Annotated in this window: 51 protein-coding genes and 1 pseudogene (1 of these 52 cut by a window edge); 31 read left to right on the top strand and 21 right to left on the bottom strand. The window is 70.6% G+C overall.

Going from position 1 to position 44,330, the window contains the following annotated elements; all coding sequences use genetic code 11:
• Nucleotides 1-193: 193 nt before the first annotated feature.
• Nucleotides 194-799, top strand: coding sequence for an alpha-ketoglutarate-dependent dioxygenase AlkB (locus K344_RS0116825; protein WP_043114871.1), 606 nt, complete (start codon nt 194-196; stop codon nt 797-799).
• Here the strand turns inward: K344_RS0116825 and K344_RS0116820 are convergent.
• Together K344_RS0116820 and K344_RS0116815 are read right to left on the bottom strand one after the other, a co-directional pair.
• Nucleotides 791-1,477 carry an acetoacetate decarboxylase family protein gene (locus tag K344_RS0116820; RefSeq protein WP_084197558.1) on the bottom strand — a complete coding sequence of 229 codons (687 nt, stop codon included), beginning with the start codon at nt 1,475-1,477 and terminating at the stop codon, nt 791-793. The two genes, K344_RS0116825 and K344_RS0116820, sit on opposite strands and share 9 nt — an antisense overlap.
• Nucleotides 1,478-1,479: 2 nt before the next feature.
• Nucleotides 1,480-3,159 (bottom strand): Na+/H+ antiporter, encoded by a 1,680-nt coding sequence (locus tag K344_RS0116815; protein WP_028081649.1) that lies wholly within the window; start codon nt 3,157-3,159, stop codon nt 1,480-1,482.
• Between the two features lie 352 nt (nt 3,160-3,511).
• Here K344_RS0116815 and K344_RS22215 point away from each other — a divergent pair, with 352 nt between their 5' ends.
• The 3 genes from K344_RS22215 to K344_RS0116800 are packed head-to-tail and all read left to right on the top strand — an operon-like array spanning nt 3,512 to nt 6,077.
• Nucleotides 3,512-4,168: a cation efflux transmembrane domain-containing protein gene (locus tag K344_RS22215; protein WP_051362336.1), complete on the top strand. Its 657-nt coding sequence runs from the start codon at nt 3,512-3,514 to the stop codon at nt 4,166-4,168.
• A complete protein-coding gene (locus tag K344_RS0116805) occupies nt 4,165-4,620 on the top strand; it encodes a metallophosphoesterase family protein (RefSeq protein ID WP_028081648.1) in 456 nt (151 codons plus the stop codon). The genes K344_RS22215 and K344_RS0116805 overlap by 4 nt, the downstream gene beginning before the upstream one ends.
• 26 nt (nt 4,621-4,646) lie before the next feature.
• The gene (locus K344_RS0116800) at nt 4,647-6,077 is read left to right on the top strand and encodes a M20 family metallopeptidase (RefSeq protein WP_028081647.1); all 1,431 of its coding nucleotides are present in this window, start codon (nt 4,647-4,649) and stop codon (nt 6,075-6,077) included.
• Between the two features lie 28 nt (nt 6,078-6,105).
• Here K344_RS0116800 and K344_RS0116795 read toward each other — a convergent pair whose 3' ends face one another.
• Complete coding sequence (locus K344_RS0116795) at nt 6,106-6,474, bottom strand: hypothetical protein (RefSeq protein ID WP_028081646.1); 369 nt, start codon at nt 6,472-6,474, stop codon at nt 6,106-6,108.
• A 191-nt stretch (nt 6,475-6,665) separates the two neighbouring features.
• Between K344_RS0116795 and K344_RS0116790 the strand changes: the two genes are divergently transcribed.
• Entirely contained in the window at nt 6,666-6,896 is a 231-nt protein-coding gene (locus tag K344_RS0116790) for a helix-turn-helix domain-containing protein (protein WP_028081645.1), read from the top strand.
• A gap of 111 nt (nt 6,897-7,007) precedes the next feature.
• Nucleotides 7,008-7,631 (top strand): hypothetical protein, encoded by a 624-nt coding sequence (locus tag K344_RS0116785; RefSeq protein WP_028081644.1) that lies wholly within the window; start codon nt 7,008-7,010, stop codon nt 7,629-7,631.
• On the opposite strand, the gene K344_RS0116780 is transcribed toward K344_RS0116785, so the two are convergent.
• Nucleotides 7,632-8,333, bottom strand: a complete 702-nt coding sequence (locus K344_RS0116780) for a glutathione S-transferase N-terminal domain-containing protein (protein WP_028081643.1) — start codon at nt 8,331-8,333, stop codon at nt 7,632-7,634.
• Between the two features lie 131 nt (nt 8,334-8,464).
• On the opposite strand from K344_RS0116780, the gene K344_RS0116775 reads away from it, so the two are divergent.
• Nucleotides 8,465-8,785 carry a hypothetical protein gene (locus K344_RS0116775; RefSeq protein WP_157623058.1) on the top strand — a complete coding sequence of 107 codons (321 nt, stop codon included), beginning with the start codon at nt 8,465-8,467 and terminating at the stop codon, nt 8,783-8,785.
• On the opposite strand, the gene K344_RS0116770 is transcribed toward K344_RS0116775, so the two are convergent.
• Nucleotides 8,786-9,067, bottom strand: a complete 282-nt coding sequence (locus K344_RS0116770) for a hypothetical protein (protein ID WP_028081641.1) — start codon at nt 9,065-9,067, stop codon at nt 8,786-8,788. It abuts the gene before it with no gap.
• 297 nt (nt 9,068-9,364) lie between these two features.
• Here K344_RS0116770 and K344_RS22210 point away from each other — a divergent pair, with 297 nt between their 5' ends.
• Together K344_RS22210 and K344_RS25045 are read left to right on the top strand one after the other, a co-directional pair.
• Nucleotides 9,365-9,847: an Hsp20 family protein gene (locus K344_RS22210; RefSeq protein ID WP_051362335.1), complete on the top strand. Its 483-nt coding sequence runs from the start codon at nt 9,365-9,367 to the stop codon at nt 9,845-9,847.
• A 206-nt stretch (nt 9,848-10,053) separates the two neighbouring features.
• A pseudogene (locus tag K344_RS25045) lies at nt 10,054-10,513 on the top strand ((2Fe-2S)-binding protein).
• 124 nt (nt 10,514-10,637) lie between these two features.
• On the opposite strand, the gene K344_RS24210 reads toward K344_RS25045, so the two are convergent.
• Nucleotides 10,638-10,781 carry a hypothetical protein gene (locus tag K344_RS24210; protein WP_157623056.1) on the bottom strand — a complete coding sequence of 48 codons (144 nt, stop codon included), beginning with the start codon at nt 10,779-10,781 and terminating at the stop codon, nt 10,638-10,640.
• A 116-nt stretch (nt 10,782-10,897) separates the two neighbouring features.
• On the opposite strand from K344_RS24210, the gene K344_RS22200 reads away from it, so the two are divergent.
• From K344_RS22200 to K344_RS0116730, 4 genes are all read left to right on the top strand, one after another.
• Nucleotides 10,898-11,263: an NTP transferase domain-containing protein gene (locus K344_RS22200; RefSeq protein ID WP_051362334.1), complete on the top strand. Its 366-nt coding sequence runs from the start codon at nt 10,898-10,900 to the stop codon at nt 11,261-11,263.
• A 41-nt stretch (nt 11,264-11,304) separates the two neighbouring features.
• Nucleotides 11,305-12,072, top strand: a complete 768-nt coding sequence (locus K344_RS0116740) for an SDR family NAD(P)-dependent oxidoreductase (RefSeq protein ID WP_028081639.1) — start codon at nt 11,305-11,307, stop codon at nt 12,070-12,072.
• Nucleotides 12,069-13,673, top strand: a complete 1,605-nt coding sequence (gene treF, locus K344_RS0116735) for an alpha,alpha-trehalase TreF (protein WP_028081638.1) — start codon at nt 12,069-12,071, stop codon at nt 13,671-13,673. Before K344_RS0116740 ends, treF begins: the two co-directional genes overlap by 4 nt.
• 212 nt (nt 13,674-13,885) lie before the next feature.
• A complete protein-coding gene (locus K344_RS0116730) occupies nt 13,886-15,490 on the top strand; it encodes a hypothetical protein (protein WP_157623054.1) in 1,605 nt (534 codons plus the stop codon).
• Nucleotides 15,491-15,496: 6 nt separating this feature from the next.
• Here K344_RS0116730 and K344_RS0116725 read toward each other — a convergent pair whose 3' ends face one another.
• Complete coding sequence (locus K344_RS0116725; protein WP_245586255.1) at nt 15,497-16,096, bottom strand: DUF2946 family protein; 600 nt, start codon at nt 16,094-16,096, stop codon at nt 15,497-15,499.
• Between the two features lie 92 nt (nt 16,097-16,188).
• Between K344_RS0116725 and K344_RS0116720 the strand changes: the two genes are divergently transcribed.
• A complete protein-coding gene (locus K344_RS0116720) occupies nt 16,189-16,872 on the top strand; it encodes a uracil-DNA glycosylase family protein (RefSeq protein ID WP_028081635.1) in 684 nt (227 codons plus the stop codon).
• A 108-nt stretch (nt 16,873-16,980) separates the two neighbouring features.
• Nucleotides 16,981-17,577, top strand: coding sequence for a YceI family protein (locus K344_RS0116715; protein WP_043114819.1), 597 nt, complete (start codon nt 16,981-16,983; stop codon nt 17,575-17,577).
• Nucleotides 17,578-17,625: 48 nt separating this feature from the next.
• Here K344_RS0116715 and K344_RS0116710 read toward each other — a convergent pair whose 3' ends face one another.
• Nucleotides 17,626-18,090, bottom strand: a complete 465-nt coding sequence (locus tag K344_RS0116710) for a YaiI/YqxD family protein (protein ID WP_028081633.1) — start codon at nt 18,088-18,090, stop codon at nt 17,626-17,628.
• Between the two features lie 3 nt (nt 18,091-18,093).
• On the bottom strand, nt 18,094-18,594 hold the full coding sequence (locus tag K344_RS0116705; protein WP_028081632.1) for a hypothetical protein: 501 nt from the start codon (nt 18,592-18,594) through the stop codon (nt 18,094-18,096).
• A gap of 140 nt (nt 18,595-18,734) precedes the next feature.
• Here K344_RS0116705 and K344_RS0116700 point away from each other — a divergent pair, with 140 nt between their 5' ends.
• A complete protein-coding gene (locus K344_RS0116700) occupies nt 18,735-20,021 on the top strand; it encodes an acetyl-CoA C-acyltransferase (RefSeq protein ID WP_028081631.1) in 1,287 nt (428 codons plus the stop codon).
• Nucleotides 19,970-20,461, top strand: coding sequence for an NAD(+)--rifampin ADP-ribosyltransferase (locus K344_RS24860; protein WP_157623083.1), 492 nt, complete (start codon nt 19,970-19,972; stop codon nt 20,459-20,461). Before K344_RS0116700 ends, K344_RS24860 begins: the two co-directional genes overlap by 52 nt.
• Here K344_RS24860 and K344_RS22195 read toward each other — a convergent pair.
• The 3 genes from K344_RS22195 to K344_RS0116685 form a co-directional block, all read right to left on the bottom strand.
• On the bottom strand, nt 20,406-21,305 hold the full coding sequence (locus K344_RS22195) for a transglutaminase family protein (RefSeq protein WP_051362333.1): 900 nt from the start codon (nt 21,303-21,305) through the stop codon (nt 20,406-20,408). The two genes, K344_RS24860 and K344_RS22195, sit on opposite strands and share 56 nt — an antisense overlap.
• A 78-nt stretch (nt 21,306-21,383) precedes the next feature.
• Nucleotides 21,384-21,773 carry a hypothetical protein gene (locus K344_RS0116690; protein ID WP_028081630.1) on the bottom strand — a complete coding sequence of 130 codons (390 nt, stop codon included), beginning with the start codon at nt 21,771-21,773 and terminating at the stop codon, nt 21,384-21,386.
• Nucleotides 21,770-22,162 carry a hypothetical protein gene (locus tag K344_RS0116685; protein WP_157623052.1) on the bottom strand — a complete coding sequence of 131 codons (393 nt, stop codon included), beginning with the start codon at nt 22,160-22,162 and terminating at the stop codon, nt 21,770-21,772. The genes K344_RS0116690 and K344_RS0116685 overlap by 4 nt, the downstream gene beginning before the upstream one ends.
• Before the next feature lie 216 nt (nt 22,163-22,378).
• On the opposite strand from K344_RS0116685, the gene K344_RS0116680 reads away from it, so the two are divergent.
• Together K344_RS0116680 and yjgA are read left to right on the top strand one after the other, a co-directional pair.
• The gene (locus K344_RS0116680; protein ID WP_043114817.1) at nt 22,379-22,930 is read left to right on the top strand and encodes a DUF1415 domain-containing protein; all 552 of its coding nucleotides are present in this window, start codon (nt 22,379-22,381) and stop codon (nt 22,928-22,930) included.
• Entirely contained in the window at nt 22,930-23,511 is a 582-nt protein-coding gene (yjgA, locus tag K344_RS22190; protein WP_051362332.1) for a ribosome biogenesis factor YjgA, read from the top strand. Before K344_RS0116680 ends, yjgA begins: the two co-directional genes overlap by 1 nt.
• A gap of 46 nt (nt 23,512-23,557) precedes the next feature.
• On the opposite strand, the gene K344_RS0116670 is transcribed toward yjgA, so the two are convergent.
• Nucleotides 23,558-24,799: a patatin-like phospholipase family protein gene (locus K344_RS0116670; protein ID WP_245586254.1), complete on the bottom strand. Its 1,242-nt coding sequence runs from the start codon at nt 24,797-24,799 to the stop codon at nt 23,558-23,560.
• 120 nt (nt 24,800-24,919) lie between these two features.
• Between K344_RS0116670 and arfB the strand changes: the two genes are divergently transcribed.
• Nucleotides 24,920-25,333, top strand: a complete 414-nt coding sequence (arfB, locus tag K344_RS0116665) for an alternative ribosome rescue aminoacyl-tRNA hydrolase ArfB (protein WP_028081626.1) — start codon at nt 24,920-24,922, stop codon at nt 25,331-25,333.
• Between the two features lie 13 nt (nt 25,334-25,346).
• Here the strand turns inward: arfB and K344_RS0116660 are convergent, their stop codons facing one another.
• Nucleotides 25,347-26,363, bottom strand: coding sequence for a right-handed parallel beta-helix repeat-containing protein (locus tag K344_RS0116660; RefSeq protein WP_051362330.1), 1,017 nt, complete (start codon nt 26,361-26,363; stop codon nt 25,347-25,349).
• 124 nt (nt 26,364-26,487) lie between these two features.
• On the opposite strand from K344_RS0116660, the gene K344_RS0116655 reads away from it, so the two are divergent.
• The 4 genes from K344_RS0116655 (at nt 26,488) to K344_RS0116640 (ending at nt 32,070) form a co-directional block, all read left to right on the top strand.
• Nucleotides 26,488-26,757 carry a hypothetical protein gene (locus tag K344_RS0116655; protein WP_028081624.1) on the top strand — a complete coding sequence of 90 codons (270 nt, stop codon included), beginning with the start codon at nt 26,488-26,490 and terminating at the stop codon, nt 26,755-26,757.
• 78 nt (nt 26,758-26,835) lie between these two features.
• The gene (locus tag K344_RS0116650; RefSeq protein WP_028081623.1) at nt 26,836-28,536 is read left to right on the top strand and encodes a neutral/alkaline non-lysosomal ceramidase N-terminal domain-containing protein; all 1,701 of its coding nucleotides are present in this window, start codon (nt 26,836-26,838) and stop codon (nt 28,534-28,536) included.
• A gap of 256 nt (nt 28,537-28,792) precedes the next feature.
• Nucleotides 28,793-31,243: a TonB-dependent receptor gene (locus K344_RS0116645; protein WP_245586253.1), complete on the top strand. Its 2,451-nt coding sequence runs from the start codon at nt 28,793-28,795 to the stop codon at nt 31,241-31,243.
• Between the two features lie 14 nt (nt 31,244-31,257).
• A complete protein-coding gene (locus tag K344_RS0116640; protein ID WP_028081621.1) occupies nt 31,258-32,070 on the top strand; it encodes a phytanoyl-CoA dioxygenase family protein in 813 nt (270 codons plus the stop codon).
• An 82-nt stretch (nt 32,071-32,152) separates the two neighbouring features.
• On the opposite strand, the gene K344_RS0116635 is transcribed toward K344_RS0116640, so the two are convergent.
• Nucleotides 32,153-32,944: an SDR family NAD(P)-dependent oxidoreductase gene (locus tag K344_RS0116635; protein ID WP_028081620.1), complete on the bottom strand. Its 792-nt coding sequence runs from the start codon at nt 32,942-32,944 to the stop codon at nt 32,153-32,155.
• 107 nt (nt 32,945-33,051) lie between these two features.
• Here K344_RS0116635 and K344_RS0116630 point away from each other — a divergent pair, with 107 nt between their 5' ends.
• Nucleotides 33,052-33,963, top strand: coding sequence for a bile acid:sodium symporter family protein (locus tag K344_RS0116630; RefSeq protein WP_043114816.1), 912 nt, complete (start codon nt 33,052-33,054; stop codon nt 33,961-33,963).
• A 12-nt stretch (nt 33,964-33,975) separates the two neighbouring features.
• Here K344_RS0116630 and K344_RS0116625 read toward each other — a convergent pair whose 3' ends face one another.
• Nucleotides 33,976-34,740, bottom strand: a complete 765-nt coding sequence (locus K344_RS0116625) for a hypothetical protein (RefSeq protein WP_028081618.1) — start codon at nt 34,738-34,740, stop codon at nt 33,976-33,978.
• 184 nt (nt 34,741-34,924) lie between these two features.
• Between K344_RS0116625 and K344_RS22185 the strand changes: the two genes are divergently transcribed.
• From K344_RS22185 to K344_RS0116610, 3 genes are read left to right on the top strand one after another with little or no spacing between them, the layout of a single operon-like run.
• The gene (locus tag K344_RS22185; RefSeq protein ID WP_084197586.1) at nt 34,925-36,397 is read left to right on the top strand and encodes a WS/DGAT/MGAT family O-acyltransferase; all 1,473 of its coding nucleotides are present in this window, start codon (nt 34,925-34,927) and stop codon (nt 36,395-36,397) included.
• 34 nt (nt 36,398-36,431) lie between these two features.
• The gene (locus tag K344_RS0116615) at nt 36,432-36,773 is read left to right on the top strand and encodes a carboxymuconolactone decarboxylase family protein (RefSeq protein WP_028081617.1); all 342 of its coding nucleotides are present in this window, start codon (nt 36,432-36,434) and stop codon (nt 36,771-36,773) included.
• Between the two features lies 1 nt (nt 36,774).
• A complete protein-coding gene (locus K344_RS0116610) occupies nt 36,775-37,323 on the top strand; it encodes an acyl-CoA thioesterase (RefSeq protein WP_028081616.1) in 549 nt (182 codons plus the stop codon).
• A gap of 9 nt (nt 37,324-37,332) precedes the next feature.
• Here K344_RS0116610 and maiA read toward each other — a convergent pair whose 3' ends face one another.
• The 5 genes from maiA to phhA are packed head-to-tail and all read right to left on the bottom strand — an operon-like array spanning nt 37,333 to nt 42,122.
• Nucleotides 37,333-37,980, bottom strand: a complete 648-nt coding sequence (maiA, locus tag K344_RS0116605) for a maleylacetoacetate isomerase (RefSeq protein WP_028081615.1) — start codon at nt 37,978-37,980, stop codon at nt 37,333-37,335.
• Nucleotides 37,981-38,009: 29 nt separating this feature from the next.
• Nucleotides 38,010-39,029 (bottom strand): fumarylacetoacetate hydrolase family protein, encoded by a 1,020-nt coding sequence (locus K344_RS0116600; RefSeq protein WP_028081614.1) that lies wholly within the window; start codon nt 39,027-39,029, stop codon nt 38,010-38,012.
• A complete protein-coding gene (locus K344_RS0116595) occupies nt 39,026-40,156 on the bottom strand; it encodes a homogentisate 1,2-dioxygenase (RefSeq protein ID WP_028081613.1) in 1,131 nt (376 codons plus the stop codon). The genes K344_RS0116600 and K344_RS0116595 overlap by 4 nt, the downstream gene beginning before the upstream one ends.
• A gap of 11 nt (nt 40,157-40,167) precedes the next feature.
• Nucleotides 40,168-41,235: a 4-hydroxyphenylpyruvate dioxygenase gene (gene hppD / locus K344_RS0116590; protein WP_028081612.1), complete on the bottom strand. Its 1,068-nt coding sequence runs from the start codon at nt 41,233-41,235 to the stop codon at nt 40,168-40,170.
• A gap of 29 nt (nt 41,236-41,264) precedes the next feature.
• Entirely contained in the window at nt 41,265-42,122 is an 858-nt protein-coding gene (phhA, locus tag K344_RS22180) for a phenylalanine 4-monooxygenase (protein ID WP_043114814.1), read from the bottom strand.
• Between the two features lie 142 nt (nt 42,123-42,264).
• Here phhA and K344_RS0116580 point away from each other — a divergent pair, with 142 nt between their 5' ends.
• From K344_RS0116580 to K344_RS22175, 3 genes are all read left to right on the top strand, one after another.
• The gene (locus tag K344_RS0116580) at nt 42,265-42,732 is read left to right on the top strand and encodes an Lrp/AsnC family transcriptional regulator (RefSeq protein ID WP_028081611.1); all 468 of its coding nucleotides are present in this window, start codon (nt 42,265-42,267) and stop codon (nt 42,730-42,732) included.
• A gap of 66 nt (nt 42,733-42,798) precedes the next feature.
• A complete protein-coding gene (locus K344_RS0116575) occupies nt 42,799-43,254 on the top strand; it encodes a MarR family winged helix-turn-helix transcriptional regulator (protein WP_051362329.1) in 456 nt (151 codons plus the stop codon).
• A 6-nt stretch (nt 43,255-43,260) separates the two neighbouring features.
• Nucleotides 43,261-44,330, top strand: partial view of an HlyD family secretion protein gene (locus K344_RS22175; protein WP_051362328.1) — the 5' portion only. Its footprint extends 34 nt past the window's final position; the window shows 1,070 of its 1,104 coding nt (coding positions 1-1,070); its start codon is at nt 43,261-43,263; its stop codon lies beyond the right edge, outside the window.

Raw genomic sequence — 44,330 nt, 5'->3', positions numbered from 1 at the left:
CGACTCCCCTCCGCCCGCTTGCGGGGGGAGGGGCCGGGGGAGGTGGGCGGTCGCGACGCGCGCTGCGCGACCAAGCGCCCCACCTCACCCAACCCTCTCCGCCCCAGGGCGGAGAGGGCTCAAGCCGGAAGGCTCGCGTGGCGCGGGCGGCTCGGAATTCGAGCCTGTGGCGGTGGTCCAATGCGGTATGTCCATGTCACCGTCACAGGCCGGGCTGTTCGAACCGGCCGAACTGCTGATCCGCGACGATGCCGAAGGCGGCATCCGCTACTTTCCCGGCTTCGTGCCGCCGGCGCTCGCGGAGCGCTGGTTCGTGTCGCTGCGCGAGGGCGTCGACTGGCGCCGCGAGCGGCGCCAGATGTACGAGCGCGAGGTCGACGTGCCGCGTCTCGTCGCCCGTTACGCGCTCGCCGATGCGCAGCTGCCGGATGCGCTGCGCGAACTCGCCGCATGCGTCGCGGCGCGCGTGGCGGCGCCGTTCAACAGCATCGGCCTCAATCATTACCGCGACGGCGCCGACAGCGTCGCCCTGCACCACGACAAGCTGCACGAGCTGGTGCCGGGCCAGCCGATCGCGCTGGTCTCGCTCGGCGCTGCGCGACGCATGGAGATCCGCACGGCCGGCCGCGCGGTCGCGACACCGCGCCGGCGCTGGCCGCTCGTGCTCGAAGCCGGCAGCCTGCTGCTCATGAGCCATCGTTCGCAGCTCGAAACCGAGCACGGCATTCCGAAGACGCGCGAGCCGGTCGGCGCGCGCATCAGCGTCGCGCTGCGCGTGCGGCCACGCGGCTCAGCGTAGCGGCGTGATCCGCGCCACCGGGAATTGCATGCGGAACCGCGGCAGCTGGACGGCGAACAGCGGCTCGCCGCGTGCGAGATCGGGAAAGTGCCGCGCGTCGAACCACCAGTCGCGCACCCGCGCGAAGCGCAGGCGGCCGCTGGCGCTCGGCGCGTAGCGATAGATCCGGCCGTCGTGCAGCTGCGCGAGCGTGCGCAGGCGCCGCGGCACCCAGTGCGCCGGCGCCGGCAGCGTCGGGCCGCGCGCCGACAGCGTCAGGCGGGCGAAGGGCTCGCCGTCGCGCGTGCTGACCGCGATGCGGTCGACGCCGTCCTCGCCGTAGCGCACGTCGAAGCGCGCGCAATCCTTGGGGATGCCCCAGTTGCGCTCGCCGTTGATCACCGATGCCCAGCTGGAAACGAAGATGCGCGTGATCGAGCGCAGGCGGTACGGGCCGATGCGCAGCTTGCCCGGGATGTACAGCAGCTCGTGATAGGGGCCGACGTCGCTCTTCGCGTAGTCGACGAACATCAGCGTGGCGACGCGGCCGCGACCGGCGCGGACCAGGCCCGGCGCGATGAAGCTGCCGTGCGCGAGCACGTCTTCGGGCAGACGGACCTGCACGATGTAGCCGCTGCCCTCGAGCCACCACGGCGGCGGCGCGAGCGGCACGTGCGCGGGTCGCTGCGTCGCCGTCATCGTCATGCCTCCGCGCGCCGGCCGCGCAGGCGCAGCGCCGACTCGCGCACGTCGAGCTCGTAGAGCAGATCGTTGTACACGGTGTCGTTGATGGCTTCGACGCGATGCAGGCGCGTCAGTTCGCGGCGCTCGGCGTCGATGCCGACGAGGCGCAGTTCGAGCTCGGCACGGCCGCGCGCGGCGACGCTCTGCGGTGTGTCCTGGTCCTCGCGCAGGCCGTGGATGCGCAGCTCGTAGTTGGCGATCAGGCGCGCTGCGGCATCGCTGGCCGGCGCGGCGCCGTCGGCATCGCCGCGCTGCGCGTCGAGCCGGCGCGCCGCCTCGCCGACCGCGGCGATCGCCGCCTCGCAGGCGTGCAGGCGTGCGTTGCGTTCTTCCTCGGCTTCGGGATCGTCCTCCACGGTGATGCCGCGCAGCAGCAGCGGCAGGCCGATGGCGGCGACCAGCAGCGAGATGAGGATCACCGTGGTCGCCAGGAAGATCATCAGATTGCGGCCGGTGAACGGCGTGCCGTCGTCGAGCACGAACGGCACCGACAGCACGCCGGCCAGGGTGATGGCGCCGCGCACGCCGGCCAGGCCGGTCGCCAAGAACAGCCGCCGCCGGCGCGGCAGCGGGCGCAGGTGCGGCGCGTCGTCGCCGCGCCAGATCGCGTAGAGCCGCGTCACGTGCAGCAGCAGCCAGACCCAGACCAGGCGCGCGAGGACCAGCGCCGCGGCGATCGCCAGCGCGTAGGCGATCAGCCGCATCGGCCCGGCCAGGCCGTGGTCCTGGTACGAGTATTCGAGCCCCTTGCCGACGATGTCCGGCAGCTGCAGGCCGAGCAGCACGAAGATCACGCCGTTGAGCACGTACTCGATCATCGACCAAATGTGCGTCGAGGCGATGCGCGTCTGCGCGCCGGGGTCGCGCTGCGCGCTCTTCAGGTTCAGCGCCATGCCGGCGGCGACCGCGGCGAGGATGCCGGACACGCCGAGCTCCTCGGCCATCAGGTACGCCGCGAACGGCAGCAGCAGCACCATGGCGATCGAGCCCTGCGCCTCGACGCGGTTCCAGCCCGCCAGCCATTGCTGAAAGGCGCCGAGCGCCCAGCCGAGCAGCGCGCCGATGCCGAGCCCGCCGGCGGCGACCACGGCGAACGACACCGAGGCCTGCGTCAGCGAGAACGCGCCGGTGACGGCGGCGGCGATCGCGAAGTTGAAGGCGGTGAGGCCGGAGGCGTCGTTCATCAGCGCCTCGCCTTCCAGCGTGTACATCAGCTGCTTGGGAATGCCGGCGCGGCCGGCGAGCGCCGAGACGGCGACCGCGTCGGTCGGCGACAGCACCGCGGCGAGCGCGAAGCAGGCGGCCAGCGGCAGCGCCGGGATCATCCAGTGCACGAGATAGCCGACCGCGACGACGGTGAACAGCACCAGGCCGAAGGCGAGCGCCAGGATGCGCTCGCGCAGGCGGAAGAATTCGCGCTTGGGCATGCGCCAGCCGTCGGCGAACAGGAGCGGCGGCACGAACAGCAGCATGAACAGGTGCGGCTCGAGATCGACGTGCAGACCGAAGTCCGGCACGCTGATCGCCGCGCCGAGGGCGATCTGCGTGAGCGGCAGCGGCAGGCGCGTGACGCGCACGAGGATCGCCGACACGGCGACGCAGAGCAGCAGGGCGAGGACGAGGATGGCGGCGTTCATCGGCGAACGTGAGAGCGAAAGCGCGGACGATGCGGGCCGCATGATGGCCCAGTCCTGAACGCGGAGCCATGCGCGGCGCGGCACGCATGAGGAATCCCACCGTACTGGCGCGCGCGCGGACCCACTACGATGGCGGCCTGCCAGCGCCGGGAGCCGTGATGATCGCCGCGCAGGTCCGTACCGCCGCCGCCCTCGCCTTCGCCGGTTTCGCCGCGACGGCTGCCGCGCAGAGCGCGCCGTCGCTGCAGACCACGGCTGAACCCGTAGCCGGTGCTGCGCGTCGACGGCTGACGCGACTTGACCTTCATGCCGATCCGCGGTGTCCAATAGGGCGAGACCGGAGAGTTTTTTCATGTCGACCTGCTGTTCCGATTCGGCCTGCGGCGCCCCGGCGTCGGGCATCTCGCCGCGCCTGCGGCGCACGCTGTGGATCGCGCTGGCGGCGAACCTCGCGATGTTCGGCGTCGAGCTGGGCGCCGGCTGGGGCGCTCACTCCGTGTCGCTGCTCGCCGACGCCGTCGATTTCTTCGGCGACGCCGCCACCTACGGCCTGTCGCTCGCCGTGCTGTCGATGGCCGCCGTCTGGCGCTCGCGCGCGGCGCTGCTCAAGGGCGCGTCGATGGGCGTTTACGGCGTCTACGTGCTGGCGCAGGCCGCCTGGAATGCCTGGACCGGCAGCGCGCCGCAGGCGATGACCATGGGCGCGGTCGCGGCGCTGGCGCTCGCGGTCAACGTGGCGGTGGCGCTCATGCTCTACGCCTTCCGCGACGGCGACGCCAACCTGCGCTCGGTGTGGCTGTGCTCGCGCAACGACGCCATCGGCAACCTCGCCGTGATGCTCGCCGCGCTCGGCGTGTTCGGCACGCACAGCGCCTGGCCGGATCTCGCCGTCGCCGCGATCATGGCGGCGCTCGGCCTGACGGCGGCGCGCAGCGTGCTGCGTCATGCCGCGCGGGAACTGCGCGCGGCCGCCGGCGCGGGGCTGCACGCCGCGGGTAGCCGCCGATGAACATCGGCCTGATCTCCGACACGCACGGCCTGCTGCGCCCCGAGGCGGTCGAGGCGCTGCGCGGCTGCGAGCTGATCGTGCACGCCGGCGACATCGGCGCGCCGGAGGTGCTCGACGGCCTGCGCGCGCTGGCGCCCGTGGTCGCCGTGCGCGGCAACAACGACGGCGACGCCTGGGCGCAGGCCGTGCCGGAAACGCGGACCTTCGCCGCCGGCCCGCTGCGCCTGCATCTGCTGCACGATCTCAAGCTGCTCGATCTCGATCCGCGCGCCGCGCAGATCGCCGCCGTGGTCAGCGGTCACTCGCATCGTCCGCGCATCTACGTGCGCGACGGCGTCAGCTACATCAACCCCGGCAGCGCCGGCCCGCGCCGCTTCAGCCTGCCGGTGTCGCTGGCGCTCGCCGAGATCGACGGCGGCGCGATCCGCGCGCGCATCGTCGAACTGCTCTGAAGCGGCCCCACTCGAACACCACACTCATGAACACACAGAAACTCGCCCGCTTCGTCGACGCTCTCTGGGAAGACGAGATCGTCGCCCGGCTCACCGACTACATCCGCATCCCGAACAAGAGCCCCATGTTCGATCCGCAGTGGGTCGAGCACGGTTACATGGACGATGCTGTCAAGCTGATGGAGACCTGGGCGCGCGGCAAGCTGCCGGCGCTCGGCGGCGCCACGCTCGAAGTCGTGCGCCTGCCGGGCCGCACGCCGCTGATCTACATCGACGTGCCGGCGGCGAACGGCGGCTCGAACGACGACTGCGTGCTGCTCTACGGCCACCTCGACAAGCAGCCGGAAATGACCGGCTGGGCCGAAGGCTACGGGCCGTGGACGCCGCGCCGCGAGGGCGACAAGCTCTACGGCCGCGGCGGCGCCGACGACGGCTATGCGATCTTCGGTTCGCTGGCCGCGCTGCTCGCGCTGCGCGAGCAGGGCCTGCCGCAGGCGCGCTGCGTGGTGATGATCGAAGCCTGCGAGGAATCGGGCAGTTACGATCTGCCGTTCTACGTCGACCATCTGGCGCCGCGCATCGGCAGCCCGACGCTGGTCATCTGTCTCGACTCCGGCTGCGGCAATTACGAGCAGCTGTGGCTGACCACCAGCCTGCGCGGTCTCACCGGCGGCAATCTGCGCGTGCAGGTGTTGACCGAGGGCGTGCACTCCGGCGACGCATCCGGCGTCGTCGCCTCGAGCTTCCGCATCCTGCGCCAGCTGCTGTCGCGGCTCGAGGACGAGAGCAGCGGCCAGATCAAGCCGAGCGATTTCCACGTCGACATTCCCGCGCAGCGCATCGAACAGGCCAGGGCCGTATCGAAGACGCTCGGCAACGATGTGTTCGACAAGTTCCCGTTCGTCGACGGCATGCGGCCGGTGAGCGACGATCTCACCGAGCTGGTGCTGAACCGCACCTGGCGCCCGCAGCTCGCGGTGACTGGCGTCGACGGTCTGCCGCCGCTGGCCAGCGCCGGCAACGTGCTGCGCCCGTTCACCGCCGTGAAGCTGTCGCTGCGCATTCCGCCGACGCTCGACGGCAACAAGGCCGGCGCCGCGCTGAAGAAGCTGCTCGAAGAGAATCCGCCCTACGGCGCCAGGGTCACGCTCGACCTGGAGAAGGCCGGCAGCGGCTGGAACGCGCCGCAGCTGTCGAAGTGGCTCGAAGACGCCGTCGCCGCGGCTTCGCAGGCCTATTTCGGCCGGCCGCCGGCGTACATGGGCGAAGGCGGCTCGATCCCCTTCATGGGCATGCTCGGCGAGAAATTTCCGAAGGCGCAGTTCCTCATCACCGGCGTGCTCGGCCCGCATTCCAACGCGCACGGCCCGAACGAGTTCCTGCACATTCCGATGGGCAAGCGCGTGACGATGGTGGTCGCCGACGTCGTCGCGCGGCACGCGCAGCCGCGCGGCTGAGTCCGCCGGTTGCGGACGATCGGCGCTGTCAGCCGGTCTGCGGCCATTCCGCGAAGTGTTGCGCCCACTTCGACCAGTGCCGCGCGACTTCCGCTGCCACCGCGCGCTGCGTTCGATAAAGCGATGCGTGTTCGGCGAGCAGATTCCAGCGCTCGCCGTCGTGCATCAAGCGTCCGATATGCCGCGCGGCGGCCGCGAGATCGGCTGCCCGCAACGGACGTTCTTCATCGATCAAGGCCTGCGCCAGCAGTCGTGAGAGGCACTGTCCGTCGTGCAGGCAGTCCTCGGCGCGGCGGCGCGCGCCCCGCTCGATCACACGCAGCCTCGATTCCGAAAGCCGGGCAAGCCCCGCATCACCGAGAACCTTCGGGCCGTTGCCCTGCATGGCGCTGAACATAACATCGAGCGAAGTCTCGTCGACATCGGCTATCCCCGGTTCCGGGACACTGAACCCATCGCGCTCTCCGTGCCTCTCTTGTCCACCGGGTGTCATGGGGCATCCTCGCCGACGTACACACAAATGATACTTTTAAGTAGTCTACCTATAAATATGTAGAGCGAGAAGTGTCATCGACCTACCTTGCGTCGATGAAACCGACGTTCGAACAGGCTCTCGGAAATGCGCTACGGCGTCGGCGTGTCGCGCTCGGCTACAGCCAGGAGACGTTCGCGGACGAGATTTCGATGCATCGCACGTACTACAGCGCGATCGAGCGCGGCGAGAAGAACCTGCAGATCGACACCCTGCGGCGCGTCTGCACGGGCTTGCAGGTGCCGGCCTGGCAAGTCCTGCGCGAGGCCGACGCGGAAAGCGCCTGAGGCGCGGCCGGCGAGCGGGCGCTACGGCGTCGGCCCGGCGCCGGCGCGATCGCGGCGATGCTCATGGAGCGTTCCTGGCGCCATGCCGGCGTAACATCAGGCGACAATGCCATGAAGCCTCCGACCCTGTTCCACGCGGTTCCCGGCCTGCTCGCCGGACTGCTATTACTGCTCGCCGGCACCGCGCTCGCCGCGTCGGCCGCCACGGACGCGCAGCGCGTGCCGGTGCCGCTGACGGCATCGGCGCGCGACGCCGTCGGCCGGCTCGCCTGCGACCGCTACCGGCAGCCGGCCGAAGACGTCGGACCCGCCTTCCGCCGGGCCGACGAGGCGCAGACCGCGCGCGTCGTCCACGTGAGCGTGCTGTGCGCGCCGCATGCCAGCGTCGCCGGCCTGCCGAGCCGCTATCGGGTGAACTGTCAGCGCCGCGACGCGCAGTGGCAATGCCAGGAAGGACGCGAAGTGCTGACCGTGCGCACGGCCTTCGGCGAGGTCGCCGTCGAACCGGGCTCCTATTCGCGCGAACAGGCGATCCAGGCGGTGCGCGCGGCGGCGGCCTCGAACCGTTACCAGGCGCAGGTCCGCGAAGCGCTGGCGAGCGGCTGCGGCCTGTATGTCGATGTCACGGCGCGCATGGACGAGGTCGTCGACCTGTCCTGCAACAGCGGCCACAGCTTCCTGATCTCGTTCTGGTGCCCGCGCGGCGACTGCCCGCGCCTGCTTACAATGCGCTAGCTAGGCGGGAATCTTCAGCCCGCGCTGCACCGCCGGCCGCGCCACGAAGGCGTCGAGCACACGCCGCACGTTGCCGAACTGCGCGAAGCCGACCAGCTCGCCGGCGCCGTAGAAGCCGATGAGATTGCGCACCCAGGGAAAGGTGGCGATGTCGGCGATCGTGTAGTCCTCGCCCATGATCCAGGCGCGGCCTTCGAGCTGCTGGTCGAGAACGCGCAGCAGGCGCTGGCTCTCGGCGACGTAGCGGTCGCGCGGACGCTTGTCCTCGTAGTCCCTGCCGGCGAACTTGTGGAAGAAGCCCAGCTGCCCGAACATCGGGCCGATGCCGGACATCTGGAACATCAGCCACTGCAGCGTCTCGTAGCGCGCGGCGCCGTCGCGCGCCATGAAGCGGCCGGTCTTGTCGGCGAGGTAGACCAGGATGGCGCCGGACTCGAACAGCCGCAGCGGCGCGCCGCCCGGCCCGTCGGGATCGATGATCGCCGGAATCTTGTTGTTCGGGTTCAGCGCCAGGAAGGCCGGCGAGAGCTGGTCATTGCTGCCGAAGTCGACCTTGTGCGCCTCGTAAGGCAGGCCGCATTCCTCGAGCATGATGGAGACCTTGACGCCGTTCGGCGTCGCCAGGGAATAGAGCTGCAGGCGCTCGGGGTGTTGCGCCGGCCACTTGGCGGCGATCGGATGCGTGAGGCGGGCGGTGGGCATCGGCGGGCGTCTTGGCGCGGCGTCGGCGCGGGGCGCGCGTAGGCCGTATGGGAAGTCGCGCTAAAGTAGCCGCGGGGAGAAGCGCCGACAAGCCGCACGTGGCGCACGGCAAAAGACCAGGGAGAGGCGCCATGAGAGTCACGACGGCCTTGCTCATCGCATCGGCGGGAACCGTGCTGGCCCTGCATGCCGGCGATGCGCGCGCCGCGCACCTGCGCCGCGCCCTGCAGTCCGACAAGGCGCTGTCGATGGTCGGCGTCAGGCCGAACGCGACCCCCGTGGTCAGCGATGCCGGCGATGTGCTCGACGGCGAGTTCAAGAACGCCGCGACCATGGGTGCGCAGACCGCCGGCCGTCCGGCCCCGGCGATCTTCGGCGGCACCTTCGCCACCAGCCGCCTCGCCGGCCCAGCCCTGCCAGCTCACGGCGGCCGGCATCACGCCGATGGCTGATCAGCGCCCCGCGCCGCTCGGGCGGCGACCAAGCTCCCGGCGCAGCGCGTGTCGGCCGGCGACGCCGGCGTGAAAACGCGCATCGAGACCCCGAAGCGGCCCGTCCTTGGCGATCTCGACGGCCGGCGGCCGCGCGCCGGGGCCTGGCGGGCCGCCGAAGCGCTCAGTAATTCGGCTTGCGGACATCGAAACGACGGCGTCGCCGATGTCGGCGAACCGGGCGGCCGCGGTGCTCGGGACGGAATAGAGGACGTCCTGGCGAAGCTCCTTCGGCAGGATCATGGCATGCGCAGCGTCAACGCCGGCGCGGCGCCGACGCCGACGCCGACGGCCGAGCATCGCGCGTCGAGCACGTGCTGCTGGCGCTCGGGCTCAAGGCCGGGGAAGCCGAGGCGGTCGCGCGCGACGCGCGGCCGGCCGGGCGGCGGCGGCCCGCGCCACGGCCGGCCGCAAGACCCGGGGCGGCGCGGCGCAACCGCCCTCTTGAAAGCCCGCGGCGCGCTCCCAGATTCGGGAGCACCGGGGTGCCGATGTCCGGGCCCCGGAATCCGTAACTACGCTCTCAGGAGGTTGTTCACCATGAGTACTCTGACTTTCGCTCCGCTGTTCCGCTCCTCGATCGGCTTCGACCGCTTCAGCGATCTGTTCGAGACCGCCCTGCGCAACGACGTGGGCAGCTCGTATCCGCCGTACAACGTCGAGAAGCATGGCGCCGATGACTACCGCATCGTCGTCGCCGCCGCCGGCCTCGCCGAAGGCGACATCGACATCCAGGTCGAAAAGGATGTGCTGACCATCAGCAGCGGCCGCCGCGAAGGCGCCGGCGAAAACGTGCAGTACCTGCACCAGGGCATCGCGCAGCGCGCGTTCAAGCTGTCCTTCCGTCTGGCCGACAACATCGAGGTGCGTGGCGCCTCGCTGAAGAACGGCCTGCTCAGCGTCGACCTCGTGCGGCGTGTGCCGGAGGCCGACAAGCCGCGTCGCATCACGATCGGCGGCGCCGAGCCGCTGACGCGGCCGGCGGCCAACGCCGCGGTGACCGCGACGCAGAGCGCCGCGTAAGCAGCGCCGAGGCCGGCAGCAAAAAAAGAGGGCGCCCGCGGGCGCCCTCTTTCTTTGCGCGCGCCGTTCAGCGCAGGCCGGCCTGGTCGAGACCGCAGGCCTGTCGAGCGGACCCGGCACGCCGCGCAACTGCAATGGTTATGCCTGACGCCTGCCCGACGGCCCGGGCGCCACCAGCCAACCTGCAAGGACGACGGGAGAGCCGCATGATCACCTTCAAGGTCAACGGGGAGACCCGTCAGGTCGACGCCGATCCGCAGACGCCGCTGCTCTGGGTGCTGCGCGACGATCTCGGCCTCACCGGCACCAAGTACGGCTGCGGCATCGCGCAGTGCGGCGCCCTGCACGGTGCACTTCGAGGGCGCGCCGATGCGCTCCTGCTCGCTGCCGGTCGCCGCCGCGGCGGGCAAGAACATCACCACGATCGAAGGCCTGAAGTCGAAGGCCGCGCAGGCGGTGCAGAAAGCCTGGGTCGAACTCGACGTCGTGCAGTGCGGCTACTGCCAGTCCGGACAGATCATGTCGGCGGTCGCGCTGCTCGAGCACAACAGCAAGCCGAGCGATGCCGACATCGACGGCGCCATGGCCGGCAACATCTGCCGCTGCGCCACCTACCAGCGCATCCGTGCGGCGATCCACGCCGCCTCGGCCGACCTCGGCGCCTAAGGAGAACGACCATGATGCGCATGCTCGATGCCGACGCGGTCGCCGAATTCCTCGCCGCCGAAGACGCCGCGCCGCCGGCCGCCGACAGCCCGCAGGGCTGCAGCCGCCGCGGCTTCCTCAAATCCTAGCTCGCCGCCGGCTTCGTGCTCGCGGTGCAGCTGCCGCCGGCAAGGAAAGCCTTCGCCGCCGACGGCACGCTGACGCCGAACGTGTTCGTGCCGAATGCCTTCATCCGCATCGCGCCCGACAACACGGTGACGTTCGTCATCATGCATTTCGAGATGGGCCAAGGCGCGACCACCGGCCTGACGACGATCCTCGCAACCGGCCGATCGCCTGGCAGCACGCCATCGTCGGCCAATCGATCATCGCGCCGACGCCGACATGCCGGCGCTGCGCGCGCCGCTGCTGCGTCGCCTCTGCGCCGCCTACCGCCGCGGCGACGAGGCCGTGCTGCCGGTCGTCAACGGACAGCGCGGCAATCCGGCCCTGCTCGGCCGGCCGCTGTTCACGCGCGTGCTCGCCGAGCTGCGCGGCGACCAGGGCGCGCGCCGGCTGATCGCACAGGCGTCGCGCGTGCGCGAGGTGCGCGGCGACGCCGGCTGCCGGCGCGACATCGACACGCGCCGGCAGTGGGCGCTGAAGCCGGCCGCGCAAACCCGCCAGGGCCTGTCGCCGCGTCGCGCCGGCCGGCCACGTTCAGCGCCGCGTCCGGAACCATCTGCGAGCGTGCGCATTCGAAGCGGATGACTCACCCGCGAACGCAGGCCGGCGACGGCGAAGGAGCGCGCATGAGACTGCAGGGCAAGGTGGCGCTGGTCACCGGCGCAGGGCAAGGCATCGGCCGCGCCATCGCGATCCGTCTCGCCGCGGAGGGCGCCGAGGTCGTGGTCGAGGACCGGCTCGACTCGGCGGGCGCGCAGGCGACGCTCGCCGCGGTGCAGGCCGCCGGCCGGCGCGGCTGCGTGATCGCCGGCGACGTCGGCCGCGTCACCGACGACCAGCGCGTCGTCGACGAAGCGGCGCGCACGTTCGGCACACCGGACATTCTCGTCAACAACGCCGGCATCGAACGCCGCGCCGCGTTCTGGGACGTCAGCGAAGCCGACTACGACCTGGTGATGAACGTCAATCTCAAGGGCGCGTTCTTCATCACGCAGGCCGTCGTCCGCCAGCTGCGCGAGGCGAAACGGCCGGGCCGCGTCATCAACATCAGCTCGGTGCACGAAGAGCTGCCGTTCCCGCACTTCAGCAGCTACTGCGCCAGCAAGGGCGGCCTGAAGATGCTGATGCGCGACCTGGCGATCGAGCTGGCGCCGCTCGGCATCACCGTCAACAACGTCGCGCCGGGCGCCGTCGAGACGCCGATCAACCGCCGCCTGCTGCAGGCGCCGGCGCTGCTGCACCGGCTGCTCGGCAACATCCCGCTGCAGCGCCTCGGCCAGCCGGACGACGTCGCCGGCGCCGTCGCCTTTCTCGCCTCCGACGACGCCGCCTACGTCACCGGCACGACGCTGGTCGTCGACGGCGGCCTGCTGTGGAACTACAGCGAGCAATGAGCGCCGACGATCGCGTCGCCTCGCGCGAAGACACGGTCGCCCACGTCGCGCCCGCCGACACGCTGACGCCGGCTGACCGCTACCAGGAGCTGTTCGTCGACGTGCAGATGAGCCGCGTGTTCGACGACAGCAAGACCTTCGTCGACTGCGCGCCGCGCCAGACGCCGGAGCGCATCCTCGCCGCGTATCGCGCCGAGCGCGCGCAGCCCGGCTTCGAGCTGCGGACTTTCGTGCACGCCCATTTCCGCGAGGAGGCGGTCACCGCCAGCCACTACGTCTCGGACCCGCAGCAGACGCTGCGCGAACACATCGACGGCCTGTGGGACGTGCTGACGCGCGAGCCGGCCGGGCATCCGCCGCGCTCCTCGCTGCTGCCGCTGCCGAAGCGCTACGTGGTGCCGGGCGGCCGCTTCCGCGAGCTGTACTACTGGGACTCGTACTTCACGATGCTCGGCCTCGCCGAGAGCGGCCGGCCGCAGCTGCTGCGCCAGATGGCCGACAACTTCGCCTACCTGATCGACACTTACGGGCATGTGCCGAACGGCAACCGCAGCTATTACCTGAGCCGTTCGCAGCCGCCGGTGTTCGCGCTCATGGTCGAGCTGTTCGAGCGCAAGGGCGTGCGCCGCGCGCTCGACTACCTGCCGCAGCTGCGCCGCGAACACGCCTACTGGATGGACGGCGCCGACGGCCTGCGCCGCGGCGAGGCGCGCCGCCACTGCGTGCGGCTCGACGACGGCAGCGTGCTCAACCGCTACTGGGACGAGCGCGACACGCCGCGCGAGGAATCGCACCTCGAAGACGTGATGACGGCGCGCCGCGCCAAGCGGCCGGCGCACGAGGTCTATCGCGATCTGCGCGCCGGCGCGGCCAGCGGCTGGGACTTCAGCTCGCGCTGGCTCGGCGATGCGCGCGAGCTTGCCAGCATCCGCACGACGGCGCTGCTGCCGGTCGACCTCAACAGCTTCCTGCATGGCCTCGAGACGCGGATCGCCACGCTGAGCGAGCGCTGCGGCGACACGGCGACCGCCACCGACTTCCGGCGCCGCGCCGATGCGAGACGCGACGCGCTCACGCGCTGGCTCTGGGACGAGGCGGCCGGCGCGTTCGTCGACTACGACTGGCAGCTCGACCGGCGCCGCGAAAACCTCAGCGCCGCCTGCGCCGCACCGCTGTTCGCCGGCTTCGCCGGCGCCGCGCAGGCCGCGCGCAGCGCGCAGGCGATACGCGCGCGGCTGCTGCAGGAAGGCGGCCTCGCCACGAGCGAGCGCGACAGCGGCGAACAATGGGACCAGCCGAACGGCTGGGCGCCGCTGCAGTGGCTGGCGATCGACGGCCTGCGCCGCTACGGCGAGACATCGCTCGCCGATGACATCGCCGCGCGCTGGCTGAAGACCGTGTCGAGCCTCTACGAGCGCGAGAGCAAGCTGGTCGAGAAGTACACCCTGCGGCACGCGCCCGACGGCGCGCGCGGCGGCGGCGGCGGCGGCGGCGAATACCCGCTGCAGGACGGCTTCGGTTGGACCAACGGCGTCACGCGCAAGCTGCTGCACGAAGATCCGGCGCACGCCGCCAACCGCAGCCGCGCGGGCACGCGCTGAAGCAGCGACGCCCGGTTTCGTCCGTGCGTCGCGCACGGGCAGCCATCCGCCAGCGCCGTCAATCGCGTCATCGCCAGGCTCATCCTGCACCCGCCGCCGCGCAGGCGCCGCGATGGCATCGTCTCGTGATACTTCGTTCACGGTCGCAGCCTCGGCATGAGCTTACGATCGAAACCACGGAACGGGGGTGTTCCGCCGATCGGGGGATTGCGATGCAAAGAAGAATGCGGGCGCTGCGCTGGCTGCTGCTGGTCGGCGCGCTGCCATTGTCGGCCTGTGTCACCACCGAATACGCACGCGATCCGGTGAAGGACCAGCCCTCGCCGGAGAGCGGCAGCGTCGTGCTGTCGCTGACGCTGAACACCGGCGAAGTCGGGCAGTTCGACCAGATGCAGCTGACGCGCCTGCAGGACGACGGCGCGCGCCAGTCCGGCTTCGATCAGCGTTTCGTGCTGAGCAACGTCGCGCCCAACCTGTCCCGCGACACCTCGCTGTTCGTCGGCGCCCTCAAGCCCGGCACCTATCGCATCAAGCAGCTCGTCGACTTCGGCACAAACAGGTACATCGAGTTCAAGGACAGCAACGTCGCGCTCGTCGGCTCGTTCACGGTCGAGACCGGCAAGGTCACCGATCTCGGCCGCGTGGTGCTGACCGCCGCCAACTTCAACGTGCTGCTCGGCCGCAGCGCAAGGATCACCAGCAACGAGGCACTGATTCGCCAGTACGCATCCGACTACGCGGCGCTGTATGAGCGCGGTCCGGCGCGGACATGGGACGTTGCCAAGAACGAGAAGGACATTGCCGAGTTGTTCGCGCTGGTGCATCCGATCGGCGCCACCGGCTTTTCGCGCATGAGTGACGGGCAGATCGTGGGCGGCACGCGCATGGGCACGCTGATCCGTCGCGATTCCACCGGCCGCTGGCACGTCGCGGGACGCACGGGCGACCTCGAGGCGATTACGGCGACGACCGTCGCCGGCGGCGGCGCGTACCGTATCGTCGCCGGCGGCGACATGGGCACGCTGTTCGCCGCCGACGGCGAGAAGACGATCGCGGCACTGAACCGCGGAAACTTGCCCGGCGGCAGCATCTTCTTCATCAACGCCTCGCCGGATGCGAAAACGTGGGTCGTCGGCGTGCAGCAGGCCAAGGCCGCCGGACTGTACTGGTCCAGCACGCTGGACAACGGCAACTGGCAGGCCTTGGTGCGCGACAGCATCGAGACCAGTGTCTGGAGCGGCGCGCGCGGCGTTTGGGCCTGGGCCTATCCGGGCGGGGTCGGCTATGCGTCGACCGCCAGCAAGACCGTCTCCTGCTACGACTACGCGAGCGCGCAATGGCGCAAGGGTGGAGTCCCGGATCAGCGTCGGCTGATCGCCCTGTCCGCCTCGCCGGAAGGAATCCTGGGCGTGTTGACCGGCACCAACGCCGGCTTCGCGGGCATCTTCGCCAGCACGCACGTTTCCCGAGACTGTGGCCAGACGTGGAGCGAGACGCACTCGCCGTACAAGGTGAAAGCGGCACCGCCGATCGTGTTGCCGTCGGGCACCATTCTCGAAGCCGGCGGCGTGTTCGGCGATCCCGGCATTTACGCCAGCAAGGACGGCCAGGCCTGGACGAAAACCTCTGACCAGGGCCGTCTTTCCGATCGTCTGTGGCTCTTCCCCGAGCTGCTGCTGGCCGTCAACGGCGGTGCGCTCGGTGTCGAAACCATCGAATCCTCGACGGACGAAGGCGCCACCTGGAAACGCGAGCTGAGCAGCATCGACTACGCCGTGCTGCGCAAGCAACTCGGCAGCAAGGCCAGCCCGCAGTAGACGCGCTCAGAGCGCGTCGTCGCCGCCCACCACCGCGTGCTCGCCTTCGCGCGGTTGCGGGTCGAGCGTGTAGCCGAGGGTGCCGGGAATGCGTTCGCGATCGAGGCGGCGCACGTCGAGCGTGTGCGCGCCGAGCTGCAGGCGAAGGCCGCAATGCGTGTCCGACGGCCGCGCCAGCGCGTCGGCGAGGCTGGCGTCGTCGAGCGCCGCCTCGCCGGCGCGCAGGCGTGCCAGCGCCCAGTCGAGCTCGTGGTCGGCGAGCTGGCCGGGCCCGTGCTCGCTGACGACCAGCAGCGAGCCTTCCTCGTCGAGCAGCGCCTGCGTCGGACGCTCGATGCGCAGGCCGGTGTGCGTTTCGAGCGACTGCCCGTCGGCGCCGACGCGCAGGATGTAGGGCGCCACTTCCAGGCGCAGGTAGCCGCGCTGCGGCCCGTTCTGGAAATACCAGCGGCCGTGCTCGTCGCCGGCATAATTGCGGTTGATGGTGTCGATGATCTGCGGTCGCGTGATGACTTCGCCGCGGATCAGCCAGCGGCCGCGCCGGTCGAGCGCGAGCCAGCCGTACAGGGCCGGCACGTTCGGCCAGCGTTCGAGGGCGCGGTTCACCCAGTCTTCCACATCGTCCTCCGCCATCCGGCTGCGACTGCAGGCATCATGCCCGGCTATTGTAAAAGCGCCTTCCCGATCCTCCGAGTTCCATGACCGACACCGTCCTCAGCACCGTGCAGCGCCAGGCCTTTCGCGCGATCGCCGCCGACATCGCCGGCATCGACAAGGAGGTCTACGCGCAATACGGGCGTGATCCGCTCGAGCCGATCGTCGCGCACGGCGATCGGCGGGCGCGGCTCGGCTTTTTCGGCCGCGACCCCGGCCGCGACGAGGTGCAGCACCTCGAACCCTTCATCGGCGCGGGCGGCCAGCTCGTGCGGCGCGCACTCTACCTGCACCGCCACGGCCAGGCCCTGCCGGACTTCGCCGCCTCGAAGGAAATCGGCCGCCATTACTTCTGGGCCAACACCGTGCCGTACAAGCCGGTCGGCAACAAGGCGTGGTCGACGTCCGTGAAGAAGCGCTTCCAGCCGCTGATGGCGCAGGTGCTGGTCGACGACTGGCGGGGCACGGACCTGATCGTGCTCGGCCGCGAGGCCTTCTTCTGGTTCGGCCTCAACCAGGAACGCGGCGTGACGCAGGCGCTCGAAGCGTTCTGGGCGCGCGAGGACCGCTACGAGCGATCGCTGCCGGTCAGCGTGCGCAGCCGCGCCGGCCACGCGCGCGACATCACCCTGCATCCGCTGCCGCATCCCTCGCCGCTCAACGCGACCTGGTACGGACGTTTTCCGGCGCTGCTCGCCGCGCGCCTGCAGGCACTCGACCGTGACTGAGCCAGGCGGCGGGGCATCGCGCAGGCGCAGGCGCCGTGTCGATTTTCCGCGGACTCGTTCGACGTCCATATGCCGCCAGCCCGGCGGCACCACTTGAGGGGAGAGCCGATGTTCAAGCATCACCAGCGAATCGCACGCCTCGCGGCCATGATCTGCAGCGCGGCCGCGGGCGCCGCGCAGGCGGCGCCGGTGCGCTACGAGATCGATCCGGCGCACACCTATCCGAGCTTCGAGGCCGACCACATGGGCGGCGTGTCGATCTGGCGCGGCAAGTTCAACAAGACCAGCGGCACGATGACGCTCGACAAGGCGGCGAAGGCCGGGCAGGTCGACGTGAGCGTGGACATCGACAGCGTCGACTTCGGCCTCGACGCGATGCACGAGAAAGCCGTCGCGCCGGAATTCTTCGACGCCGCGAAGTACCCGCAGGCGACGTACAAGGGCAAGCTCGCCGATTTCGTCGACGGCCGGCCGACGCGCGTCGTCGGCACGCTGACCCTGCACGGCGTCAGCAAGCCGCTGACGCTCACCGTCAATTCGTTCAAGTGCATCGCGCATCCGCTGCTCAAGACGCGCGAGATCTGCGGCGCCGACGCGCTCGCGAGCTTCCAGCGCGACGAGTTCGGCCTCGATGCCGGCAAGGACTACGGCTTCAACATGACGGTGACGCTGCGCATCCAGATGGAAGCGCTGTCGGCGCCCTGAGGCCGCGCCGGCGCGGCGGCGCGGCGCGACAGCGTCGCCGCCCGTCGTTCAACGCGCCGCGCCGCGCTTCGGCACGCGCAGCAGCTGCTGTTCCAGCTGGTTGGCGAAAGCCTGCTGGTCGCGTGCGTGGAAGGCCGGCGGGCCGCCGGTCTCGACGCCGGCGCCGCGCAGGTCGGCCATGAAATTGCGCAGGCCCAGCTGCTGGCGCACGTTGTCACGGTCGTAGCGCTGGCCGCGCGGGTTGATGGCGACGATGCCCTTGGCGACGACCGCCGCCGCCAGCGGAATGTCGGCGGTGACGACCAGATCGCCGGGCTGCGCCCATTCGGTGATGTGCTGGTCGGCGACATCGAGGCCCCGCGCGACGACCACGCTTCGGATGTACGGCAGGCGCGGCACCGCGAGCGGCGCGTTGGCGACGAGCAGCAGTTCCAGCTGCTTGCGCTGTGCCGCGCGGAACAGGATCTCCTTGATGACTTTCGGACAGGCGTCGGCGTCGACCCAGATGCGCACCGCTCAGCGCACCGGCGCCGGTTCGACGTAGGGCACGACGATATCGTCGAGGCCGGCGCGCATCGCCGCCTGCGCGTCGGGCGACAGCGCGGCGAAATCGCTGCGCCGATAGCTGCGCTCGGCGCATTGCCGCGCGTAATCCGCCTTGACGCGGTTGAGCTCGTCGATCGCGCGGCGCTGCGCGAGCATCTGCGCGTTGAAGGCCGCAGCCTCGTCGTTGTGCCGCCGGCGGCGCTGCTGCAGATCGAGCTGCGCCTGCAGGTGCTCGCGATCGAGCTGCGCGGCCTCCTGCCGCAGCGCCGCGCCCTGCGCGTCGATGCGCTCGCGCCGCGCGTCGGCCTCGGCGACCTGCCGGTTCAGCTGCGCCGCGCCGCTGCGCAGCTGCTGCACCTGCGTCGCACAGGCGCGCAGCGCGGCCGCCGTCAGCGGCGGCGCCTGCGCCTGCGCCACGCCGCCGGCCAGCAGCGCGGCGAACAGCATCGATGACTTCGCGACCTTCGCCACCCGTCTCTCTCCTTCCCTGGACCGCGGCGGCGATCGTAGCGCATGCACCGCCGCCGCACGCGCCGGCCCTCGCCCGCATCGCGAGCCGTCGAAAACCGCCTGCGCTAGACTCGATTGCCCCGCACGCGAAGGACACGCACATGGCTCCCGCACCGACGACCCGCCACGACGTCTTCATCGCCGCCGGCGTGCGCACGCCGTTCGCCAAGGTCGAGGGCGCGCTGGCGAAATACGACGCCATCGCCCTGTCGGTGCCGGTCGTGCAGGCCATGCTCGCCAAGGGTGCGACGCCCGACTTCGCGGTCTGGGGCAGCGTGGTGCCGAACCTCACCTGGAGCAACCTCGCGCGCGAGGTGCTGATGGAAGCCGGCGCGCCGCCGACCATCACCGCGTTCTCGACCATCATGGCCTGCTCGACGAGCATGATCGGCGCCTTCGAGGCGGCCGGCATGCTGAACGACTCCAGCCGCCAGCTGGCGCTGGTCGGCGGCGTCGAGAGCATGAGCCGCGTGCAGGTCGGCCTGACGCAGACGCTCAGCGACTGGCTGCGCAAGTTCCAGAAGGCGAAATCGGTCGGCGACAAGTTCGCGGCGATCCGCGACCTCCGGCTCGGCGACGTCAAGCTCTACATCCCGGCCGTCACCAACCGCACGACCGGCCTGTCGATGGGCGAGCACACCGAGATCACCGCCAGGGAATGGCAGATCCCGCGCCGCGAGCAGGACGCCTCGGCGCTCGCCAGCCACAAGAACGCGGTGGCGGCCTGGGAGCGCGGTTTCTTCGACGATCTGGTCGTCGCCGTCGGCGACGTCGCCCGCGACGGCATTCCGCGCAAGGACACCTCGCTCGACAAGCTCGCCAAACTGCCGCCGGCCTTCGACCGCACGAGCGGCCAGGGCACGCTCAGCGCCGGCAATTCCTCGCCGCTGACCGACGGCGCGGCCGCCATCTGGGTCGGCACGCAGGCCGGCATCGCCAGGCTGCCGTCGGACACGCCGCGCGTGAAACTGCTCGACTGGGAAATCGCCGCGATCGACTTCCGCCACGAGGGCCTGTTGATGGCGCCGGCCTTCGCGATCCCGCGTCTGCTCGCGCGGCACGGCCTGAAGTACGAGGACATCGCCCTCTGGGAAATCCACGAAGCGTTCTCGGCCCAGGTGCTGTTCCACATCAAGGCGCTCGAAGACAAGAGCTTCCTGCGCGACAAGGCCGGCGTCGACGCCGACTTCGGCGTCTTCCCGCGCGACCGCGTCAACCCGAACGGCGGCAGCGTCGCCATCGGCCATCCCTTCGGCGCCACCGGCGCGCGCATCCTCAGCCAGTCGGTCAAGGAACTCGCCGCGATGCCGGCGGGCACGCGCGCGATCGTCAGCATCTGCGCGGACGGCGGCCAGGGCAGCGTGGCCTTGATCGAGAGCCTGGGCTGAGAAGCGCGCGCGCTTCGTCGACGCGCCGCCGCGGAGCGCCGGCGACAGCACCGGAGCGATGGCTCTCCTACTGTGATGGCGCCGCCACGGCCAAGCCATACTGCCGTGCAAGCGCTTCGATTTCGGGATCGAGCGCCCGCGGATGCCGCGATTCCGCGACGCGGCTCGACAGCTCCTCGGGCACAGCGGACGACCCGAACGTCACCCACCAGCGCTTCGCCGGCGATCCCACCAAGTCCTACCGCAGCATCCATCCGCTGCGCATCGTTGCCGAGCTCGGCGACCGGGAGCGCAGCGATCCCGCGCTTGTCATGGGCATGCTGGAGAATCTGCAGCGGCTCCGCGGGCAGGGCCTGCGGAATCTCATCGACGACCGAGGTCTGTTCACGCGCATTGCGTCGCGGTGCTGTCGTCCGCCGCGCCGCCGGGCCAGGCGGTGATCCAGATGCCGACGTCGAGCCGCGAGCCCGCGGCACCGGCGTAGGCGCCCGAGACGGGCGGCACCGACGCCGGCTCCCGTGCCGCCGCCACCGCGAAATGATCGCGCGCGCAAAGCTGCGCCTGCATCGGATCGAAACCTTTCCAGCCCGCGCCGGGCAGATAGATTTCCGTCCAGGCATGTGTGGCGCCCGGATCCGCACCCGACGCTTCGGTGCGCAGATAGCCGCTGACGAAGCGCGCCGCGAATCCGAGCTGGCGCGCGGCTTCGGCCAGCAGCGCCGCGAAGTCGCGGCAGGCGCCGCTGCCCAGCGCCAGGGTCGTGTCCGCGCTCTGCACGCCGGCTTCGTGGCGCACGCGGTAGCGCAGGCTGTCGCACACGTATTGATTCAGCTGTTGCAGCACGGCGAACGTCTCGCGCCGGCCGCCGTGCTCGAACGCGCCTCGCCACAGCCAGGCGCCGAAGCGCTCCGTGCAGGGCGGAGCGTCGAAGGCGCGCATGTACGGCCGCAGGACCGCGGCTTCTTCCTCGGTATACCGGAACGGGAACTGCAGCGCGTGCTCGGCGACCAGGAAGTCGAAGGGATTGACATTGTGCTGCTGCACGACGACTTCGCTCGATATGGCCAGCTGCTGCGCGGTGTCCGCGAAGCTGGCGACGGCGACCACGTTGTCTTCCGCATCGCGATGCCAGCGCAGGCTGGCGCGCGGCTGGATGTCGAGCCGGAAGGACTCGATGTGCAGGTCCTGCCCTTCGCGCGGCCGCAGCCGCAGCTCATGCGCGCCGAGCGCGACCGGCGCGGTGAAGCCGTAGCAGGTGCGATGCAGGATGTGGAATCGCATCATGCCGGCGGCGATCGGCGGCGACGGACGCGCGCCGCGCCGGCGCGGCGCGCGGCGGCTAGGCGCGCCCGGCGCGCGCGCTCACGCACTCCCCGTCGCCTGCGCCGCGAGCAGCAGGTCGCGCACCGGCTGCGGGATCTTCCATTCGGCCATATTCATTCCGCTTTCGTGCATCTTGCGCACCAGGCGCACGATGGTCGCGGGCTCGCCGCGCGTCGGTTCGGCGGTGCCGGCGCGCGCGATCATCGTGTCGAGCTGCTGCAGCAGCGTCAGGCGATCGTCGTGTTCGTTGGCGCTGGCGTCGCGGGCACGGCCCCACTGCTGCGCGCGACGCAACTCCTCGCTGGTGGTGATCAGCGCGGCGTCGCGAAACGTCACCAGCGCGAGATCGCTCGCCCTGCGGATCGTGCCGCCGCCCATCGCGCTGGTGAACAGATCCTGCCTGGGCTGGCGCGCCTGCTTGTTGTTCATGGCGCGCTGCCGTGCGCGGCGTGCGCCGAGGCATCGCCACGCAGCCGCCGCCCGCCGGGGTCGCGGACCCGGACGGTGCGCGCCGCGTGCTGCGCCGCCGCCGAGGAGCGGTTGATGTCCGGAGACAGAACGACGTCGAAGCCGCCGTGCCCGCTCGCCTGCTGCCATTCGTCGACGTAGCCGAGACGCGTCATCGCCGCCACGACGTCGAGGAAGTGGCCGAGACCGACGGTGCGAATCCAGCGATAGACCGCGCCGGCCTCGTTGCGCAGGCCGATGCGCCGGCAGCAGCCGATGGTGTACGGGTGCAGCCGCGCCAGTTCACGCCTGACCATGCCGTCGGGGAGGGAAACCGCGACACCGCGGATAAGCCCTGTTTCGGTACTCATGGAGAACTGCCTTGGAGAGCCTTGCTCCCCGCTGAGTCAGGCCCGCGCAGACGCCGCCGGCTGTCGCGAAGGCGGGCCGCAGGCCCCAGGAGGCTTCGCGAGAGGACCACTATACGCTATGGGCGGACGAGGCGGCGCGGAACGCCGGCGGCCGGCCCGAGGCGCGCCGGCGGCAAAGCCTTTACCCTGTGCGCCCGTCACCGCCGCGCCGTCACCGTGCACCCGATCGAAGCCGAAATCCGCCAGTGGCTCGATGACATCGTCATCGGTCTCAACCTGTGCCCGTTCGCCGCCAAGCCGACCCGCGCCGGGCGCGTGCGCGTGGTGGTCAGCGAGGCGCGCGAGGAGCTGGATCTGCTCGCCGAGCTGCAGCTGGAACTCGCCAGGCTCGACGACACGCCGCCGGAGCAGATCGAGACGACGCTGATCGCCGTGCCGCACCTGTTCGCCGACTTCGCCGAGTACAACGATTTCCTCGACCAGGTCGACGGCATGCTCGACCAGTTCGAGTGGAGCGGCCTCTACCAGGTGGCGAGCTTCCACCCGGATTACCAGTTCGCGGACACCTTGCCGGACGATGCCGGGAACCTGACGAACCGCGCGCCATGGCCGCTGCTGCATCTGCTGCGCGAGGACAGCGTCGAGGCGGCGATCGACAGCCACCCGGACGTCGACGGCATTCCCGACACCAATATCCGCAAGCTGCGCGAGATGAGTGATGCGACGCGCGCGCGCCTGTTCGCCTACCTCGCGCGAGGCAGGTCCTGATGGCCAAGAAACCCCCGCCGCTCGATTTCGGCTACGACGGCCCGAGCAAGTCGCAGGTCAAGCGCGACGCCGAGGAGCTGAAGGACCTCGGCAACGCCCTGCTCGATCTGCCGGACGCGCAGCTCGACCGCATCGGCATGGACGAGCGCCTGCGCGAAGCGTTCCGCACGATGCGCACGATCACCGCGCACGAGGCGCGGCGCCGCCACGGCCAGTATCTCGGCAAGCTGCTGCGCGAGATCGACCCGGCGCCGCTGCGTCGGGCGATCGCCGATTACCACCGCGGCCGCGAACGGGCACTGCAGTTCGCCGACCGCTGGCGCGATCGCCTGCTCGCCGACGATGCGGCGGTCACCGAATGGATCGCCGCGCATCCCGGCGTCGACAGCCAGCGGCTGCGCACCCTGATCCGCAATGCGCGCCGCGAGCAGGCGCAGCTCGCCGCGGCGGCCGCCCGGCACGCAGCGGAGAATCCGCATGCGCCGCCGCTGAAGACGAGCCCGCGCTATGCGAAGGAACTGCTGCTGATGGTGCGGGAGACCTTGCGCGCGGCGAAAGCGGCGGCGCACGCGCCCGAATAGACAGCTGCGCGCGGCGCCGGGGAAACCACTACCCGGGTCTCGCGGTTCAGGCGCGGCGCCGGCTCAGGCGCGCGCCGACCAGGAAGTGCTCGATCTCGTCGATCCGCTGCGCCGCGTCGCGATAGCCGAGCTGGATCAGTTCGCTGGTGAAGGCCTTGTCGAACAGCAGATAGCTGGTCAGGTCGGCGCTCTGCGCGTCCGGCGTGCCGAGGCCGTCCATCACGTAGCGGATCGCGCGCGGCAGGCGGTGCGCGAGGGTCTTGGCGATGATGGCGAGATCGGCCGAGGGCGAGAGGATCAGCGGCTCGACGATGCGCATCGGCTCGCTGACGCCGCTCTGCATGGCGTCGTGCGTGTGCGACACCGACTGGAACGCCGACACCAGCTCGTTCATGCGGCGCAGATGATCGACGTCGGCGTCGAGGTGATCGAGGAAGATCGCGTTGAGGAACACGCCGCAGATCTGCGCGAGCGGCGGCCGCTGCAGGCTCGCGACCAGATCGGGATCGGCCGCCAGTTCCGAACGCAGCAGGCTGTCGGCGGCTTCCTGGCAGCGCACGCCGATCGCGAACAGGCGCTCGGCGCCGAGGCGGATCGCCGGCGACAGCGGCGTGGTCAGGCGCAGCGCGCCGTCGCCGAAATACGCGACCGCAGCGCCGGCGCGCAGCGCGACCGGCGGAAAGACGATGGGAATCGATGACGAGGCGCGCACGTGGTCGAGCGTCAGCTGCGTCGACAGCGCGACGCGGCGGCTCTTGTTCCACACCGGATGTCCGGCCTGGCCCTGGATGAAGGTGAAGGCCTTGCCGGAGTGATAGCCGGTGGCGGTGATCGCCAGGGCATAGAGATCGCCCTTGGCGATCGCCTCGGCGATGCCGTCGAAGCGCAGGTGCCTGTCGAGGAAGCCGCGCAGCGGCGTGCTGTCGACCAGGGCGTCGGCGCGACCGCCGCCGATCAGGCCGCCGAGCGCCATGTCGAGCGCCAGCTTGCCGCCGGTCTTCGCCAGCGCGCGCGTGTCGGTGCGGAACACGTCGGAGAACGTCAGCTGCGACCACAGCCTGGCGAGCTGTGCCGCGCCTTCGGCGAAGCTGGAATTGGCCGCGGCGAGCGCGGCGCCATTGATGGCGCCGGCCGAAGCGCCGGCGATGATCTGGAACGGCGACGGGCCGTCGCGCAGCGCCGCAATCTCGCTGACGCGCTTGATGACGCCGGCCTGATAGGCGCCGCGCGCACCGCCGGCGGTGAGCACGAGGCCGGTCATCGAACTGCCGCTCGCCACGCTGTCCATCGTCATCTCCCGGCCTGCCGTCGCCTTATGGCTGGCAAATCCGATGCCAGTCCGGCGCGGCGTGCGCCGCCGATCGGGCATCATCGGCCACCGCCATTGCCCGCCGATGAAGGCCGCCGGATGCTGACGATCAACGCCCAACTCGCGATTCCGCTCGAGGAGATCGAGCTTTCCGCCATGCGCTCGCAGGGCGCCGGCGGCCAGCACGTCAACAAGACCGAGAGCGCCGTGCAGCTGCGCTTCGACGTGCGCGCTTGCTCGCTGCCGGAGGCGGTGAAGGAGCGCCTGCTCGCGCGCCGCGACCGGCGCCTGACCGAGGACGGCGTGGTCGTCATCAAGGCCCAGCAGTTCCGCAGCCAGGACCGCAACCGCGACGCCGCGCTGCAACGTCTGCGCGAGCTGATCGCGGCGGCGGCGGTGGTGCCGCGCGTGCGCCGCGCCACGCGCCCGAGCCGCGCGGCGAAGCAGCGGCGCGTCGACGAGAAGACGCGGCGCGGTCAGGTCAAGGCGCTGCGCGGCCGGATCGGCGACTGAGCCTCCCGCGACGCTAGCCGGCGCGCGTGCACAGGCCGAACTGCTCCGGCCGCGGATCGCGGTTCGGCGCATCGCTGCGGTTGTCGCGCCAGACGTTCGGCTGCCACTGCGGCAGCTTGCAGTTGGCGGCGCGGTCGGCGCCGATGTCGTAGCCATGCTCGTTGCGCGCGAGGCGGTTGTCCTCGAACACATTGCCCTGGCTCATGCTGTTGTCCCAGCACAGCACCGGCTGCGGATCGCGGAAGCGCACGGCGCAGGTCAGGAACACCGCCGCATGCCGGTTGTTCTCGATGCGGTTGGCGACGACGCGGTTGCGCAGCGAGTCCGACAGATACAGGCCGTGCGAGCCATTGCCGGCGATCGTGTTGCCGCGGATCTCGCTGTCCTCGAGATGCTCGGCGGTGATGCCGGCGGCGCTGTTGCCGCGAATCTCGTTGTCGCGCACGGTGACCTGCGCCGAGCGGTTGAACGACACGCCGTCCCAGACCGCGCCGAGGATGCGATTGCGCTCGATGCGCACGCCGCGCGTGTCGCGCTCGGTGAGGATGCAGGCGCTGCGGCAGGCGTCGAGTTCGAGATCCTGCAGGGCGATGTTCTCGCCGCGGCGCACGACGATCGCGCTGTTGCTGAGATACGGATGCTCGGGCATGAATTCGTGATCCGCGCGCGCGCCGACCAGCTTCAGGTGCTCGATGCTCACGTCGCGGACCGGCTGCGCCGGCGCCTCGTCGCGCCAGTCGCCGATCACGATCAGCGGCTGGGCGACGCCGTCCTGCATGCGCAGCACGGTGGCCGCGCCGCTGCCGCGCAGGTGCACGCCGTCGCGCAGGATGGGCACGAACCGGCGCAGCAGGTAGTCGCCGGCGCCGAGGCACACCGTCCTGGCGTGCCCGTCGTCCGGCAGCGCGGCAATCGCCGCGGCGATGTCGCCGCCGCGCGGCACCGTCACGTCGCAGGCCGCGTGCGCCGGCCGTACACCCCACAGGGCCAGGAGCAGCAGGGCCGTGATGCCCGTCGCGCGCTTCGTCATGCTTGCCGTCATGGCTCCGTCGATCGTTCCGGCAGCCGCCGACACTGCGAGCGGAACTCGCGCGCGGCCGGCACCGTCTGAAAATGGACGCGGATTTTCCGTCGCCGACGTTCCGGAGTACAACATGCGCGGCACGCTTCGCGATGACGATGAACGCTTCCTGAAAACGATCGAGGACCGTCTCGGCTGGGCGCTGCCGGCGGACCTGCAGGCCAAGGCCCTGCAGCGCCGCGCGCACGGCGAGTCGGCCGCATCGATCGCCGATGCCTTGGAGACCGACGACCTCGCCGGCCGCGCCCTCAACGATCGCGACGCGCCGCTGCGCGCGCCGCCGACGCGGCCCGCCGACGACGATCCGGCGCACTTTCCGAGCGCCGCGCCGCGCCGCCGCTAGCGGCGGCTGGGTCCGATTTCCCGCTTGCCGGCACCGGCTCCGGCCGCGATGCTCTGCGGCCGGAGACAGGGGAAGCGCATGAGCGGATGGCTGGCGGGCGCGGGCAAGCGCGAGATCGCCTTCGAGGGCGGCGGCTTCGGCATGCTCGGCTACGGCCGCGCCGAGCACGTCATCGAGCGCCGCGAGACGGCGCTGTACAGCCGCGCGTTCTGTTTCGCCGGCATCGCCGGCGCGCCGCTGTTCTTCGCGCAGAGCGAGATCTGCATGATGCTGCCTGAGGTGAAGCGCGCCGTGCTCGAGCGCCTCGCCCGGGCGCATCCCGGCCTGTTCGACGACGAGCGCCTGCTGCTCTGCGCCCAGCACACGCATTCGGCGCCCGGCGGCTACGCGCACTTCCCGTTCTACAACTTCTCGATCCCCGGCTTCCGTCCGCCGGTCTTCGAGGCCATCGTCGGCAGTCTCGTCGAGGCGCTCGCCGAAGCCTGGCAGCGTCGGCGGCCGGCGCGGCTGCGCTTCGCGCACGGTGATTTCCCGGCCGACGCCGACGTCGCCTTCAACCGTTCGCTCGCCGCCCACAACCGCAACCCGCAGGTCGAGAAGCGCACGCCGCGCGAGGCGCATCTGGCCATCGAGCGCACGATGTGGCTGCTCGAAGCCCGCGACGACGACGGCCGCGCGATCGGCCAGATCAACTGGTTCGGCGTGCACCCGACCAGCGTCGGCAACCGCAACCGCTACGTCTCCTACGACAACAAGGGCTACGCCGCCGAGGAGCTCGAAGCCGCGCTCGGCGACGGCGCGGTGGCGATCTTCGCGCAGCAGTTCGCCGGCGACGTCTCGCCGAACGCGCAGAGCGCCGACAAGGGCTGGCCGCGCGGCCGCTACGCGGACGACACCGAGAGCGCGCGCTTCAACGGCCGCCTGCAGCGCGAGCAGGCGCAGCGCATCCTCGGCGCGCTCGATGCGAGGCACGAGCTGGCGCCCGGCGCGACCGACGCGGCGCTCGCCTGGCGCGACATGGGCGAGGTCGAGGTCGACGCCGATCTCGCCGGCCTCTCCGGCGAACGCACCGTCGCGCCCTGCCACGGCCTCGCCTTCTTCGCCGGCTCGCCGGTCGACGGGCCCGGCGCGCCGGCGCCGGTCGTCGCGCTGCTCGGCGCGCTGGCGCGCGCCGCCGAATGGCGCGAGCGGCGCGCCGCGCGGCGCGACGGCGGCGCGACGCTGGCCGCCGTCGAAGCCAAGTACCGCGCGCAGGCGCCGAAGCGCATCGTCGCCGAGACCGCCGCCGGCAGGATCGTCGGCATCACGCGCCTGCGCCGTCTGCCCGGCTTCCTCGACCGCATGGTCGCCGAGCTGCGTCGCGAGGACGCCAGCGGCGCGCTCGACGAAAAGCCCTGGGTGCCGCAGGTGCTGCCGCTGCAGGTCTGGCGGCTCGGCGCGCTGGCGCTGATCGGCTTCCCGGGCGAGATCACCACCGAGGCCGGCCGTCAGCTGCGTGCGCTGTGCCTCGAGGCGCTGGCGCCGCTCGGCGTCGCGCACGTCGTCGTGTCGTCCTATGCGAACGCCTACTTCGGCTACTGCACGACCTGGCACGAGTACCAGGCCCAGCAGTACGAAGGCGGCCACACGACGTTCGGCAGCCGCACGCACGATGCCTTCCGCACCGAGTATCGCAAGCTGCTGCGCGAGTGCGCGAAGCCGCCGGCCGAACGCCGGCCCGCGCGCGACGCGCCGAAGGTCTTCAGCGCGGCGACGCTGATGAAACGCACGCGCGCCTGAGCCTGACGCCGCGGCAAGGCAGCGCGACGCGCAGCATGCGAACATCGCCGCTGTCAACGGCACGGGGCCGATTTACTACTCGCGACGCGCAGCGGCCGTCATAAGCTTGGAACAAATGTCCGGCCTGGCGGGCAGGCGGTAGCCAGCATCCGCTCGCTTGGTCATGCTCGCGCGCCACGATGGCGACCGCCGGCGGCGCGAACCCGCTGGGCGCGGCGCCAGGGATGACGGACAGCTCGATGGGAAACGGGGAATGATGAGTCTGCGCAACACGACGGGCGCCTGCCTGCTGGGACTGGCGCTGTGGCCGGCGGCGACGCCGGCGCAGGACGAGGCGGCGCCGCTGGCGACCATCGCGCTGCCCGCCGAGGCGCCGCCGGCGCTGCCGGCCGCCGCGGCGGACGACGACGACATGAAACTGCAGACCGTCGTCGTCACCGCGCGGCGCCGCGCGGAGCGCGCGCTCGACGTGCCGATCTCCATGACCGTGCTCGACGGCCCGGCGCTCGGCGAGGCCGGCCTCACCCTGCCGACCGACATCCAGGAGCGCGTGCCGGCACTGGTCGTCACCGCCACCAACACGCGCCTCACGCAGTACACGATCCGCGGCCTCGGCTCGACGTCGATGAACGACGGCATGGAGAGCAGCGTCGGCCTGTTCCTCGACGGCGTCTATCTCGGCCGCCAGGGCCTGTCGATGTTCGACCTCGTCGATCTCGATCGCGTCGAGGTGCTGCGCGGCCCGCAGGGCACGCTGTTCGGCAAGAACACGACGGCCGGCGCGGTGAGCATCATCACCAAGCTGCCGAGCCACAACGGTGAATCGACGCTCGAGGGCACGCTCGGCAACGACGGCCTGCGCCAGCTGCGCGGCACCGCGACCGGCGAGATCTTCGGCGACGAGACCCTGGCCGGCCGCATCACCGGCTACTACAGCGGCCGCGACGGCACGATCGAGAACCGCTACAACGGCCAGGATCTCAACAACCGCAACAAGTACGGCGTGCGCGGCCAGCTGCTGTGGACGCCGCTCGACGCGGTGAGCGGCCGTTTCATCGCCGAGTATTCGCACGCGCACGAGCGCTGCTGCGTCTACCCGCTGGTGATCTACCGCGACAAGGTGCGCGCGCGCGACGAGTTCATGGAATACACGCGCGTGTCGCGCGATCCCTACGCGCGCGAGACGGACAGCGACACCCGCACCGACAGCCTCGTCGAACAGGCGGCGGTATCGGCGGAGTTCAACTGGGACATCGACGAGCGCAGCCGCCTGACCAGCATCACCGCCTACCGCGACTGGTGGTTCACGCCGACCAGCGACGACGCGACCTCGCTGCAGCTGGTGCCGGAGACCGGCACGCTGAACGCGCACCATCAGTTCAGCGAGGAGCTGCGCCTCGCCTCGAAGTTCGACGCCTTCGATTCGGTGTTCGGCCTCTACTACCTGCGCCAGCACATCAACTCCTTCGAGCGCAACGTGCTCGGCCGCGATCTGGTCGGCTGGACCTTCGGCGGCCTGATCCGCCAGAACCTGCTGCCGTTCGCCACGCAATCGAGCGTCGGCCCGCTGCTCTACGCGGCGATTCCGCCGCAGACGCTGGACGGCATGACCATCCGCACCAAGGCCTTCCAGGTTTCCGACAGCGCCGCCGCTTTCGGCTCGGTCGACTGGCATCTCGCCGACCGCCTCGATCTGACCACCGGCCTGCGCTATACGCATGAATGGAAGGATGCCGCCGTCGAGCGCCACCGCAGCGGCGGTTGCCCGAACTGCACGGTGCTGTCGCTGGTGAGTCCGCTGTTCCAGACCCTCGGCCTCGAGGATTTCACGGTCGACGGCCTGCTCGACGCGGTCGCCGGCGGCGAGTACCAACGCGACTCTTCGTACAGCGAAGGCAACTGGTCCGGGCAGATCGCGCTGAACTACCGCTGGACGCCGAACACGCTCGGCTACGCGTCCGTCGCGCGCGGCTACAAGAGCGGCGGCATCAACCTCGGCGTGACCGGCGAATCGGTGCAGCCGATCTTCGATCCGGAATCGGCGACCTCGTACGAGCTCGGCGCCAAGGCCCTGCTCGGCCGCCGCCTGCAGCTCGCGCTCGCCGTCTACCAGACCGAGGTGCGCGACTACCAGGCGCTGACCTTCGACGAAGAACAGACGCTCATTCCGAATCCGCGCCAGGTCAATCTGCTCAACGTCGGCAAGGTGCGCCTGCGCGGCGCCGAACTGGAAGGCCAGGCCCTGCTCGCGCGCGGTCTCGCGGCACGCGCCGGCGTCGCCTACAACCAGGCGATCAGCGAGGACTTCCCCGATGCGCCGAACGAGGACACCGGCGAAAACACCAAGGACCTCAGCGGCAAGGATCTGTACAACGCGCCGCGCTGGACGGCGACCGCCGGCCTCGAATACAGCCACGCGCTGTGGCGCGCCGAAGGCTACGGCGGCCTCGACTACTCCTTCCGCAGCGGCTACTGGGGCACGGTCGAGCACGGCGCCGGCAGCTACGTGCACAGCTATGCCTTGACCAATCTGCGTCTCGGCCTGCGCAGCGCGACGCAGCGCTGGGACGTGTCGGCCTGGGTGCGCAACCTGTTCGACGAGGATTACCTCGCCGCCGTCTATGCGCTGTACGGCGTCGGCGACTACGGCGCGACCGCCGGCGACGCCCGCACCTACGGCGTCACCGCGCGCCTGAATTTCCACTGAGCCCGGAGAGCGAGATGAGCACTCCCTATCCCACCTTCGAACTCGGCGAGCAGCTGACGCGCGAGCAGATCGAGCACTTCGAGACGCACGGCTTCCTGCACTTCCGCAACTTCATCGACGCCGCGCAGGTGCGTGCGCTGATCGACGCCTCGCTCGAGGTGCAGCGGCAGTGGGTCGCCGAAGGGCGCGAGAAGATCAACGGCGTGCCGATCAAGTACGGCAAGGATCTCGACGGGGGCGCCATCGTGCAGCGCTTCGCCTTCGCCAACCTCCACCACCCGGTGCTGGCGCGCTTTCTCGACGATCCGCGCTTCCGCACATTGTTCCCGCTGATCGGCACCGACGATACGCGCATCGGCCACCACGAGAAGGACGGCATGGTGATCAACCATTACGTGCACGCGCCGGGCAGCGCCTACAGCCGTCTCGGCTGGCACACCGACGGCCTGCGCGACATCTTCCTCGGCACGCGTCTCAACCCGCTGCTCAACGTCGGCGTGCACCTGTCGAATCTCGGGCCCGAGCACGGCGGCCTGCGCCTGCTGCCCGGCACGCACCGGCAGGGCCTGTGGCAGATGCTGTTCCGCAAGCGCTACTTCCTCGACCACGACGACGATCCGCGCGAGGTCGCGATCATTCCCGCCGCCGGCGATCTCACCGTGCACGACGGCCGGCTCTGGCACCGCGTCGCGCAATCGACGGTGAGCGGCGAGGCGAGCCGCCGCCGCGTCATCTACATTCCGGTGATCTCCGGCAGGTACGCGCCGAAGTCCGAGAAGAGTCCGACGCCGCTGTACCAGCGCTTCGCGTCGATCACCAACAAGTGAGCGTGTCGACCCGCCCGCCGCGCACGCCGATCGCGCGCCCTTGATGCGCGCCGCATCGCCATGCGGCGGCGCGGCGCGGTCGTCACGCCGTCCGGGCGACGCCCTTGTACAGCGCGCCGACCACCCTGCGCAGCAGCCAGCGCGGCCCGAGGCGCGGCGTGATGGCGAGGATCTTGTTGTACCAGCGCGGCACGATGATCGCGGTGTCGCGTTCGAGCGCGGCGACGGTGATGCGCGCCACGTCCTGCGGCGTCATCACCAGCGCTTCCTTCTCGAGCTTGTCGAGATCGATGCCGGCGCGCGCGAAGAACGGGCTGCGCGTGGTGCCCGGGCACAGCACCGAGACCTTCACGCCGCGCGGCGCGAGCTCCTCGCGCAGGCCTTCGGACAGGCTCAGCACGTAGGCCTTGGCGGCCGCGTAGTTGGCCATCCACGGGCCCGGCATCATGCCGGAGATCGACGACACGTTGAGGATCTGGCCGCGGCCCGCCGCCGCCATGCGCCGGCCGACCACGTGGCAGAGGCGCGCCAGGGCGGTGACGTTGACCTCGATCAGCTCGCGCTCCTCGTGCCAGGCGTTGTCGACGAAGGCGCCGCTGGTCGCGAAGCCGGCGTTGTTGACCAGCGTGCCGATCTCGGGCGTGCCGCGCGCGAGATCGTCGCAGAGCCGGTCGAGCTGCGCAGCCTCGGCCAGATCGCAGATGCGCGTCTGTACATCGACCTTGTGGCAGGCGCGCAGCCGGCCGGCGATCTGCTCCAGCACCTCGCCGCGGCGCGCCACCAGCAGCAGGGCGTCGCCGCGCGCGGCGAAGGCGGCGGCGAGCGCGAGGCCGATGCCGCTGCTCGCGCCGGTAATCAGGGTGTAGGCGGTCATGCGGCGTCCTCGCACATCGCGTCGAAGGGAAGGCGTCAGAGGGTAACCGAGCGGCGCGCCCGCGGCACCGGGAAAATCGCTTCCCGCGGCGGCGCCGTGAGGCCCTGATGTTCGACGCGCTCGATCAGGTCGCCCTGCAGTTCAGTCCGGCGCAGCTGCAGCTGATCAACGTCGCGCAGGCGCTGCTGGTCTTCGGCGTCGCCCTGCATCTGCAGCCGGCCGGCCTGCGCCGCGTCGGCGAGCATCCGAAGGCGGTGGTCGTCGGGCTCGGCGTGCAATGGCTGCTGCTGCCGGCGCTCGCCGTGCTGCTGGTGCTGAGCTTCGAGCTGCCGGCGGCGCTCGCGTGCGGGCTGCTGCTCATCGCCTGCTGCCCCGGCGGCAGCGCCGCCACTTTCCTGAGCCTGCTGGCGCGCGGCAACGCCGCCGTGGCGATCGCCACGGCGAGCATCGCCATGCTGGCCAGCGCGGTGCTGACGCCGCTGTTGTTCGCGCTGTGCCGCAGGCTCGCCGGCCTCGACGGCGTGCACGGCGCCCTGTCGCTCGACGCCACGCTGGTCCTGCGCACGACCCTGCTCTACCTGCTGCTGCCGCTGGCCGCCGGCCTTGCCCTGCGGCAGTGGCAGCCGCGCCTGGCGCTGCGCCTGCGCGGTCCGCTGAAGCTCGCGCTCGGCCTGCTGCTCGGCCTGTTCGTGGTCGTCGCGCTGCAGCGCAATGCGGCGGCGCTGCGCGGCATCGTCCTCGCCCTGATGCCGCTGGTCGCCGGCTTTCATGCCGCGAGCCTGCTCGGCGCCTGGCTGCTCGCCGCCCTGCTGCGCACGGCGGCGCCGGAGCGGCGCGCGATCACGCTCTGCGCCGGCGTCAGCAACGCCGGTCTCAGCATGCTGCTGGTCTTCACCTTCTTCGGCGGCGACGGCGCGATGGCGGCGCTGGTCGCGTGGTGGAGCGTGTGGCGGCTGCTCGCCAGCGGCGCGCTCACCCTGTTCTGGTCGCGCGCGCCGCTGCCGGCCGGCGCGGCCTGAAGCCCGTTCACGCTATGAGCCCTGCAGCGGCGGCAGTTCGCGCGGCGCGTCGGCCGGCTTGCGCGTGGCGTAGACGACGCGCACGTCGAACGGCTTGCCGGTCGCCGGATTGACGACGTTCGACGGCCCGCGGAACGCCATCAGTTCGCGCTCATCCGGGGCGTAGCGCATCTCCACCGTGCCGGCGAACACGCGCAGCAGGGAATCCGGCTCGAGGCGGATGACGACCACCGGCCGCCCCTCGAAGCGATCCTCGCCGACTTTCATCGCGCGAAACTTGTAGCTCGCCAGGCGCTGCGCGGCGACGAGCTGGAAACGCAGCGTCTCGCCGGCCTGCAGCTGCGCGAAGTGATCGCGCAGGAACAGGTGGAAGCCGGCGTCCGCGCAGGTCGGCGCGACCTTGGCGATGCGGGCGCTGTCGGTGCGCCCGCCTTCGGTGCGCGTGACGACGATCGGATCGCCGCTGTCGCTGATCGCCGAGCCGTAGCCGCCGCGCATGTCCATGCGGTAGCGCACCACGTACGGATCGTCGCCCAGGCTCATCGTCTTGTGCCCCAGCTCGGTGCCGTCCGGCGCGTAGTAGTCGATGCTGCCGCCATGCCAGCGGCCGTCGACGATGCGCTGCGCATGCACCTCGGTGTAGGCGTAGGCGCCGCTCTGCGCGTCGTAGGCGTAGCCATAGAAGCGGCGCACGGTCTCCTCGGCGCCGGCCGGCAGCGCAAATAGCAGCAGGGCGACGCAAGCCCCGTTTCGCCAAGCACCGCCTGCCTTCTTCATTGCCTGCACCTCGCACGTCCCTGTGTCCGCCGATGGTGGCGGCGTCATGGCCCTGACACAAGACGGGCGGACCTGCTTGCGGGTTCACCGTTTTCGCGCGCTTTTCTTTGCTTCATCGCGGTGCGCCGCTTACAGTGCCGCCAGACGCTTCATCCCCCTCTCTCCCCCGGAGGAGTTCATGTTGTTGAAGCCCCTGAGCCCGGTCGACCAGATGTTCCTCTGGCTCGAACGCCGCACCCAGCCGATGCATGTGGGCGGCCTCGAGCTGCTGACGCCCCCGGCCGGCGCCGGTCCCGACTGGCTCGCGCGGCAGGTCGAGGAATTGCGCAAGGCGGTGCGCGCGCAGCCGCCGTTCAACCGCCACCTCGTGCGCCGCCTCGGCAGCTGGCTGTGGACCGAGGACGAGGATTTCGACCTCGACGCGCATTTCATCCACATGGCGCTGCCGGCGCCGGGCCGTGTCCGCGAGCTGCTGGCGCTGGTCTCGCAGCTGCACGCCGCACCGCTCGATCGCGCGCGTCCGCTGTGGGAGTTCTACATCATCAGCGGCCTCGAGGACGGCCGCTTCGCGATCTACGCGAAGATTCATCACGCGATGGTCGACGGCGTCGCCGCCATGCGCCTGCTGCGCAAGTCGATGAGCGAGGATCCGCTGGTGCCGGCGATCGCGCCGTGGACCATGGCGCCGCGCGTGCAGCGCGACGAAGCCTCGCCGCAGGCGCCGCGCGGCGCCTACTCCAGCCTCGCGCACGCGCTGGCGAACGTGCGCGCGCAGGCCGCGACGGTGCCGGCCGTGGCGCGCGAGCTGTACCGCTCGATCCGCGAGGGCCGCGAGAACCCGGACTACGTGTCGGCCTTCCAGGCGCCGCGCAGCATCCTCAACCAGCGCATCAGCGGCTCGCGCCGCTTCGCCGCGCAGTCCTACGCGATCGCGCGGATCCGCCGCGCCGTCAAGCAGCACCGCGTCACCGTCAATGACGTCGTGCTGGCCATGTGCGCCTCGGCGCTGCGCCGCTATCTGCTCGATCTCGACGCGCTGCCGGCCAGGCCGCTGATCGCGATGGTGCCGCTGTCGCTGCGCCGCGACGGCTCCGACGAGGGCAACCAGATCGCCATGGTGCTCGCCAACCTGGGCACTCACGTCGCCGATCCGCTGGCGCGGCTCGCGGTGATCCAGGGCTCGATGCTGGACGCCAAGCAGCGCTACTCGCGCATGGGTCCGGCGGCGATGCTCAACTACGTGGCGACGGTGATGGCGCCGGCCGGCCTCAACATCGCCACCGGCATCGCGCCGCGCTGGCAGTCGTTCAACGTCATCATCTCCAACGTGCCGGGCCCGAAGCGCACGCTGTACTGGAACGGCGCCAGGCTCGATGGCATGTATCCGGTGTCGATCGTCACCGACGGCCTGGCCCTCAACATCACGCTGACCAGCTACGTCGACCGCGTCGAGTTCGGCGTCATCGCCTGCCGGCGCACGCTGCCGCGCGTGCAGCGCCTGCTCGAGTATTTCGACCAGGGCCTCGCCGAACTGGAAGGCGAAAGCGGCGCGGCGCCGACGCCGCCGGCCGGGCCGCCGCCGGCCGCCGACGCGCCGGCGCGGTCCCGGAAAGAGTCCCCCAAGCCGGCGCGCGCACGGCGCACGCGCAAGGGCTGATGCCGACCGCCGGAATCCTCACAGGAGTCTCACCATGAGCAGCCACTATCACGATCCGGCTGATCTGACTTATCTGAAGCGCATGCACGAGCTGGCGCCGACCGAGTTCGAGGCCTGGCTCAACCTCGACAAGATCGTCGGCCGCGAGGACGGCACGATCCCGCACAAGTATCGCGAACTGATGGCGATCGCCGTGGCGCTGACCACGCAGTGCCCGTACTGCATCGAGGTCCACACGCGCGCCGCCAAGCGCGCCGGCGCCAGCGCCGCCGAGCTGTCGGAGACCACGTTCATCGCCGCGGCGCTGCGCGCCGGCGCCGCCGCCACGCACGGCGCGATGGCGATGAAGCTCTACGGCGAACCGCCGGCGGGCTGAGATGGCGGACAGCGACACAAGCGTCCAGACTCCGCGCACCGTCGATTACTCGGCGGTGCGCGAGCAGGTCTACATGGTGTTCCCGAACGATCTCAACGCCAACGACACCGTGTTCGGCGGTCTGATCATGGCGCAGATGGACCGCTTCGCCGCGGTCGTCGCCGATCGCCACGCCGGCGGCGTCTGCGTCACCGCCAGCGTCGACGCGGTGCACTTCATCGCCCCGGCGCGGCGCGGCGACGTGCTGATCTTCAACGCCTCGGTGAACCGCGCCTGGACCACGTCGATGGAAGTCGGCGTCAAGGTCGACGCGCGCAGCTACGACGGCAGCGGCAGCCGGCACATCCTCTCCGCGTATCTGACCTTCGTCGCCGTCGACAGCGCCGGCAAGCCGCGGCCGGTGCCGGCGCTGCAGCCGCTGACCGACATCGAGCACTACCGCTACGAGGAGGCGCAGCTGCGCCGCGAGATGCGCCTGCGGCACGCCGAGACATTGAAGAAGCTGCGCGGCGGCCGGCCGGTGCGCGAGCTGCCGAACACCGAGCGCTGAGCCGAGCGCTCAGCGTTCGGCGTCCGGCTGCCGCGCCGGATGCGCGCGCTGGAAGGCCGGCAGCGTGTTGCAGTGCCCGGCGATGCGCACCAGGCGCGGATAGCGCTGCATGTCGCAGCCGAAGCGCTGCGCCGCGAACATCTGCGGCACCAGCGCGCAGTCGGCAAGGGTCGGCGCCTCGCCGAAGGCGAACGGCGTCCCGGGCCGGGCCGCCGTTTCCGTCTCCAGCGCGCTCAGGCCGCGATCGATGAAGTGCCGCAGCCATTCGCCGCGCTGCGCCTCGTCGATCTTCAGCACGTCGCGCAGGTAGTCGAGCGTCGCCGTGTTCTGCAGCGGCTGCACGTCGGCGATGATGGCCTGCGCGAACGCCAGCACCTCGACGCGCGCCCGCGCGTCCGCCGGCATCAGGCGCGGCTGCGGATATCGCGCATCGAGGTAGTCGAGAATCGCCAGCGACTGCCCGAGGCGAACGTCGCCGTCGATCAGGAACGGCACGCGCTGCTGCGGATTCAGCGCGCGGTAGGCGTCCGAATGCTGCTCGCCGCCGTCGCGGAGGAGATGGATCGGCACGATCTCGTAGTCGAGCCCCTTGAGATCGAGGGCGATGCGCACGCGGTAGCTGGCCGATGAACGCCAGTAGGAGTAGAGCTTGAGCATGCGAATCTCCGAACGCGACGGCGTGCAGCTTAGCGGAGGGGCGCGACGGTCTGCTCGATGGCGCCGAACAGCGATGCGCCGTGCGCATCGCGCATCTCGATCTTCAGGCGGCGGCCGAAGCTCAGGAACGGCGTGCGCGGCTTGCCCTCGCGGATCGTTTCGACCATGCGCATTTCGGCGATGCAGGAATAGCCGAGGCCGCCCTCGGCGATCGGCCGGCCCGGTCCGCCGTCGGCGTCGCGGTTCGACACGGTGCCGGAGCCGATGATGCTGCCGGCGGCGAGCGGCCGCGTGGCGGCGGCGTGGGCGATGAGCTGGCCGAAGTCGAAGGTCATGTCGACGCCGGCGTCCGGCCTGCCGAACGGCGCGCCGTCGACGAAGGACAGCAGCGGCAGGTGCAGGCGGCCGCCGTCCCAGGCGGCGCCGAGTTCGTCCGGGGTGAGCGCGCAGGGCGCGAACGCCGACGACGGCTTGGCCTGGAAGAAGCCGAAGCCCTTGGCGAGTTCGTTCGGAATCAGGTTGCGCAGCGAGACGTCGTTGACCAGCAGCACGAGACGGATGCGCGCGCGCGCCGCGCCGGCGGTGACGCCCATCGGCACGTCGTCGGTGACGACGGCGATCTCGGCCTCGAAGTCGATGCCGTGCTCCTCGCTGACGGCGACGATGTCGCCGGTCGGATCGAGGAAGCTGTCGCTGCCGCCCTGGTACATCAGCGGATCGGTCCAGAAACTCGCCGGCATCTCGGCGCCGCGCGCCTTGCGCACCAGCTCGACGTGATTGACGTAGGCCGAGCCGTCCGCCCACTGGTAGGCGCGCGGCAGCGGCGAGTGGCAGGCGCGCGGATCGAAGGGACGCGCCTGCGCGGCGAGCGCGCCGGCGTTCAGCGCGTCGCCCAGCTCGGCGAGGCCGCCGGCCAGCTCCTGCCAGCGGTCGAGCGCCGCCTGCAGCGTCGGCGCGATCGCGGCGGCGGACACGCAGCGCGTCAGGTCGCGCGAGACGACGACGAGTTGTCCGTCGCGCGTGCCGTTCCTCAGCGTCGCCAGCTTCATGGCTGCACCTGCCAGGAACGGTGGTAGTCGGACCACTCGACCGACTCCGCCGCCGGCGCCACGTCCAGCGCGTCGCGCGCGTCGATCATCACGGCGTATTCGTCGGTCGCCGGTTTGCTCTGCTGCAGCATCTTGCCGAGCGCCTTCGGATGCGGGCCGTGCGTGAAGCCGCAGGGGTGCAGCGTGAGCATGCCGGGATGGATGTTGTCGCGCGAGAAGAAGTCGCCGGCGTGATAGAAGATCACTTCGTCGAAGTCGTCGTTGTTGTGGAAGAACGGCACCTTGATCGCGCCCGGATCGCTCTCGAACGGCCGCGGCACGAAGGTGCAGACCACGAAGCGCTGCGACACGAACGTGGTGTGCGCGCTCGGCGGCAGGTGGTAGCGGTGCGACATCAGCGGCCGGATGTCGCGGACGTTGATGCGCACCGCCAGCAGCGTGCCGTGCCAGCCGACGGCGTCGAGCGGGTTGTACGGATAGGTCACCGTCGAAATCTGCTGACGGCGCTTGATGCGCACCTTCCACTCGGCGCCCTGCGCGGCCTGAGCGCGGAACGCGCCGTCGAGGCGCGGGTAGTCCAGCATCGCCGGATCGAAGATCGCGTGCTCGCCGACCAGCCCCTTGTCGGGCAGCGCGTAGTGCGCGTTGGTCGCCTCGATGAGCAGCAGCGCGACCGGCGCGCCGACCTCGATGCGCCACATGGTGCCGCGCGGCAGCACCACGTAGTCGCCCGCCGCGATCGTCAGGTGGCCGTAGTCGCAGAACAGCTCGGCCGTGCCGGCGTGCACGAACAGCAGCTCGTCGCCGTCGGCATTGCGCGCCAGCTCGGTCATCGAGCGCTCGCAGATCCACCAGCGCAGGCGCACGTCGGCGTTGTGCAGGATCGCGGCTGCGTCCCACGGCGACGGCGATGCGCCGAGCTTCGCCAGGTCGAAGGCGCGCGGCCGCAGCGGACCTTCCCAGTTCGTCCAGCCGGTCGGCGGGCGCGGATGGATCATCTGTGTCGACGGACCGAAGAAGCCTTCCTTGCCGAGCTCGCGCTCGACGTGGCCGGCCGGCAGGTCGGCATGCGCCTGTCGCGAGGCGAGTCCTTCGACGACCGGCCGGTAGATCCATTTGTGGGACATGCGATCGTTCCTTACGCGGCGAGCACGCCGCGGCGGATCTGGTCTTCCTCGATGCTCTCGAACAGGGCCTTGAAGTTGCCTTCGCCGAAACCTTCGTTGCCCTTGCGCTGGATGATCTCGAAGAAGATCGGCCCGATCACCGTGCTCGTGAAGATCTGCAGCAGGATGCCCTCGACCGGCGCGCCGTCGATCAGGATGCTCAGCTCGCGCAGGCGCGCCAGCGGCTCGCCGTGGCCCGGCACGCGCGCATCGACGCGCGCGTAGTAGGTGTCCGGCGTGTCCATGAACTGCACGCCGCGCGCGCGCAGCGCGCTGACCGTCGCGTAGATGTCGTCGGCGGCCAGCGCGATGTGCTGGATGCCCTCGCCGCGATACTCGCGGATGAATTCCTCGATCTGCGACTTGTCGTCCGACGATTCGTTGATCGGGATGCGGATCTTGCCGCAGGGCGAGGTCATGGCGCGCGACACCAGGCCGGTCTGCTTGCCCTCGATGTCGAAGTAGCGGATCTCGCGGAAGTTGGCGATGCGTTCGTAGAAGCCGGCCCAGGTATCCATGTTGCCGCGCGAGACATTGTGCGTCAGATGGTCGATCGCGGTGAGGCCGACGCCCTTCGGCGCGCGATCGACGCCGTCGAAGAAGCGGAAGTCGACGTCGTAGATCGAATGTTCGGCGCCGTAGCGGTCCACCAGATAGAGCACGCTGTTGCCGATGCCGTAGACCGCCGGCAGGTTCAGCTCCATGAGGCCGGGCCGGGTGTCGAAGGCGACCGCGCCCTGCGCCAGCGCGTGGGCGTGCGCGCTCACCGCGTCCTTCACGCGCCAGCCCATCGCGCAGGCCGAAGGGCCGTGCGCGCGCGCGAACTGCTCGAAATGCGTGTAGGGCGTGGCGTTGACCAGGAAGTTGATGTCGCCCTGGCGGAACAGGGTGACGTCCTTGCGCCGGTGCTTCGCGACGGCGGTGAAGCCCATCATCTCGAACAGGGCATGCAGCTGGGCGATGCCGGCGGCGCCGGGCGCGGTGAATTCGACGAATTCGAAACCGTCGGTGCCGAGCGGATTGTCGATGCGGGCGGTCATGGCGTGTCCTCGGAACATGGAAGGCATTTTCAGGCGGCGAGCCGGCCGCGGCGCGGCGGCACCGGCTCGTCGCCCGCGTACAGGCGCTCGGGGCTCAGGGCTTGCTGCTCGCGCAGGGCGGCGATGAGCGGCGGCAGATCGCGCGTCATCAGCTCGGCGAGTTCGTCGAGCCGGCGGATCACGAAATAAGTTTTCTGGAAGCTGTCGATGCGATACGCGGTGCCCATGCAGCGTGCGGCTTCGAGGCGCACGCGCAGGGGCGCCGGGCTCTCGACGGCGTGCGGCGTCTCGCCGCCCGACGACAGGATGCCGGCGCCGTAGGCGCGCAGGCCCTCGTCGCTCTCGATCAGGCCGAACTCGACCGTGTACCAGTACAGGCGCGCCAGCAGCGGCACGGCGCCGAGATGGGCGAGGCGCAGCGCCTGCTCGCCGTAGCGCTGCACGTAATCGCCGAAGCGGCGGTCGAACAGCATCGGCACATGGCCGAAAAAGTCGTGGAAGATGTCCGGCTCGACCAGGTAGTCGAATTCCTCGGGCTTGCGCAGCCAGACGGTCACCGGAAATTGCCGCGCGGCGAGCAGGCGGAAGAAGGGCTCGTCGGGAATGAAACCCGGCACCGCGACCAGCCGCCAGCCGCTTGCCGCCGCGAGGCGCGCGTTGACGGCGTCGAGCTCGGGCACGCCGTCGGCGGCGTCGGTGCGGGCCAGGCCTTCGCGGAACTCGCGGCAGGCGTAGTCCTGCAGCAGCTGCGCCTGGCGCGCGTAGAGCCGGCGCCACAGCGCGTGATCGGCCTCGCCGTAGACATGATCGCGCTGCTCGACGGTGAAGTCGGCCCGCGCCTTCGTGTAATCGCCACGCAGACCGCTGCTGGTGTTGGCGCTGTACATCGCCGTTCTCCTCGCGGCGGTTCGCTGCCCGCCGTGCGCTCCACTGTACGCCGTCGGCCGGCGTGAAAGGCTGCAATCTGTGCGTCTTTCTTCGCCGCGGCTTGCCATAATCACCACGAATTCGAACTTCCGTGGTGATTTCATGCAAGCCGAGCTTGATCGCACCGACCTGCGCATCCTCCGCGAGCTGCAGAAGGACGGCCGCCTGCCGATCGTCGAACTCGCCGAGCGCGTGTCGCTGTCGGCGACCGCCTGCCAGCGCCGCGTGCGCAAGCTCGAGGACAGCGGCGTCATCGCCCGCTATGCCGCCGTGCTCGACCCGGCCGCGCTCGGCCAGCAGGTGCAGGCCTTCGTGCGCGTCAACATCGAACGGCAGTCGAAGGACACCACGCTCGCCTTCCAGGACGCCGTGCAGAAACGCCCGGAGGTGCGCGCCTGCTACGTGATGACCGGCGAACTCGACTACCTGCTGCACGTCGCGGTCGCCGATCTGCAGGCCTTCGCCGAGTTCTCGATGAAAGTCCTGATCGGCCTGCCCGGCGTAAAGGATGTGCGTTCGAGCCTGGTGCTCGAGGCGATCAAGAAGGACGAGGGCGTGCGCCTGCCCTGAATCTTGCCCGCCGCCCGTCGCGGGCGGCGCGTTGATTTGCGCACTTATAGTTAGTAGACTAACCATATGCGCAAGCCACCGCCGCCCAACACCACGACTTCGCTGCTGCTCGAAGTCGGCCGCCTGCACCGCGAGGCGTTCAAGCGCCGCGCCGCGCATCTGAAACTGACGCAGTCGCAGTCGATGGCGCTGGCGTGGATCGCCAAGCAGCCGGGTATCACGCAGACCGGCCTCGCCGAGAAGCTGGAAGTGCATCCGGTGACGGTCACGCAGCTCATCGACCGCCTGCAGCGCGCCGGCTGGGTGCGGCGCGAGACGCACAAGGACGACCGCCGCGCCTTCCGCCTGCTGACGACCGACAAGGCGGAGCCGATCCTCGACGAGCTGTGGAAGATCGCCGCCGAAGCGCGGGCCTACGCCTTGCGTGGCCTGTCGGCGGCGGAGCAGAAGCAGCTCGACCAGTTCCTGCTGCGCATCAAGAGCAATCTCGCCGGCGGCGACGGCGCCGACGACCGCGGATAAGTCCCCATGGCCATCGACTCCCCCGGCATCACGCCGAACCGCTCGCGACTGCGCTTCGTCCTGTTCGGCGCCGGCATCGCCGCGGCCATCGTCGCGGCGCTGTATTACTTCGTGTTCGGCAGCCGCTACGTGTCGACCGACAACGCCTACGTCAAGGCCAACATGGTCAACGTCAGCGCCGACGTCAGCGGCAAGGTCGATCGCATCTACGTGCGCGAAAACCAGTTCGTCGCCGCCGGCGCGCCGCTGTTCCGCATCGACCCGGCGCCTTACGAAGTCGCCGTGCAGCAGGCCGAGGCCGCGCTGCTGCAGGCGCGCACCGAAGTCGAGGCGCTGAAGGCGACCTACGCGCAGAAGCAGGCGGCGCTGCGCTCGGCGCAGGCCGATCTCACCTACCGGCAGACCGAGTACGAGCGCGTCAAGGCGCTGCAGCAGCTCGGCGCCAGCTCGAAGTCGACGCTCGACGCCGCCGTCAACGCGCTCGAAGTGGCGCGCAGCGACATCAAGGCCCGGCAGCACGAGATCGACGAAGTGCGCGCCCAGCTCGACGACGATCCGGACATCGCCGTCGAGGATCATCCCTCGTACAAGGCGGCGCTGGCGGCGCTCGACAAGGCGAAGCTCGATCTCGCGCGCACCGAGGTGCACACGCCGATCGCCGGCATCGCCAGCAAGGTGCCGGAGGTCGGCGGCTACGTGCTGCCGGGCCTGCCGGTGCTCAGCGTGGTCGACGCGCGCGGCCCGTGGATCGAGGCGAACCTCAAGGAATCGCAGCTCGAACACGTGCGGCCGGGCCAGAGCGTCGAGATCGAGGTCGACGCCTATTCGCACACGCGCTGGCAGGGCACGGTGCAGAGCATCGGCCAGGCGACCGGCGCCGAGTTCTCGCTGCTGCCGCCGCAGAACGCCAGCGGCAACTGGGTGAAGGTCGTGCAGCGCGTGCCGGTGCGCATCGCCATCACGCATCAGCCGGACGAACCGATGCTGCGCGCCGGCATGAGCACCGAGATCAGCATCGACACGCGCGGCACGCCGGACGACACGCACGGCACGCCGGACGGCGCGCACGGCACGGC

This window comes from Solimonas soli DSM 21787 (genome assembly GCF_000474945.1).
GTDB lineage: Bacteria > Pseudomonadota > Gammaproteobacteria > Nevskiales > Nevskiaceae > Solimonas > Solimonas soli.
Note: the sequence above shows the minus strand (reverse complement) of the source record. Positions and strands in the feature narration are given on the sequence as shown.

Bases quoted from the DNA above. Each gene is read 5' to 3' on its own strand.
- K344_RS0116575 (WP_051362329.1), top strand. From the start codon at position 42,799: ATGCGCAAGCCACCGCCGCCCAACACCACGACTTCGCTGCTGCTCGAA.
- K344_RS0116660 (WP_051362330.1), bottom strand. From the start codon at position 26,363: ATGACGAAGCGCGCGACGGGCATCACGGCCCTGCTGCTCCTGGCCCTG.
- K344_RS0116635 (WP_028081620.1), bottom strand. From the start codon at position 32,944: ATGACCGCCTACACCCTGATTACCGGCGCGAGCAGCGGCATCGGCCTC.
- K344_RS22195 (WP_051362333.1), bottom strand. From the start codon at position 21,305: ATGATGCGATTCCACATCCTGCATCGCACCTGCTACGGCTTCACCGCG.
- K344_RS0116740 (WP_028081639.1), top strand. From the start codon at position 11,305: ATGAGACTGCAGGGCAAGGTGGCGCTGGTCACCGGCGCAGGGCAAGGC.
- hppD (WP_028081612.1), bottom strand. From the start codon at position 41,235: ATGACCGCCCGCATCGACAATCCGCTCGGCACCGACGGTTTCGAATTC.
- K344_RS0116700 (WP_028081631.1), top strand. From the start codon at position 18,735: ATGGCTCCCGCACCGACGACCCGCCACGACGTCTTCATCGCCGCCGGC.
- K344_RS0116630 (WP_043114816.1), top strand. From the start codon at position 33,052: ATGTTCGACGCGCTCGATCAGGTCGCCCTGCAGTTCAGTCCGGCGCAG.
- K344_RS0116770 (WP_028081641.1), bottom strand. From the start codon at position 9,067: ATGATCCTGCCGAAGGAGCTTCGCCAGGACGTCCTCTATTCCGTCCCG.
- K344_RS0116640 (WP_028081621.1), top strand. From the start codon at position 31,258: ATGAGCACTCCCTATCCCACCTTCGAACTCGGCGAGCAGCTGACGCGC.
- maiA (WP_028081615.1), bottom strand. From the start codon at position 37,980: ATGCTCAAGCTCTACTCCTACTGGCGTTCATCGGCCAGCTACCGCGTG.
- K344_RS24210 (WP_157623056.1), bottom strand. From the start codon at position 10,781: ATGACGAACGTCACCGTGTTGTCGGGCGCGATGCGGATGAAGGCATTC.
- K344_RS22210 (WP_051362335.1), top strand. From the start codon at position 9,365: ATGAGTACTCTGACTTTCGCTCCGCTGTTCCGCTCCTCGATCGGCTTC.
- phhA (WP_043114814.1), bottom strand. From the start codon at position 42,122: ATGTACAGCGCCAACACCAGCAGCGGTCTGCGTGGCGATTACACGAAG.
- K344_RS0116655 (WP_028081624.1), top strand. From the start codon at position 26,488: ATGCGCGGCACGCTTCGCGATGACGATGAACGCTTCCTGAAAACGATC.
- K344_RS0116625 (WP_028081618.1), bottom strand. From the start codon at position 34,740: ATGAAGAAGGCAGGCGGTGCTTGGCGAAACGGGGCTTGCGTCGCCCTG.
- K344_RS0116730 (WP_157623054.1), top strand. From the start codon at position 13,886: ATGCAAAGAAGAATGCGGGCGCTGCGCTGGCTGCTGCTGGTCGGCGCG.
- K344_RS0116595 (WP_028081613.1), bottom strand. From the start codon at position 40,156: ATGTCCCACAAATGGATCTACCGGCCGGTCGTCGAAGGACTCGCCTCG.
- arfB (WP_028081626.1), top strand. From the start codon at position 24,920: ATGCTGACGATCAACGCCCAACTCGCGATTCCGCTCGAGGAGATCGAG.
- K344_RS0116805 (WP_028081648.1), top strand. From the start codon at position 4,165: ATGAACATCGGCCTGATCTCCGACACGCACGGCCTGCTGCGCCCCGAG.
- K344_RS0116785 (WP_028081644.1), top strand. From the start codon at position 7,008: ATGAAGCCTCCGACCCTGTTCCACGCGGTTCCCGGCCTGCTCGCCGGA.
- K344_RS0116795 (WP_028081646.1), bottom strand. From the start codon at position 6,474: ATGTTCAGCGCCATGCAGGGCAACGGCCCGAAGGTTCTCGGTGATGCG.
- K344_RS0116650 (WP_028081623.1), top strand. From the start codon at position 26,836: ATGAGCGGATGGCTGGCGGGCGCGGGCAAGCGCGAGATCGCCTTCGAG.
- K344_RS0116715 (WP_043114819.1), top strand. From the start codon at position 16,981: ATGTTCAAGCATCACCAGCGAATCGCACGCCTCGCGGCCATGATCTGC.
- K344_RS0116685 (WP_157623052.1), bottom strand. From the start codon at position 22,162: ATGAGTACCGAAACAGGGCTTATCCGCGGTGTCGCGGTTTCCCTCCCC.
- K344_RS0116670 (WP_245586254.1), bottom strand. From the start codon at position 24,799: ATGGACAGCGTGGCGAGCGGCAGTTCGATGACCGGCCTCGTGCTCACC.
- K344_RS22200 (WP_051362334.1), top strand. From the start codon at position 10,898: ATGCCGGCGCTGCGCGCGCCGCTGCTGCGTCGCCTCTGCGCCGCCTAC.
- K344_RS22215 (WP_051362336.1), top strand. From the start codon at position 3,512: ATGTCGACCTGCTGTTCCGATTCGGCCTGCGGCGCCCCGGCGTCGGGC.
- K344_RS0116610 (WP_028081616.1), top strand. From the start codon at position 36,775: ATGGCGGACAGCGACACAAGCGTCCAGACTCCGCGCACCGTCGATTAC.
- yjgA (WP_051362332.1), top strand. From the start codon at position 22,930: ATGGCCAAGAAACCCCCGCCGCTCGATTTCGGCTACGACGGCCCGAGC.
- K344_RS0116600 (WP_028081614.1), bottom strand. From the start codon at position 39,029: ATGAAGCTGGCGACGCTGAGGAACGGCACGCGCGACGGACAACTCGTC.
- K344_RS0116780 (WP_028081643.1), bottom strand. From the start codon at position 8,333: ATGCCCACCGCCCGCCTCACGCATCCGATCGCCGCCAAGTGGCCGGCG.
- K344_RS0116645 (WP_245586253.1), top strand. From the start codon at position 28,793: ATGAGTCTGCGCAACACGACGGGCGCCTGCCTGCTGGGACTGGCGCTG.
- K344_RS0116815 (WP_028081649.1), bottom strand. From the start codon at position 3,159: ATGAACGCCGCCATCCTCGTCCTCGCCCTGCTGCTCTGCGTCGCCGTG.
- K344_RS0116820 (WP_084197558.1), bottom strand. From the start codon at position 1,477: ATGACGGCGACGCAGCGACCCGCGCACGTGCCGCTCGCGCCGCCGCCG.
- K344_RS0116580 (WP_028081611.1), top strand. From the start codon at position 42,265: ATGCAAGCCGAGCTTGATCGCACCGACCTGCGCATCCTCCGCGAGCTG.
- K344_RS0116720 (WP_028081635.1), top strand. From the start codon at position 16,189: ATGACCGACACCGTCCTCAGCACCGTGCAGCGCCAGGCCTTTCGCGCG.
- K344_RS0116775 (WP_157623058.1), top strand. From the start codon at position 8,465: ATGAGAGTCACGACGGCCTTGCTCATCGCATCGGCGGGAACCGTGCTG.
- K344_RS0116790 (WP_028081645.1), top strand. From the start codon at position 6,666: ATGAAACCGACGTTCGAACAGGCTCTCGGAAATGCGCTACGGCGTCGG.
- K344_RS0116800 (WP_028081647.1), top strand. From the start codon at position 4,647: ATGAACACACAGAAACTCGCCCGCTTCGTCGACGCTCTCTGGGAAGAC.
- K344_RS0116615 (WP_028081617.1), top strand. From the start codon at position 36,432: ATGAGCAGCCACTATCACGATCCGGCTGATCTGACTTATCTGAAGCGC.
- treF (WP_028081638.1), top strand. From the start codon at position 12,069: ATGAGCGCCGACGATCGCGTCGCCTCGCGCGAAGACACGGTCGCCCAC.
- K344_RS0116825 (WP_043114871.1), top strand. From the start codon at position 194: ATGTCACCGTCACAGGCCGGGCTGTTCGAACCGGCCGAACTGCTGATC.
- K344_RS0116690 (WP_028081630.1), bottom strand. From the start codon at position 21,773: ATGAACAACAAGCAGGCGCGCCAGCCCAGGCAGGATCTGTTCACCAGC.